The organism is Roseateles saccharophilus (genome assembly GCF_004342485.1).
In the GTDB taxonomy this organism is placed as follows: Bacteria; Pseudomonadota; Gammaproteobacteria; order Burkholderiales; family Burkholderiaceae_C; genus Pelomonas; species Pelomonas saccharophila.
Window position 1 is genome coordinate 1 of the sequence record NZ_SMBU01000001.1, and the last position, 57030, is coordinate 57030.

Genomic DNA, 57030 nt, shown 5'->3' on the forward strand with positions numbered 1-57030 from the left:
GTGCGAGTCCCGTCCAATTCTTCGCGAGACAGCAGCCTTGACTCAACCTCGAATAGCTTGGGATCGCGAGCCGAAATCTACGCGGGACGTAACAGTGGTTCTCACCCTCAAGCCGAACGGCAAGGCTGTTTACCTTGGCGCGGTCGAATGGGAATACGAGGTTGACGGCAAAGATGTCAAGATTCGCAGCCCAAAGGGGACGCTCGTCCTGAAGGGGCATGACGACGGGTCGTTGGACTTTCCTGGGATTGGGAACCTGAAAAAGGTCCCGGGTTGATCGGGCTCTGACCTGGGCTGTTGAGCTGCGAGAGTGCAAGCTCCGAACACGACCGAGTGGCGCCCGGATGGACAGGTGCGCCCGGTGCGCGGCCGGCATGTGGGCATCGACCGTCGTGAAGCCGCCGCGCCGGCTGCTGCGGGCATGGGCGGCCACGCGCTGGCCGCGCAGCAGCAGCTCCACGCCGTGCTGCGTGAGCCGCGCCTCCAGCACCTGGCCCACCAGCGAATGGGGCACGCTGTAGCGGTGGCCGTCGACCTCGATGTGGTAATCGATGTGGACCTTCACGGTCTTGAAGCGCGCGAGTTCGTAGCGCTGCGGGGGCAACGGCATCAGGGCCGGCTTGTCCAGCTCGGCGAACACGCTGGCGCGGCTGCCGGCCAGTTTCTGGAAGGGGCGGTCGTTCACGCTGGGCAGCAGCTCGGCGATGGCCGCATCGACCTGCGCGACGGTGTCGAAGCGGTGGTGGCGCAGCCGCGCCAGCACCCAGCGACCCACGACTTGGACCGAACTTTCTGCGGTGGCTTTGTCCTTTGGCGAACGTGGCCGTGCCGGGAGCACCGAGGTGCCGTAGTGGCGGGCGAAGTCCTGCACCGTGTCGTTGGCGCGCGGCTCGTAGCGGTCGGCCGACGCGATCACCGCTGTCGCGTTGTCCGGCACCACGAGTTGCGGCACGCCGCCGTAGAAGTGCAGCGCGCGCACCATGCCGGCGATCCAGTCTTCCAGGCGCTGCGCGGGCGTTGCGCAGGCGAACACACAGCTGGAAGCGGCCATGGCCGAGACGAAGACCTGGGCGCGGGCGCCGTCGCTGAGCGGCACCGTCGAGCCGGCGTAGTCGACGAACATCTTTTCCCCAGCACGACGGTGCTGGCGCATCGAGCGCTTGAGCGTGGCCGCGAAGGCCTTGTAGTGCTCGCAGAACTGCGTGTAGCGCCAGGTGCGGCCCTGCGGGTTGGCGGCCAGGTATTCCTGCCACAGCAGCATCAGCGTCATGCCCTTGCGGTCGAGCTCGCGGTGGATGCGGGCCCAGTCCGGAACGACGATGGGAAGGGCAGCACTGGAGCGCGGCTGCAAAGCCGTCGAGAGCTGCTGCTCGCTCCAATCCTGGACGGTGTCCCAGTCCAGGCCCGCGGCGGTGGCCAGGCTGACGTACTTGGCGACGACGCCCTTGGAGATCTTCAAGGCGGTGGCGACCTGCTCGTGCGAGAGCTTCGCGTGCCACTTCAGGCGGATGACATCTTTGATCATGCGTAGAGAGATTCGTTGCTTGGGCATTCCGCGGCTCGAAGGCAAAAACCGTCGAGGGTAGGAGGCCCGGGTTGCGTTCTCTACGCAGCACTGCCGGCAAGACCGGCGCGGCCCTTACGGGGCGCCGTCACGGCGGTCACGATCGCCGAAATGGGCGGTCACTATGCCGAAACGGTCGGTCACGATGAGCCGAAATGGGGAGTCGGTCACGATGACCGAAAGGACCGGTCACGATGCCGAAATGGGCGGTCACGTTGCGCCGAAATACCCATGGCTGGCTGCGGAGGCGCCCGATCGGCCGGAGTTGAAACGCAACCGTGATCGGCGCCAGGCCGAGATCGTGCAGGCGATGCTGGATGCAGAGATCCTGCTCGAACAGCAAGGCCTGCAGTCAGAAGAAGAACGTGTGACAGCGCAGTCTGAGGCCTCCATGCGTGCCGACCTTCAGCGGCAGGGATTTGATGGCTCGCCGGAGCGATCCGGCGCGTTGGATCATGCCTATCACGGGCCCATCGTCGCCGTGACAGCCCGGCACGTCGCGCAGGACATCGGTCGACGGCGAATCGTGATCCATGAAGGCCGCTCGCTGGACGCTGTGCCGGCTTTGGGCAGTCGAGTTGAAGTCAAATTCAAGGGCGGGCGCGGCACGGTCTCCGAGCTGCGCAAGCCGGGGCCCGACTTGGGGCGCTAGGTCGGCGGCGCAGTCGAGATGGGGCGTCAGCGCCGAAAAGTTCAAAGTTGAGTGAACGGAAACTGCAAAAGTTCAGACTTGAATGAGCAAGCAGTTCAGGACTTGGTGAGCACGAAGTCCGCAAGCCCTTGATCGGGCTGAATGTCGCGCCGTGCGAAGGGCAGCGATGGGCGGTTCCCGGCAATGGCGACACTTCTCGCCACTGACCGGCACGCGTCTAGCCCGGTTAAGGCATCGCTACGCCAGCACGCGGGGAACCATCTCAGGCAGCACGATGTGCCGTAGCACGCGAAGAAGCTTCAGCTGCTGGGCTCGCTCTGGCGCGGAGACTTGTGCGGCCGCGTTTTCCGGCCCCGAGGCCGCAGGCTCGCCCCGGGCTTCGAACTCCGGCCCCTTGAAGTCCTTGGCCTTCAGCTGCGCCATCAAGCCCTCTTGCTGCGGATAGTGCTCGGCATACAGAGCATCGAAGGCACCCAGTACCCGCGTGACCACTTCCCGGACGGTCCTGAGCGCGAGCTTTTCCGGCACGCCCAGCGTGGCCGCTGCAGCCAGGACCGCTTCAGGCGTGACCTGGTCGAAGCGTGCGACCTCCGGCGACAGCCGCACGGCCAGAGGAACCGCCGGCCAGCGTCCCTGCTCGTCTGCAACGGCCCGTGTGTGATAGACCCCGGTGGCCAGCAGGTCGTAGTGCTGAGAGAGGTCCACACGGCCCGGCGTGACCAGGAAGGAAAGGTTCTTCAGGTGGCAGTCGTCGTTGGCCACCAGCAAGTTGAACACCAGCCACCGGAACAGCAGCACCGGCGTGGTCAGCTTGTCTTCACAGGCTTGCGACAGCTCGCGCAGCACCTGCACGCCAGCGCCGTACTTGAACATTCGAGACTTGTTGAGCAGCTGGCACGCGTCGATGACGTGGACCCGCTGCACGGCAGGAGGGGTTGCCGCCGTCTCGGGTGCGAAGTCCGCACGGTCGAACTGACGGTCGAACCGCTCGATGGCATATACCGGTTGCGGCACATGCAGCAGCTCCACCGGTGGCGTCGCCAGCTTCGCCGCAGAAGCCAGCCGCATCGTGAGCCACTCCAGGTAGGTCGATGCCGGGTAGGTGTCGCTCGCAGGATGGTCGGGCTTGAGGATGTGGGTCGAGGGCGTGGAGCCCACCGGCTCGTACACGTCCCGGCCCTTGAGCACCGCCAGCATCTTGTGCTGGGCTCCAGCCAAGGACATCCGCTTTGGGGCCTCCCGCGTGAGCGTCGTGCGAGGCAGACCCAGGATGCGCCGGCTCAGCTCCTTGTACGGCAAGGGCTTGAGGGTGAGGCGGGTTTGCGGCGACTCGCCGGGCGGCAGCAAGGTGAGCGAGCCCGCCGACTCAGCGCCCAGATACTCCAGCAGCGCAAACGCGTCGTCATGGTTGCGCAGGTGAGCGTCCGCCGCGATCAGCTCGCGCAGCTTCTCCTCGGGCAGCAGGTTGTCGAAGTACCACTGCACCGGGCGCAGCGTCGCGCCGTCGCGATGCAGGAGCTGGCTGCGGGGCAGCGCTGGCGACAGGTCGAAGCTGTCAGGCCGGTCCACCCACTGTGGCAGGTACACCAGCGTCCACAGGTCGTTGTCCTCATGCAGGGAGCCCAACTGCACCTGGTTGATGAAGATGTCCAGTCGCCGGCCTCCCTCGGGTAGCACGGGCGGCTCGACCGGCGCCTCGGGTGCGAGTTCAGGCATCGGAGGCGCCCTTCGAAGACGCCGCGCGGCGTGCCAGGGCCTTGTTCAGCTCCAGCTGAAAGGCCGAGACGTCAGCAGGTGGCAACTCCAGACCCACCTTGAGGCCCAAACGCTGCAGCATCTGCAGCACCTTGCCCATCTGCACGGTCGCCTTGCCATTTTCCAGGTCGGTCATGAACTGCTTGCTCACGCCAGCGGTCATGGCGAAGTCGTCGATGCGAATGCCTGCGCGTTTGCGTAGCGTTCGAATGGCGATTCCGGCCTCAAGCACGGACGTGAGGGGGATGTTCATGAGCGTTCCTACCTTCTCAGGAATTATCCCTCATTCGGCTCCGCCGTCTATAAATATTCCTATGGTCGAAGGAATTTGTAAGGTCGCAAAGCTTCGAAAGATGGATATTCCCTCGAAGGCAGGAATTTATGAAAAACCAGACGCACGAGCGCAGTTCTTTCCTGCGAGCGCAGGAACCCAGCGAAAACAAGGCGGCAAGCTTCAACACTCAACACGAACACTGATCCTGCGCTGAACGCGAGACCCCCCTTCGACAGCCGTCACGGCGCCAACCGGGCACCCGCGTCCTGCAGCAGGGCGCGCAGCACCGACCGATGGCATTTCGCCTCGTCCTGGCAATAGCAGCCGACCGAGAAATTCGTCTGCGCCGACAGCGTGGCCAGCAGCGCGATCGCGTGCTGCGCCTCGGGCTCGGCCATCTCCCTGCGGTACTTCTTCGTGAATGCCAGCCAGTCGGCCGGCGTCTCGGCGGCCTGGCCCAGTTTCATCGTCTCGATGCTGGGCGCGAGGTTGGGGAACCAGACGTCGTAGAAGTCGCGTGACGCGAACTCGGCCTTGGGCACGCCGCGCGGCGGGCGGCGCACGGTGCCGATGCGGCTGCCTTCGTCCGGCGCGCGCGGGCTGCCGAGTTGGACGATGCGGATGGACATGGTTCTCCTTTTACTGCCTGCCTAGTACCTTGATGACCTCGGCCTCGGCGACGGGTTTGGCGATGAAGCCGTTCATGCCGGCGGCGAGCGCGGCCTGGCGTTCCTGGTCGAGCACGGCGGCGGTGAAGGCGTGGATGGGCAGCTTGGCGGTGGCAGCGTCGGCGCGCAGCAGGGCCGTGGCCTCGAGGCCGTCGATGCGGGGCATGTGCAGGTCCATCAGCACGCCATCCAGGCGCTGGGCCTGGGCGCGCGCGATGCGGACGGCCTGCTCGCCGTCCTCGGCCTCGACGACCTCGGCGCCCAGGCGCTGCAGCAGGGCCGTGATGATGAGGCGGTTGACCGGGTTGTCTTCGGCGACGAGCAGGCGCTGGCCGGCCAGCGGGTAGCGCACGGCCGGGCCGGCTGCGCGCACCGGCAGCTCGGCGGGCGCCTGCGCCGCAGGCAGGGCCAGTTCGGCCCAGAAGCTGGAGCCGTGCGTGCCGTCGCTGTCCAGGCCGACGCGGCCGTCCATGCGCGCGGCCAGCTCGCGGCAGATGGAGAGGCCCAGGCCGGTGCCGCCGAAGCGTCGCGTCGTCGAGTCGTCGGCCTGGGCGAAGGGGCGGAACAGGCGCTGCTGCAGCTCCGGCGGCACGCCGATGCCGCTGTCCTGCACGGCCAGCCGCACGCGCCCGGCGCCGATCGGCGACAGGGCCAGGCGGATGTGGCCGCGCTCGGTGAACTTCAGCGCGTTGACGAGGAAGTTGGCCATGATCTGGCGCACCCGCAGCGGGTCGCCGACGACCATGCGCGGCAGGCCCGGCGCGAGCTCGATCTGCATGTCCAGGCCGCGCTCGCGGCCCAGCGCGGCGCAGCCCTCGAAGCCGGCCTGGGCCAGCGCGTGCAGGTCGAACTCGGTCTTCTCTAGCTCCAGGTGGCCGGCCTCGATCTTGGACAGGTCCAGCACGTTGGAGACGATCTCGTTGAGCGACTCGGCGGCGCCGACGAGATGGCCCAGGTATTGCGGCCGGCGCGCCTCGCCGGGGTCGGACTGCTGCAGCAGGCGCGCCAGGCCCAGCACGCCGTTGAGCGGCGTGCGGATCTCGTGGCTCATCGTCGCGAGGAAGGCGCTCTTGGCATGGCTGGCCGCCTCGGCCTGCTGCTTGGCGGCCTGCAGTTCGCGCTCCTGGCGGCGGCGCTCGGTGACGTCCTCGGCCACCCACAGCGTCGCGTGTTCGGCGGCGCTGCGGCCGGCCAGCGTGGCCGGCAGACCGCGGGCGTTGAACTGCACGGTGATGCGGCGGCCGTCGGGGCGGACGAAGTCGCGCTCGAAGGCCAGCGCCGCGCTGGCGATCTCCAGGGCGGTGGGCAGGCTGGCGCTGCCGTCGGCCAGCTGCGGCTCGGTGCCGCCGAAGATGTCCTGCCAGTGGCGGTTCACGCGCTCGAAGCGCTCGCCGCGGGTCAGCGCGATGCCGACGCTGGCGTGGTCGAGGATGGCCACGGCCTCGATGCGGGCGCGTTCGCGCTCGGTGATGTCGCGCGCGATCAGCATCGTCGCCGGCTCGCCTTCCCATTCCAGGGACGCGGCGGACACGAGCACGTCGCGCCATTCGCCGTGCACCAGGATGGCCGAGCGGAAGTCGCGCACCAGGCCGCTCGTGGCCAGCTCGGTGGCCAGCCGCCTGGGCTCGCTGCTGTCGGGCCACAGGCCCAGCTCGCGGCCGGAGCGGTCCATCAGCTCCTCACGGGCACGCCCGACCAGCGTGCAGAAGCCGGTGTTGGCGAAGCGGATGCGGCCGTCGGCGATGCGGGCGACGCAGATCGCGTCGGGGCTGGCGCGCAGCACCCGGTCCAGCATGTCGGCGGTGCGCCGGTGCTGCTGCAGCGCCAGGCGCTCGCCGGTGATGTTGTGGCTGACGCCGCGCCAGCCGGTGTGGCGACCGGCGGCGTCGAACACCGGCTCGCCCGAGGTCAGCGTCCACAGCAGGCGGCCGTCGGGCGCGCGAAAGCCGTTGACGCGGTCGCGGTAGGCGCGCTTGGCGTGGATGTCCTCGATCAGGGCCGGGTAGTCGGCATCGCGCACCAGCGCCGCGCCGCCGGGCTCGCCCATGCGCAGGAAGTCTTCGCGCCGGTGGCCCGACAGGGCCTCGAACTCGTCGGACAGCGCGGTGACGCGGAAGTTCGCGTCGGCCTCCCAGGCCCAGTTGTGCGCGGCCTGCACGAGGCGCGCCAGGCGCTCCTCCTCGCCCAGCGCCTTGCGCAGCGCGGTGCCGACGATGCGCTGGATCAGCAGCGCCGCGAGCAGGGCCGTCGCGGCGATCAGCCCGTGGGTGAGCAGGTAGTCGGCCAGGCCCACCTGCGACATCGCGGCCTGGCCGGGGATGACGCCGCGCAGCTCCAGCAGGGCCAGCATCGCGACGATGAAGAGATAGAGCGCCGTCAGCAGCCAGGCCGCGCCGCTGCCGGCCAGCGCGCCGCCGAGCGTGATCCCCAGGCAGCCGGCCAGCAGGGTCATCGCGTGCACGCCCAGACCGGCCTGCAGCGCGTGCAGGGCCAGCGTCAGCAGCGCGACGATCAGCGCGACGACGCTGGCCGAGCCGGGCCGCCCGGCGCGCCTCAGCCCCTGGCCCAGCCCCGCGGCGATCAACAGGCCCGCGGCGATCAGCAGCCGCCGGCCGGACATCGCGTTGGTGTAGCCGGTGGCGAACTCCAGGCCGGCCAGCGCCATCAGCGCGCCGCCGATGCAGGCCAGCACGGTGACGAGCACGCGGGCCGCCATCTCGTGAGGCGACTCGCGCTGGCGCGCGATGGGGGCGGGTGCGGGAGCGGGCCCGCTAGTCGGCGCTGAAGCCATTGCGCGCGTGCGTGCCGTCGCAGAAGGGCTTGGTCTGGCTGCCGCCGCAGCGGCACAGCCGCGCCTGGCTGACGCGGCAGACCATGCGGCCGGTGCCGCTCAGCACCTCGATGGGGCCGCGCAGCTGCAGCGGGCCGTTGGGCTCGGGCTCGATGGCGACGGGGCCGTCGCGCGTGGCCGGCATGTCGGTGGGCAGGCCGAGCAGGCCGGTCTCGGGCTCGCCGGTGGCGGCGAAATGGATGTCGTGGTGGCTGCCGTCGCAGAAGGGCTTGTTCTTGCTCGCGCCGCAGCGGCACAGCGTGGCGCGCGTGCCCAGCGGCTCGCCGCGCAGCGTCAGTGCGCCGCGGATCGCATAGGGGCCGGCCTCGCGCACGCTCAGCAGGTTGACCGGTGGCGGTGCCTCGTCGGCCTCGCCGTCCTTGCGGCGGTACTGGATGGCGCCCGAGGGGCAGGCGTGGGCAATGTCGACGAGGCGCTCGACCGGCATCGCGTCGGGGTGGATCCAGGGCCCCTGCACATTGGCCAGGAAGACCTTGGGCGCCCCCGTCACGCAGAAGCGCGCATGAATGCAGCGCTTCGCCTCGAAACGCAGCTCCAGCTTTCCGCCCTGCACGACCTCGATGCCGTCGACGAGTTCGGTGGGCGGCGCGGCCGGCGCGGGCGCGGCGGCCGCCGCATGCACGGGCGTGGCGAGCGGTGCGGCCAGATCCAGCCCGCGCGCGGCGCGCTCGCTCAGCGACAGCAACTGGCCTGCGGCGCGGCCGGTCGCCTCGGCGCCGAGCTCGGCATGCAGGGCCGCGCCGGTTGCGGCGAGCTGGGCCAGGCGTTCGCGCACGAAGCGGCGCGCGGCCGGGCCGGGCGGGAAGCCCGCCGCGTCGCGCAGCGCGGTGAAGCTGGCGCCGGCATGGCAGCCAGGGTTGCTGGGACCGGCCGGCAGCCGCGCGGCATGTTCCGCCAGCGGCGTGAAGGCGCGCATCAGGCCCAGGGCCAGGTCGACGGTCAGGCTCTTCTCGGCCGACGGGCCGGGCTGCAGATAGGCCATGCCCAGCAGGCGCAGCATCAGGCCATAGCTGGCATTGGCCAGGTCCACGATGGCCGCGGCGGCCGGGTTCTCCAGCCAGACCCGGCCTTCGGGCCGCGGCGGGCGGCGCAGCACCGGGTTGGTGGCGGCCGGCCAGGCCGGCGCGAAGCCGGGGTGGGCCGCGCGCAGCCCGGCCAGCTCGGCGCGGATGGCGGCGAAGCGCTGGTAGTGGGAGCGTTCGCTGTCGCTGGGCGCGCCCTCGCCCTGGCGCACGATGGCGTCGAAGGCCGCCAGCGCGGTCTTGGAGCACAGCACGTGGCGGGCGCCACAGAGGTTGAGCTCCTCGGGGCCGAGCTGCAGCCAGCGGTCGCCGCAGAAGGCCTCGGCCTCGCCATGCGCGGCGACGAATGCGGCCAGGTCGGCGCCTAGCGTCGCGTAGAAATGGCCGACGGTGTCGTAGTCGCGCGCCATCGGCGTGATGCGCGGCGCGGCCGAGCCACGTGTGAACAGGTGCTCGGCCGAGAACCCCTCGCCGTCCTCCTCGTCGCTGCCCTCGGGGCGCTCCAGGTAGATGAAGTGCTGTAGCGTCGCGTCGTTGAAGGGCGCGAGCTTCACGACGATGCGCGCCGGCAGGTTGCCGGGGTCGAGCGGGAAGTTGCCGCGGCCCAGGCGCGGCGCGCCGCCCAGCGCTGCGGTGATGTTCCAGACCGCGACGAGATGGCCCATCTCCTCGATGGCGACGGCGGTGATCTCGCGGCGCCAGCGCTCGGTGGCCTCGGCCTCGGCAGGGCTCAGGCCCTCAGCCTCGCCGCGCTTCAGGCTGAAGGCCGCGTAGAGGTAGGTGCACATCAGGTTGTGCTCCAGCTCGGCGGCCTCGTAGAGGCTGTGCAGCAGCTGCTCGCGGCTGGGTGCCGCGGCCTGGGGGGCTGTCGTCATGGGGCGCGTCCTGGGGGGCTGAACGCGCGTGACATTAGCACGCGCTCAGCCGGGCAGCGCTGCCCCGTTCAGGCGGTACGCAGGCGTGGCAGCCAGGCCAGCGGGTCGAAGCGCGCGGCGGGGGCCTCCACCCAGCGGTGGAAGGGCACGGCCAGGCCGTTGGCCAGCAGCCAGGTGGCGGCCAGCAGCACGAGGCCGGCGGCCGGCGTCGCTCCGGGCAGGTTGGCCAGCAGCGCGTTGGTCAGCAGCAGCACCGGGAAGTGCAGCAGGAACAGGGCATAGGACGGCGTGGCCCAGCGGGCCAGCGTGGGCGCCCAGGCCGCGGGCAGCAGCGGGCGCGCCTCGGCCTGGCGCGCGCCGGCCCAGGCCAGCCACAGGGCCGTGGCCAGCGCCAGCGCGAGGCGGTCGCGCCAGTCCAGCCACAGCGCCGCGCCGATGGCGGCAGCCAGCAGCACGAGGCCGGCACGGCGGTGGCGCCACAGGCCCAGCCAGTGCACCAGCGCGCCGAGGCCATAGGAGACGAAGAAATAGGGCGCGAAGGCGTCCAGCTCCGGCTGGCGGTTGAAGATGAAGGCCGAGGCCAGCGCCGCGCCGGCCACCAGCAGCGGGCCGACGACGAGGCGGCTCGGGTGGCGCCAGCCGCGCCGCGCCAGCCACAGCAGGCCGACGAGCAGCGCGAACAGCTGCAGGTCGATGGCCACATACCAGGCGCCCACCGTCAGCGCCTCGTAGCCCAGCACGTCGTGCAGCAGCAGCGCATGGGCGAACAGCTGGCCCGGGCTGATGTCGGTGGGTACGAGCTCGGGCCATGACGAGGCGATCAGGCCGCAGGCGCCCAGCGTCAGCGCCAGCGCGGCCAGGAAGGGCAGGACCAGGCGCAGATAGCGCCGCCACAGCAGCTCGGGCACGGCGGCCTGCAGGGCCTGGCCACGCGGCGACAGCCCGCGGGCGCTGAGGTAGCCGCCGACGACGAGGAAGACCTGCACCGCCATGCGCCCGTACTGGTGCATCACGCCGGCCAGCATCGGCAGAGCCGCATGCGCGGCACGCGCGATGGGGCCGTAGCTGACCAGGTGGTGCAGCACGATGGCCTGGGCGGCGAGCGCCTTCAGGGCGTCGATGTGCGGCAGTCGGCGGGCGGGGTTGGACATGGCGGTCAAAAAAGCGACGGGCCTGCTGATGGGGCAGGCCCGTGACGGTTTTGCGCGAATTCTAGCGTGGCAGCCGGGAAAACCCGGGTTGGTTTCAGCCTGTCACGAAGCGGTGGGGCGGGCTTGCAAAGGCCTCAGCCGAACAGGCGGCGCAGCCAGCCGCGCAGGCGCTGCCAAAAGCCGCTGGCCACCGCCGCTGCCGGGGCCTCCGCCGGCGGCGGATGGCGTTCGAGCAGCGCGGCCCGAAAGCGCGCGAAGAAGTCCTCGGCCAGCTTCTGCGCGGCCAGGTCGACGAGTCGCGAGCCGACCTGGGCCAGCTTGCCGCCGACGCTGGCCGTGACCGCATAGCTCAGCCGCGTCTCGGCGGGGCCGAGGGTTTCGAGTCGCACATCGGCCTGGCCCTTGCCGTGGCCGGCTGCGCCGCCCGAACCCTCGAAGCCGATGCGATAGCTGTGTGGCGGGTTCAGCTCGGAGAGCTGGAGCCGGCCCTTGAACTTCGCCTTCACGGGCCCGATGGACACGCCCATCAACACGTCGTAGGTGTGCTCGCCCGACGGCGTGATCGCCTCGCAGCCCGGCACGGCGGCCTGCAGCATCGCGGTGTCGTTCAACGCGTCCCAGGCTTGCGCCTGGGTCACGGGCAGGATCTGTGCGCCGGTGAGGTTCATTCTGAGGATTCTGGACAGGTTGCGGCCGGTCGGCCAGCCGACCCACAGGATTCAACCAATTCGCCGTCGACCTGACGGTGGACTGAAGCCACGGGTGCTGCGCAGATCGGCGCCCCGTCTCTGCAAAGACACGGGGCGCCTTGCCCGGCCCGCCGTTCAGCGGTTGGGCAGGGCCTGGGCGTAGGCCGCCACGTTGGCGATGTCCTCCTTGCCCAGTTCATGCGCCACGGTCTTCATCACGGCGCCGGTCGGCACGGTCTGTGCGTCCGAGCGTTCGTCGGTGCGCTGGAACACGGTCAGCTGCTTGACCAGATAGTCCAGGTGCTGGCCGGCCAGGCGCGGGAAGATGCTGTTGCCCTGGCCCTTGTCGCCGTGGCAGCTGGCGCAGGCCGGGACGTTCTTGGCCGGAACGCCGTTCTCGAAGATGAGCTGACCGGCGGCGATGCGGGCTGCCTCGCCTTCGACCGGCTGGCGTTGCGGCGCCGACCCGGCGAAGTAGCCGGCCAGGCCATCGATCTGGGCGTCCGTAAGCGCATGGCTCAGGCCCCACATGTATTCGAAGCCGGCGGGGTCGCGGCGATGCTGGGCGCGGAAGTTCTTGAGCTGGCCGGCCAGATAGACATCCGTCTGCCCGGCCAGGTTGGGGAAGTTCGGCGACACCGCCATTCCCGTGAGGCCGTGGCACATCGAGCAGACCTGCTGCGCGAGCACCGTGCCGGACACGGCCGGGTTGGCCACGTCGCGCGAGCGTTCGGGGTTGGCGCAGCCGGCGGCCAGGGCGAGGGCGGCCCAGGCCGCCAGCGAAATCGTGAGTCTGGTGCGTGTCATGACACTCTCCCGCGGCTTCAGTACGCCATCCACATGTAGAGGAACAGCGAGTTGTTGTCGCTGGCGTTGCGGCCGAAGCCGTCGTAGTTGCTCGCGGCGCCGTTGTAACGCGAGTACATCGTGTACTGGGCACCGATGCGGATGTATTGCAGCGGCATCCAGAAGGCCTCGACCGTCCAGCCGCGGGTGCCGGGGTTGCCGGACAGGTTGCCGTTCACCGGCACCGAGAGCTGCGTGGCATTGGGGTCGGTGGCCGTGATGCTCAGCGTCGTCGGATCGAAGCCGGAACTCTGGTTGGCCGTGTTGGTCGTGCCCGTCAGGCTGAACAGGCTGAGGCTGCCGCCGTAGCGCGCCTGGTAGACATAGCTGAGCTTGGCGCGCAGCAGGTGGCTGCTGTCACTGTCGCTGGTATTGGCCAGCGCATTGCCGGCCGCATCGACGAAGCCCACCGGCTGGTTGGCCTGACCGGCCGGATAGCGGTGCCGGTTGCCGGTGTAGACGAACTGGGCCGTGACTGCGTGCGGATCGAGCAGGTACTGGTATTGCGCGTCGATGCTCCAGTCGCGGAAGCGGTCGATGGTCGCGGGGTCGGTCACGTCCTGGTAGACCCGTGCCACCATGCCGCCGGTGCCGATCATCAGGCTGTGGGCACCCCACTCATGGTTCCAGGCCAGCCGCCAGTAGGGGTTGAGCCCGCGCATCTGGGTGCGAGGCGCGACGCCGCGCGTCATGAAGGACAGCGGCCCGCGTGCCGTGCCGTAGAAGCCCACCTCGCCATACCAGGTTCGGTTCAGGAAGCCGTAGGCGTTCAGGCCGGCGATGTTGCCGCCCGACGAATAGCCGGGGTAGGGCGTCGTGCCGTCGATGAACTGGTAGCTCGTCGGGCTGGGCACGGGCACGTACTGCATCCAGGCCGCTGCGGTGTTCCAGGGGTCGGACACCGAGGGGTTGTTGTTCAGGCTCAGGCCGACGATGAGGTCGCGCTCGCCGCTGATGAAGCGGTCGGCCCAGCGGATGTCCATGTTGTCGGCATTCGTGTGGCCCGAGAAGGAACCATCGGCATTGGTGACGGCATAGGGGTTGTAGGTGACCTGCACGAAGGCGCCGACGTTGTCGGTGATCTTGCCGCCGGCGAACAGGCTGGCCGTGGCGAAGATCAGATCCTTGTCCTTCTGGAAGTCCGAGCTCGGGCTCTGGCTCTTGCTGGTGTTGGCCACCGAGGCTTCGGACGCCACGGCCATGACCGACAGCGGCACCGAGGTGCGCTGGCCCAGCGTGTAGCCGGTCAGCTTGAACATGCGGCCATAGGGCGTCAGCTCGGGGAACTGCCCGCCGGCATGGCAGGCCATGCAGTTCTGCCCGGTCTGGCGGTTGAACAGCGGGATGGCCTGGGCCGGCCTGGCGGCCAGCGCCAGCACGGCGAGCCCCAGCGTCAAGGCCCAGATCCCCCAGGCTCGTGGCCCGGCCCTGTGGCCCTGGCCACCGAGTAACACGGTCGGATGGTTCATCGAGAACTCCAGTCGGTTGGTCTTGAGGTCATTCTCATGACCGGCCACCGCAGCAACTTGAGCTGTATCAATGAACCGGGCGGCCTGTAGCGGGCCGGCCACGGGCCTCAGCCCAGCGCGGCAACCAGCCGCTGCACGCTGTCCAGGTCGTGCACCGGCAGATGTCGGCTCACCTGGGGCAGCAGGGCCTTCACGCCGGCGGCGCGCGGCTCGAAGGCCGCGAAGCGCAGCAACGGGTTCAGCCACAGCAGCTCGCCGCAGGACAGGCGCAGCCGCTCGGCCTCGAAGCCCAGGCGGGCGCAGGCCGGGTCGTCGTCCGAACGCTCCAGTCCGTCGGTGACGAGCAGCACCGTCGCGTTGCCGCCGCCGAGCACACGGCGCGCCCAGTCGCGGTTGAAGGCATGCAGGTTGGCGGCGATGCGCGTGCCACCGGCCCAGTCGGGCACGGCCGCGGACACGGCGGCCAGCGCGGCGTCGGGGTCGCGCTGGCGCAGCTGGCGGGTGATGCGGGTCAGCCGCGTGCCGAACACGAAGGCCTCGACGACGGGGCGCTCGCCCATGCCGGCTGCCGGGTTCAGCAGGCCCTGGGCCAGGTGCAGCAGCACGCGCGAGTAGCGGCCCATGGAACCCGAGATGTCGGCCAGCAGCACCAGCGGCGTCGGGCGCAGGCGGGCGCGCTCGCGCTGCGGCGGGGCGCCGGCGTGGCGGCCTTCCGCGCGCAACGTCGCACGCCAGGCGATGCGCCCGCGTGGCGCGGTCTCGAAGCGGCGCGTCAGGCGCCGGGCCAGCTGCGGCTGCAGCGCGGCCAGGGCCTGGCGCGCGGCGGCCCATTCGGCGGTCGTCATCGTGTCGAAGTCGCGGCGTTGCAGCAGTTCGCGGCTGCCGGCATCGAGGCGGGCCTCGATGTCGACCGGCTCGGTGCGCGGCTGCTCCTGTAGCGCCGGCGCCGGGAACAGGGCGTCGGCCAGGCGGCGGTTCTCGGGCGGTGGCGGCGCGCCGGCGCGGCCCTGGGCCTGGGGCAGCAGCAGGGCCATGATGCGGCCGAGCAGGTCGGGGTCGCGCCAGAAGACGTGGAAGGCCTGCTCGAACAGCGGCCGGTGCTCGGGCCGGTCGACGAGGCAGGCGGCCAGCGCGGCCTTGAAGTCGGCCCGCGAGGCCAAGGCCCCGGCCTGCAGCGCCTGCGTGGCGAGCATCAGCCGGTCCGTGCCGACGGGCAGGCCGGCGGCGCGCAGCACGCGGCCGAAGTGGACGAGGTTCTCCGCCAGGTGATCCACGGTCGGCCTCAGGCCCCGGCACGCAGCCTCAGCTCCGCCAGCAGCCGCGCCGCCTCGCCGCCCTGCATGCGGGCGATGTCGTCCTGGTATTTCAGCAGCACGCCCAGCGTCGACTGCACGGTGGCCGGGTCCAGGCTGACCGCGTTCAGCTCGACGAGGGCGCGTGACCAGTCCAGCGTCTCGGCCAGGCCGGGCAGCTTGTAGAGGTCCAGCCGCCGCAGGCCCTGCACGAAGTCGACGATCTGTCGGGCCAGTGCGGCGTCCACGCCCGGCAGACGGGCGCGCACGATGGCCAGCTCGCGTGCGGCGTCGGGGAAGTCCAGCCAGTGGTAGAGGCAGCGGCGCTTCACGGCGTCGTGGATCTCGCGGCTGCGGTTGCTCGTCAGCACGACCAGCGGCGGCGTGGCTGCGGCGATGGTGCCGAGCTCGGGGATGCTGAGCTGGAACTCGGCCAGGAACTCCAGCAGGAAGGCCTCGAAGGGCGCGTCGGCGCGGTCCAGCTCGTCGATCAGCAGCACCGGCGCGGGCGTGGTGGTGAGGGCCTGCAGCAGCGGGCGCTCGATCAGGAAGCGGCGCGCGAACAGCTCGTCCGCCGTGCGCTGGTGGTCCTGCGCCTGGGCGAGCCGGATCTCCAGCATCTGCCGCGCGTAGTTCCACTCATAGGCCGCGGCGGCCAAGTCCAGACCCTCGTAGCACTGCAGGCGGATCAGCGGCCTTTGCAGGGCCGCCGCGAGGGCCGCGGCGATGGCCGTCTTGCCCGTGCCGGGCGCGCCTTCCAGCAGCAGCGGGCGCGCCAGGCGCAGCGCCAGGAAGGCGGCCGTGGCCAGCTCGCGCGAGGGCAGATAGGCCTGGGCCTGCAGGCCGGCGGCGATGGCGTCGATGCTGCTGTGCGGGGCGGAGTCGGGCACGGCGGGCCTCACGGTCGGGTGGTGGCGCCCGCGAGTATGCGGCGGGCTGCATCCGCTAAGAACCTTGAACAGGTTCTTACATCTGCCCGGGAAGGAATGCGGCGCGGGCGGCGTTCTCGGGTTGAAGGGGCCGGATCGGCCGGCCCACCGGAACTCGACGGGAACATCCATGAAAAAAGCGCCCCTCCTCCTCACCGCCCTGCTGATCGCCGGCCTCGCCCATGCCGACGAAGCCGCCCCCAACGCCGACAAGCGTGCCCTCAACCTCGCCGTGCAGCGTGACGGCCAGCACAACCAGAGCGCCGCGGCGGCCGTCAGCCTGCCGGTGGGCGACAGCGCCTGGGTGCAGGCCGGCGTCGGCGAATCGCGCAGCCGCGATGCCGCCAGCGGCGTCGTCTACAGGCCCAGGCAGGTGTCGCTGGGCGGCGGCGTGGCCGGCAAACGCTGGCAGGCCAGCCTCAACGCCAGCCAGCGCCGCGACGGCAGCGCGCTGCGCCAGAACGACGTGGCCGCCGCGGTGGACTGGAAACCGACGGACGGCGTCATGGTCGGCGTCGACGCGGCCACCCGCAACGCCCGCACGCGGGGTACGCTGGCTGCCAACGGCGTGGGTGCTGCAACGCCGGTGGAGCAGCGCATCAAGGGCCACGGCGTGGGCGTGCATGGCGCTGTCGACCTGACTCAGCGCCTGAGCGTCTACGGCGCCACGATGCACAACCGCTACACGACGACCACGACGCAAGAGACGAACGGCGGCGGCCTGCTGGCGGGTGTGCCGCTGCTGCACAAGGGCGTCTCGGCCATCAACCGCGACGAGGCCGCGCTGGACCGCAGCAGCCAGGTCGGCGCGACCTGGCGCGTCAGCGACCGCGTGGCGCTCAATGGCGAACTGCAGCAGGACCGCCTGCACGATGGCGGCAGCCTGCGCAGCGTGCAGATGAAGGCCGCAGTCGGCGTCGGGGCCGGCTGGACCCTCGCCCCCGGCATCGGCCACAGCCGCGGGCCGCAGGGCGAGAGCACGAACTACGGCTTGCTGGGGGCGAGCTACAACTGGTGAGGCGCCAAGGCAAGGCTGAACAAGTCCCTCGCGCGCAGCGCATCCCTGCTTTGGGTGGTCTGCGGCGTTGCAAATCCTCGCCGTAGCCGGAGCTACGGCTGGGGTTTGCGCCTTGCAGCCCATCCCAAACCAGGGCGCGCTGCATCGCGGGGACCTATTCAGCGTTGCCCTAAGCTGCGGGCCTTCCACCGTTTCGGAAGGTCCGCATGAACTTCACCAAGATCCTCGGCGTGCTGCTGCTCATCGCTGGCACGGCCAGCCTTGCCACCGGCGGCTTCAGCTACACCAAGGACAGCACCGTCGTGAAGCTCGGGTCGCTGGAGCTGACGGCCAAGGAGAAGGAGCAGGTCAACCTGCCGGTGTGGCTGGGCGTGGGGGCGATCGCGGTGGGCGGCCTGCTGCTGGTGTTCGGCGGGCGCAAGCGATGAGCCTCGGGCATCGCGCCGTGCTGGACTTCTGGTTCCGGGAGACCCAACCGGCCCAGTGGTGGAGGGTCGACCCCGTCTTCGACGAGTTGATCCGCCAGCGCTTCGGCGCGCTGCACGGGCAGGCCCGGCGCTGCGAGCTGTTCGCCTGGCGCGCGACGCCCGAAGGCCGCCTCGCCGAGGTCATCGCGCTCGACCAGTTCGCCCGCAACATCCACCGTGGCACGCCGGACGCGTTTGCGGCCGACCCGCTGGCCCTGGCGCTTGCGCAGGAAGCCGTCGCGGCGGGCGCCGACCTGGCGCTGCCGGACGAAGAGCAGCGCGCCTTCCTCTACATGCCCTATATGCACAGCGAGTCCGCCGCCATCCATGCGGCGGCCGAGCCGCTGATGCGCGAGCGCGCGCCGCGGCACACCCACGACTTCGAGTTGAAGCACAAGGCCATCGTCGACCGCTTCGGGCGCTACCCGCACCGCAATGCCATGCTGGGCCGCACATCGACGCCCGAGGAGCTGGAGTTCCTGAATCAGCCGGGGTCGAGCTTCTGAGCAAGGGCCGAGGGCAGCGCCTGCGCGCTGTTCGACGCCTTGCGAAGGCCTGACGCCCTCCGGCCGTGGTTCAATGGCAGGCATGGAACCGATTCCAATTCTTCGCCTCGCCTTGTCCGCCTGCGTTCTCGCCGCCTCGATGCATGCGCAGGCCGGGCCGCCGGACTTCGGCCCCCATGTCCACGTCCTGAACCCGGCCACGCCGGGCCTGCAGCAGCGCATCCTGGACATCTACGAGGCCCAGCAGCCCAACCACTTCGGGCCGCGTCGCGACGCCATCCTGCTGATGCCGGGGCGCTACGAGAACCTGCGCATCCCGGTCGGCTTCTTCACCCAGGTGCTGGGCCTGGGCGCACAGCCGGACGACGTGGACGTCGTCGGCGACCTGCGCTCCACGGCGCTGCTGGACAACGACAACGCGACGGTGAACTTCTGGCGCGGCGCCGAGAACTTCGCGATCACGCCGACGCTGGGCATCGGCGACAACACCATGCAATGGGCCGTGTCCCAGGCCATTCCGTTCCGGCGCATGCATGTGCGCGGCAACATGCGGCTCAACCAGAAGAACGGCTGGGCCAGCGGCGGCTGGTTCGCGGACGTGCGGGTGGACGGCCGCGTCGACTCGGCGACGCAGCAGCAATGGATCTCGCGCAACAGCGAGTGGGGCCGCTGGACGGGTTCGAACTGGAACATGGTCTTTGTCGGCGTGCCGCAGGCGCCGGCCGGCGAGTTCCCGGCACCGGGCGAGCGCTTCACCCGCGTCGACAGGACGCCGGTCGTGCGCGAGAAGCCTTATCTGTTTGTCGACAAGGACGGTGGCTATGCGGTGCGCGTGCCGGCGCTGCGGCATGACAGCGCGGGCATCTCCTGGGCCGGCGGCGCCGTCGCGCCGGGCCGGACCCTGCCCATCAGCCGGTTCTTCATCGCCAGGCCGGGCGACACGGCTGCGAAGATCAACGCCCAGCTCGCCGCCGGCAAACACCTGCTGCTCACGCCCGGAGAATACCTGCTGACGCAGCCGTTGCTGCTCAACCGCCCCGGCACCGTCGTGCTGGGCATAGGCCTGCCGACGCTGCGCTCGGACAACGGCCAGGCCCTCGTGAAGACGGCGGACGCGGACGGGTTGACGGTGGCCGGCCTGTTCCTCGATGCCGGCCGGCGGGACTCGGGCGTGCTGATGGAGGTGGGCAGGCCGGGTGGCGGCAGGCGCCACCGCGCCGACCCCATCGCTCTGCACGATGTGTTCTTCCGCATCGGCGGCGCAGCGGCCGGCCGGGTGGGCACGGCCCTGCGCATCCATGCCCACGACACCCTCGTCGACCACACCTGGATCTGGCGCGCCGACCATGGCGAAGGCGTCGGCTGGACGAGCAACCCCGCCGCCCACGGCCTGGTCGTCGATGGCGAGGACGTGACCGTCTACGGTCTCTTCGTCGAGCATTTCCAGCAGGAACAGGTGCTCTGGCGCGGCAATGGCGGGCGGGTCTACTTCTACCAGTCCGAGATCCCCTACGACCCGCCGACGCAGGCCGAATGGACCAGCGCCACGGGCCGCGGCTTCGCGTCGTACAAGGTGGCGGATTCCGTGACGAGCCATGAGGCCTGGGGCCTGGGCGTCTACAGCGTCTTCTTGAAGCCCGGCGTCGTGCTGGACCGCGCGATCGAGGTGCCTGAGAAGCCCGGCGTGCGCCTGCACCACATGATCACGGTCTGCCTCGTCGACAAGGGCAGCATCGAGCACGTCGCCAACGACGCGGGCGACGCCGCGCACTGCCAGGGTGGCAGCAACACGGCGACGCTGAACGAGTTTCCTTAGACCGACGCGACGGCCCGCGCGGCCAGCTCCGGGATCAGCGCGGCGCGGTACTCGGCCGTGCCGTGCAGGTCGGTGTTGAGGCCGTCGGCGCCGACCTTGACGGCGCGCGCCGCGGCCGGGCTCCAGTCGCGGTCCAGGGCCGTCTCCAGCTCGGCGCAGCGGAACACGCCGGGCCCGGCGCCGGTGATGGCCACGCGCACGCCGGTGTCGAAGCGCGCAACGAACACGCCCACCAGCGAGAAGCGCGAGGCCGGCTGCTTGAACTTCTGCCACGCGGCCGCTTTCGGCACGGGGAAGCTGACCGCGGTGATCAGCTCGCCCTCTTCCAGCGCGGTCGTGAACAGGCCCTGGAAGAAGTCGTCGGCGGCGATGGTGCGGCGCTGGGTGTGCACGGTGGCGCCCAGGGCCAGCGTCGCGGCCGGGTAGCAGGCGGCCGGGTCGTTGTTGGCCAGGCTGCCGCCCAGCGTGCCGGCATTGCGCACCTGGCGGTCGCCGATGCGGCCGGCCAGGTCCGCCAGCGCGGGGATGGCGCGCTGCACGTCGGCCGAGGCGGCGACCGTCGCATGCGTCGTCGCGGCGCCGATGCGCAGCGCGCCGCCGCCGACGATGATGATGCCCTGCAGCTCGGGCAGGTGGCGCACGTCGACGAGGCCGCTGGGCGCGGCCAGGCCGAGCTTGATCGCGCCGAGCAGGGACTGGCCGCCGGCCAGGAACTTGTCGTCCGCGCCGAGCCGGGCGGTGGCGACGGAGGATGCGGTCTGGTAGTTCATCGCTTCTATCTCCTCAGTGCTTGGCCTGCAGCGCGGTCCAGACTGTGCACGGGGTGGCCGGCATGGCGATGTCCTTCACGCCGATCGCATCGCAGATCGCATTGATGACGGCGGCCGGCGAGCCGATGGCGCCGGCCTCGCCGCAGCCCTTCACGCCCAGCGGGTTGTGGGTGCAGGGCGTGCCGGGGGCCGTCTGCACATTGAAGCTGGGCAGGTCGTCGGCACGCGGCAGCGCGTAGTCCATATAGCTGCCGGACAGCAGCTGGCCGGAGTCCGCGTCGTAGACGCCGTGCTCCAGCAGCGCCTGGCCTATGCCCTGGGCCAGGCCGCCGTGCACCTGGCCCTCGACGATCATCGGGTTGACGATGTTGCCGAAGTCGTCCACCGCGCTGAAGCGGTCGACGCGGGTCTGGCCCGTCGCCGGGTCCACCTCCACCTCGCAGACATAGCTGCCGGCCGGGTAGGTGAAGTTGCTCGGGTCGTAGAAGGCGTTCTCGTTGAGGCCGGGCTCCAGCTTGTCCAGCGGGTAGTTGTGCGGCACATAGGCCGTCAGCGACACCTGGGCGAAGGGCACGGCGCGGTCGGTGCCGGCGACGCGGTACTCGCCGTTCCTGAACTCGATGTCGGCCTCGCCGGCCTCCAGCAGATGGGCGGCGATCTTGCGGCCTTTGGCGATGACCTTGTCGACGGCCTTGATGATGGCCGTGCCGCCCACGGCCAGCGACCGGCTGCCATAGGTGCCCATGCCGAACAGGATCTTGCCGGTGTCACCGTGCTGGATGTCGACGTCCTCCAGCGGGATGCCGAGGCGGTCGGCCACGACCTGGGCGAAGGTGGTCTCGTGGCCCTGGCCGTGCGAATGGCTGCCGGTGAAGACGGTGACCTTGCCGGTCGGGTGCACGCGCACCTCGCCGGCCTCGAACAGGCCGGCGCGTGCGCCCAGCGCGCCGGCCACATTGCTCGGCGCCAGGCCGCAGGCCTCGATATAGGTCGAGTAGCCGATGCCGCGCAGCAGGCCCTTGGCGGCGCTGACCGCCTTGCGCGCGGCGAAGCCGGCCACGTCGGCGATCTTCTGCACTTGCGTGAGCGTCGCGTCGTAGTCGCCGGTGTCATAGGTCAGGCCCACCGGCGTCGCATAGGGGAACTCCTTGATGAAGTTGCGGCGGCGCAGCTCGGCCGGGTCCAGGCCCAGCTCGTGCGCGGCCGTCTCGACGAGGCGCTCGACGACATAGGTCGCCTCGGGCCGGCCGGCGCCGCGGTAGGCGTCCACCGGCGCGGTGTTGGTGAACACGCCGGTGACCTCGGCATAGATCTTCGGCGTCCTGTACTGGCCGGCCAGCAGCGTCGCGTACAGGATGGTGGGCACGCAGGAGGCGAAGGTCGACAGATAGGCGCCGAGGTTGGCCGTCGTGTGCACCCGCATCGCCAGGAAATTGCCGGCCTTGTCGGTGCCCAGCTCGGCCGTCGTCACATGGTCGCGGCCGTGGGCGTCGCTGAGGAAGCTCTCGCTGCGCTCGGCCGTCCACTTGATCGGCCGCCCCAACTGCCGGCTGGCCCAGACGAGCGCCGTCTCCTCGGCATACAGGAAGATCTTGGAGCCGAAGCCGCCGCCGACGTCGGGCGCGACGACGCGCAGCTTGTGCTCGGGAATGCCGAGCACGAAGGCGCACATCAGCAGGCGCTCGACATGCGGGTTCTGGTTGGCGACATAGAGGGTGTAGGCGTCGTCCGCCGGGTTGTAGCTGGCGTTGGCGGCGCGCGGCTCGATGGCGTTGGGGATGAGGCGGTTGTTGCGGAACTCCAGCCGGGTCACATGCGCCGCGCCGGCCATGGCCGCATCCGTCGCGGCCTTGTCGCCGCAGCCCCAGATGTAGCAGCGGTTGTCCGGCGCCTCGTCGTGCACCTGGCCTGCGTGGCCGGCGGCGGTGGCCGTGTCGGCCACGGCGGGCAGCTCGTCGTAGTCCACCTCCACCAGCGCCGCCGCGGCCTTGGCCTCGGCCAGCGACTCGGCCACGACCAGGGCCAGCGCGTCGCCCACGTAGCGCACCTTGCCGTCCGCCAGGATGGGGTGCTTGGGCTCCTTCATGGCCTGGCCGTCGGTGCTGGTGATGAGCCAGCCGCAGGGCAGACCGCCCACCGCGCGGAAATGCTCGCCGGTGTAGACGCCCAGCACGCCCGGCGCGGCCAGCGCGGCGGCCGTGTCCGCGCGCTTCAGCCGCGCATGGGCGTAGGCGCTGCGCACGAAGACGCCATAGGTCTGGCGCGGCAGCACGATGTCGTCGGTGTACTGGCCGCGGCCGGTCAGGAAGCGCGCGTCCTCGCGGCGCTTGACGCTCTTGCCGATGAAACCTTCCTTGGGTGAGTTCATGTCACACCTCTCAATCAGTTGGGGACAGAGCTACTCGCTGCGCTCGGGCGGTCAGTCCCCAAGGCCATCAGCTGCGCGCCTTGCTGCACCGCACGGACGATGTTCTGGTAGCCCGTGCAGCGGCAGAGGTTGCCCTCCAGGCCCTCGCGGATGGCGGCCTCGCTGGAGCAGTCGTGGTGCTGCACCAGGTCCACGGCGCTCATCACCATGCCCGGCGTGCAGAAGCCGCACTGCAGGCCGTGGCAGTCCTTGAACGCGGCCTGCATCGGGTGCAGCGCGCCGTTGGCGGCGGCCAGGCCCTCGATGGTCGTGATGCTGGCGCCATCGGCCTGCACGGCGAGCATGTTGCAGGCCTTCACGGCGCGGCCGTTCAGGTGCACGGTGCAGGCGCCGCACTGGGCGGTGTCGCAGCCGACATGGGTGCCGGTCAGGGCCAGGTCCTCGCGCAGCAGCTGCACCAGCAGGCGCTCGGGAGTCACGTCGCGGCTGACCGCACGGCCATTGACCGTGAGCTGGATCTTCATCGCTTGTCTCCTTGTTGGCCCGACGATGCTCGGTGGCCTGCAAGGGCTTGTGATTGCCGATTACCCTAGTGGAAATTCCGATTGGGGATAAACGGCCATGGACAACCTCGACCTCAGCGTGCTGCGCACGGCCGCCGGCTGGCGGGCGGAGTCGCGTGGCGTCGTGCTGGGCACCATCACCCGCACCTGGGGCTCGGCGCCGCGGCCGGTGGGCTCGCTGGTGGCGGTGCGCGACGACGGCTTGATCGCCGGCTCGGTGTCGGGCGGCTGCATCGAGGACGACCTCGTCGCCCAGCTGCGCGCCGGCAGCCTGAAGCTCGACAAGCCCACACCGCTGCGCTATGGCGTGGGCGCCGAGGAGGCGCGCCGCTTCGGCCTGCCCTGCGGCGGCACGCTGGAGCTGATGCTGGAGCCGCTGGGATTGCAGTCCGGTGTCGACGAATTGCTGGCCCGCCTGGAGCGCGGCGAGCGCGTGCGCCGCACGTTGGACCTGGCCAGTGGCGCCGCCACGCTCGCCGACGCCGAGCCCGGCACCGACACGCTGACGCTGACCGGCACCCAGCTCGTCAGCCATCACGGTCCGCAATGGCGGCTGCTTGTCATCGGCGCCGGCCAGATGACCGACTACCTGGCACAGATGGCCCTGGCCCTGGGCTATGGCGTGACCGTCTGCGACCCGCGCGCCGAGTACGCCGACGGCTTCAACCAGCCCGGCGTCACGCTGACCCGCGACATGCCCGACGACGTCGTCACCGCCTTCAGGCCGGACGGCGCCACGGCCATCGTCGCGCTGACCCACGACCCCAAGCTCGACGACCTCGCGCTGATGGAGGCCCTGCGCGGCGCGGCCTTCTATGTCGGCGCGATCGGCTCGCGCGTCAACCAGGCCAAGCGCCGCGCACGGCTGGCCGAGCATTTCGGGCTGACGGAAGAACAGCTCGACCGCCTGCATGGCCCGGTGGGCCTGGACATCGGCGCACGCACGCCGCCGGAGATCGCGCTCAGCATCCTGGCGGAGATGACGGCGGTGCGCTATCGCGCGGCCGGCGCGAAGCCCGAGGCCGGTTGCGCCGTGTGAGTCACTTCAGCGTATAGCCGCGGCCATCCATGCAGGCTTCCACCGCGCGGTTGAACACGCTCGCGTCGGCCTGGGCATTGGGCTGAGTCGTGGCCCAGCGGTTGCATTCGCGGCGGTCGTTCTCGAGCTGCTCGGCGGACTGGCCGTTGCGCGGGTAGATGACGGGTTCGGCCTTGGGCGCTGGCGGCGGTGGCGCCGGCACGACCTGGGCCGTCGCGGCCTCGGGTGGCGGGGCCGTCACGACATAGCCCTCGGGCACCGGCCTGTAGTAGACGCCGTTGGCGTAGTAGTAGGGCAGGCCGCCCAGCGTCAGCGTCACATAGGCCGGCGGCAGCAGCGGGATGACGAGGCCGAAGGGCGGCAGCACGACGCGGTAGCGCGGGCCCCAGGGCTGGTACCAGACGCCGCCGTGGAACCAGTAGCGGCCCGGCCCGCTGCCGACGACGACGGCGCCATAAGGCACGTGCGGCGCGACATAGCCCGGGGCGGGGTAGTAGTGGTCGTGGTGGTAGCGGTTGTCGAACACCATGCCGATGTCGACGCGGGCGCGCACGTCGGCCCGGGCCGGGGCGCCGGACAGCGCGGCACACAGCGCCAGCGCGGCGAGGGGGAGGATGCGAAGGGAAGGCTTCATGATCGTTGCGTGAAAAGCCGGGATATCGGCCCAACGCCCACAGGCTGGCGCGGGTGCACTGCAGGGGTATTTCGGCGACGTAAAGTTCGCCGCTTCCCGCGCCGCCCAGCCCTCTCGCCATGATCGAACTGCATTATTTCCCCAGCAACGCCAGTTTCGCGCCCCACATCCTGCTCGAGGAAATGGGCGTTCCGTTCACGCTGCGACAGGTGGACCGGGCCAACAACGAGCACAAGTCGCCGGCCTATCTGAAGCTCAACCCCAACGGCCTGATCCCGACCCTGGTCGACGGCGACCTGGTGCTCTACGAGACGGCCGCCATCCTGATGCACCTGGCCGACTGCCACCCGGGCTTCGCGCCGGCGCCCGGCACGCCCGAGCGGGCCCAGTACTACAAGTGGATGGTCTGGCTGACCAACACGCTGCAGGCCATGCTGATCCACTACTTCTACCCCGACCGCATGGCTACCGATGCAGCCGAGGTCAAGGTCCGCGCCGAGGCCCAGGTGGCGCCCATGCTGGACCAGATGGAGGCCGAACTGGCCCGCCACGGCGGCGACTGGTTCCTGGGCGAGCACTACACGGCCGTCGACCCGCTGGCCTTCATGCTGTGCCGCTGGACGCGCATGCAGGCGCGCCCGGCGAAGGCGCGGCCGGCGCTGGGGGCCTATCTGCAGCGGGTGTTCGAGCGGCCGGCGACGCAGCGGGTGGTGGCCAGGGAGAAGCTGCCGGATCCGGTGTATTGAGTACATCCTCAAAACTGTTGCCGTCGGGCGTCCAGGAAGGACGCAGTCGCGCCGTGACGCCCGTAAGCTCGGGCCACGAGGGCACCGTTCGGATGATTCCGCTTCGCGCCCTCGTGACCCATCCCGGGGGACGCGGCGATGAATCGGATCAAAAACGTTTCGACGCAGGGACTGGAACGCCTGGCCCGCCACGAGGGCCTGGTGCAGGGAATCTACGACTGCCCCGCCAGGCACGCCACGTATGGCATCGGCACTCTGGTGCACCATGGGCCCAGCGAGATCCTCAAGGTCGTCAGCCAGGCGTCGGCGACAAAAGCACAGACGCCTGAGGCCGAGCTAGCTGCCAAGCTCGCCTCCCACTTGAAGGTCTACAGGCCTTCGAAGAATTCCGTGGCGGTGCCTTACCTCGATGCCGCGATAGGCAAGGATGAAAACTATCCTGTGCTCGTCAAAGAGATGCTCGCGGGCAAAGCGCCGAGGGCGAAGCTCGTCGAGGGTGAGGATGCTGTGCTGCGGCCGGGCTGGGACGAATACATCAGGAGGTTCCGCACCGGCATACAGAAGTACGAGAAAGCGGTCTGCGAAGCCTTTGCTTCGGCCTCACTCACGCAGGACCAGTTTGATGGCCTGTTCTCCATTGCGTACAACATCGGCGAGGGGAGCCTCCGCCAAAGTGGCGATCTGATCGCGGCCATGAAGGCCTTCTCCGTTGCGTCGTTGGACCCGAAGGCGACCGGCGGGCAGCGCGACCAGGCGGCCACGGTGCTGCTCGAATGCATCCTTCGCGCCAGGCCCACGTCGCGGGCAGGCGTCGATGTCGAGATCGACGGCGGCAGTTTCTCGGTGATGCAGCCGGGCGTCTTCAACAGCGGGCTCTTCAACCGTCGCGTGGCAGAGGCGAGCCTCATCGTCGGCCGGACGTATTCAACGAAGAGTGCCGAGATCACGATCGCCAGAAAGACAATCAAGGCGGAGAAGGATCACCACACGACGACGATGGCGAAGCAGGAAGCGCGCGCCGTCGTCGACATGCTCCACAAGATCTCGTTCGTGAACCGAGGGTTCCGCTGAGGCGGCGAGCCATCGGCGCCGCCCGTTTTGCGAAATTCGTCAAGGCGCGGCGCACAGGCAATGCACCGCCGCAGCCCTCTCCCAGTGCCCCTGGGCCGACAGCTTCGCCAGCGCCTTCAGCGTGGACAGCTCCTCGGCGACCGGCGCCGGCAGCGCTTCCAGCCCGAGCGACGCGCCCAGTGACTGCAGCAGCGACGGTGCCAGCGTGTCGCTCAGCGAGGCCAGCAGGCGCTCGCTGCGGCTGAGGTCGCGCTCGACATAGCTCAGGCGCGGCTTCTCGCCGGCCTTCAGGTCCAGCCTGGCCAGCTTGGCCGCCGCCTGCACGGCGTCGTCGAAGCTGCCGATGCGGTCCACCAGTCCGCGCTCCTTGGCCTGGGCGCCGGTCCAGATGCGGCCCTGGGCTACGGTGTCGATCTTCTCGGGCGTGCTCTTGCGCGCCTGGGCGGCCAGCGTCGTGAAGCGGGCGTAGATGTTGTCGATGCCGGATTGCACGGCCGCCTTCAGGCGCGGGTCCAGCGGGCGGCGCGGGTCGTAGCCGCCGGCCAGCCAGGTCGTCGTCACGCCGCCGGTGTGCAGCGAGAGCTTGTCCATCAGGCCCTCGGCCGTCGGCAGGATGCCGAACACGCCGATGCTGCCGGTGATGGTGCCGGCATCGGCGATGACGGCGTCGCTGCTCATCGAGATCCAGTAGCCGCCAGAAGCCGCCACGTCACCCATCGACACGACCACCGGCTTGCCGGCCTGGCGCGTCAGCTCCAGCTCGCGGCGGATGACTTCGGACGCGAAGGCGCTGCCGCCGGGCGAGTTCACGCGCAGCACGACGGCCTTGATGGCGTCGTCCTCGCGGGCCTTGCGGATCAGGCGCGCGGTCGAGTCGCCGCCGATGCGGCCCGGGCCGACATCGCCATCGACGATTTCGCCTTCGGCCACGACGATGCCCAGCCCCGGCTGCAGCTTGCTCGGCGCGCCGCCGTCCTTCACATAGGCCATGTAGTCGGCCAGCGACACCTGGCGGAAGCTCTTGCTCTGCTCGTCCTTGGCGCCCTTGGCGATCAGCAGCTCGCGCATCTGGTCGCGCGTCTTCAGCCCGTCCACGAGCCGGGCCTGCAGGGCCAGCCGGGCGGGGTCGCCCTGCACGGCGGCCAGGCGCTGCGGCAGCTCGTCGATGCCCCTGGCGATGCTGCCGGCGTCGAGCTTGCGCGCCGCCTCGATGCTGCCGGTGAAGCCGCTCCACAGCTCACCGTAGACCAGGCCCTCGGCCTCCTGCGTCGCGGGGCTGGGGCCGGTGGCCGTGTAGGGCTCGGCAAAGCTCTTGTAGGTGCCCACCTTGAGGACATGGGCCGTCACGCCGAGGCGGTCCAGCGCGTCCTTGTAATAGGTGCGCCAGCGGCCGAAGCCTTCCAGCATGACCATGCCCATCGGATGCAGATAGACCTCGCCGGTCTGAGCGGCCAGGAAGTAGCCGCGCTGGCTGTAGTTGTCGGCATAGGTCAGCACGGGCTTGCCGCTGGCTTTGCGGAAGCGTTGCAGCGCGGCGGCCACCTCGTGCAGGCCGGCCTGGCCGGCGCCCTGCAGCTCCTCGACGTCCAGCAGCACGGCGGCTATCTTGTCGTCGCGGGCGGCGGTGTCGAGGGCGGCGAGCACATCGCGCAGCCGCGTCTGCTTCGGAACGCCGCGGCCCTCGGCCTGGGCCATCAACTGCTCGCGCGGGCTGCCGGAGAACTGCTCGACGAGGTTGCCGTCGAGCTTGAGCACCAGCGTGGTCCTGTCGGCCAGCGGCTTGGGGCCGCGCGCCAGCAGGGCCGCCACGAAGACGACGATGAGCAGCAGCACGAAGAGGTTCATCAGCGCCCGCCGCGTGCCGTCGAGCAGCCACCAGGCCTTGGAGAACAGCCAGCCGAGCTTGGAGAACAGGGACTTCATCGGGCTTCACCTCTGGGGAATGTGCGCGGCGATTGTGCAGCCCGTGGGCCTTAGCATCGGCCGGTCATATTTCCGAGGACATCCCATGCTTGCTTGGCCCGGCTGGTTGCGACGCCTCAACGAGCACTTCCCGCTGCGCTATCTGAGCTGGATGCTGTGTGGCGCGCTGGCGCTGTACTTCGCCGTCGGCTGGACGGCCGGCGTCACCGACGGCCTGCTCGCGCTGCTCTTCCTGGCGCTGACGCTGCTGGGCCTGCGCGACGTGCGCCAGACGCGCCACTCCATCCTGCGCAACTACCCCGTCATCGGCCACCTGCGTTTCCTGTTCGAGTTCATCCGGCCCGAGATCCGCCAGTACTTCGTCGAGGGCGACAACGATGCCGCGCCCTTCTCGCGCGCCCAGCGTTCCATCGTCTACCAGCGCGCCAAGGGCGACCCCGACCAGCGCCCCTTCGGCACCCAGCTCGACGTCGGCGCGCGCGGCTACGAGTGGATCAACCATTCGCTGGTGCCCACCCACCTCGGCAGCCACGACTTCCGCATCACCATAGGCGCGGGCCGCGCCCAGCCCTATTCGGCCAGCGTCTTCAACATCTCGGCGATGAGCTTCGGCGCGCTCAGCGCCAACGCCATCCTGGCGCTGAACAAGGGCGCGAAGATGGGCGGCTTCGCCCACGACACCGGCGAGGGTTCGATCAGCGTGCACCACCGCGTGCATGGCGGCGACCTGATCTGGGAGATCGGCTCGGGCTATTTCGGCTGCCGCAACGACGACGGTTCCTTCAGCGCCGAGAAGTTCCAGGCCGCCGCCTGCGACCCGCAGGTCAGGATGATCGAGCTCAAGCTCAGCCAGGGTGCCAAGCCGGGCCATGGCGGCGTGCTGCCCGGCCCCAAGGTCACGGAAGAAATAGCCGCCGCGCGCGGCGTGCAGGCCGGCCGGGCCTGCATCTCGCCGGCCCGCCACAGCGCCTTCTCGACGCCGGTCGAGATGATGCAGTTCATCGACAGGCTGCGACACCTGTCGGGCGGCAAGCCCACCGGTTTCAAGCTCTGCATCGGTCACCCGTGGGAGTGGTTCGCGCTGTGCAAGGCGATGCTGGAGACCGGCATCACGCCCGACTTCATCGTCGTGGACGGCGCCGAGGGCGGCACCGGCGCCGCGCCGCTGGAGTTCACGAACAACGTCGGCGCTCCGCTGCAGGAGGGCCTGCTGCTGGTGCACAACACCCTGGTCGGCCTGGACCTGCGCGACAAGATCAAGATCGGCTGCGCCGGCAAGGTCACGTCGGCCTTCGACATCGTGCGCCTGATGGCCCTGGGCGCGGACTGGTGCAACGCGGCGCGCGGCTTCATGTTCGCGCTGGGCTGCATCCAGGCCCAGGCCTGCCACACCGGCCACTGCCCCACCGGCGTGACGACGCAGGACCCGCAGCGCCAGCGCGCCATCGTCGTGCCCGACAAGGCCCAGCGCGTCGCCAACTTCCACCAGAACACGCTGAAGGCGCTGAAGGAGCTCGTCGAGGCCGCCGGCCTGTGCCACCCGCAGGAGATCACGGCCCAGCACATCGTGCACCGGCTCGACAAGCACGAGGTGAGGCTGCTGGCCAACCTGCTGCCCTTCGTCGAACGGGGCGCCGTGTTGCGCGGTGAGCTGCCGCACAACACCTTCCGCGTCTACTGGCCGCTGGCCAGCGCGCACAGCTTCTCGCCCCAGGGCAACATCGGGCGCACCGCCTGACCCCCGGGTTGAGGGCAACCGCCAGGATGCGGGGGGTGGCGCCTACAAACTAGGGGGAAGAGGGGCGGAACGCGCACAATGCGCGGCGGTCACAAGCCGCCGCCCGCCATGCCCACCGTCTACCTCCTCCGCCATGGCGAGTCCGTGCTGCAGCGCACGCGGTCGCTGCTGCTGCAGGTGGGTGGCATCCAGCTCGCCGGCTGCAAATCCCTGCTGGCCGATGCGCTGGACGAACTCGCCACGCTGGCGCCGGACATCGTCGCCTGCGACCTGCGCCTGGTGGACAGCCATGCGATGCGCGCGGCCCATGAGCTCGGCCGCCTGCCGGTGCGGCCCCAGCTGCTGCTGCTGACGCCGACCGCCGACGACCTGCAGCTGTTCGCGGCGCTGAGTGCCGGCGCGAATGCCTATCACGTGGACGACGGCAGCGCCGCCGGCCTGGTCGAGGCGCTGGCGCGCCTGCATGAGCGCCGCGCGATGCTCAGCCCCCAGCTTGCCCGCCAGGCCCTGGCGGCCTTCGGCATCGAGCGCAGCCCGCTCGCCATCGCGCGCCAGGCGCCGGCCGCGCTGGACGCCAGCCCCGCCGGCCGCCAGATCGACCAGGCCAGCCGCCATCTGCTGACGCTGCTGGCCCAGGGCCTGCTGCTGGCCGAGGTCGCGACGCTGTGGAAGCTGGACGTCGCCGAGATCGAGCGGCGCATCTGGCGCACGGTGCGCCTGCTGCATGTGCGCTCGCGGGAGCTGCTGATCGCCTGATCAGGCCAGCGCCGGCGCTGGCGCAGACGGCAGCGTGTCGACGAAGCTTTGGCGCTGCGCGAGCTTGTCCATGTGGCGCGCCAGGTTGGGATGCGCCTCGCGCCAGCCGATCTCGGGGAAGCGGAACTCCAGCCAGCCCAGCGCGCAGCCGACGGCGATGTCGGCCAGCGAGAAATGGTTGCCCGAGCACCAGGCCTTCTCGCCCAGGCCCTGGCTCATAGCGGCCAGCGCGGCATTGACCTTGACCAGATGGCGGTCGATCCAGGCCTGGCTGCGCTGCTCGGGCGGGCGCTGCGCCCAGGTGCGCTCCAGGCGCACGAGGACGCCGGCGTCCACGATGCCGTCGGCCAGGGCTTCCCAGGTGCGCACCTCGCAGCGCTCGCGGCCGCGCTCGGGGATGAGCCGGCCCACCGGCGACAGCGTGTCCACGTATTCGACGATGACGCGCGAGTCGAACACGGCGCCGGTGATCGAGTCCTGGCCCTCCATGACCAGGCAGGGCACCTTGCCCAGCGGGTTCATCTTCAGGATGGCGTCACTGCCCCAGACGTCTTCGAGCACCAGCTGGTAATCGAGCTTCTTCTCGGCCATCACGATGCGCACCTTGCGCACATAGGGGCTGGCGAGAGAACCGATCAACTTCATCGCTGTCATAGGGGAAGGCAGGGGTCACAGGTCGAAACGATTCTAGCCAGCGGCCCCTGTCGAACCGGCCGTGAAAATGGCCTGTCGGGTCGGGCCGACAGACCTGGGAAGCAGGGGTTGCCAGTCATACGCGGCACCGCCAGAGTGTTGCCCGGCCCACCGCGACAGACGGTGGCCCTCATCCAGGGAGAACCCATGCTCGATACCCACGCCGCCGCCGATGCGGCGCCTGCCCCGCTGCCCGCCGCGCCGCGTGTCCTCGAAATCCGCTTCACCGGCTCCGGCAGCGAATACTTCCGCATCTGGGCGGTCAACCTGCTGCTCATCTTGGTCACGCTGGGCCTGTATCTGCCCTTCGCGAAGGCGCGGCGCATCCGCTACTTCTATGCCAACACCCTGGTCGACGGCCAGGCGCTGGGCTTCCATGGCGACCCGTGGAAGATGTTCCGCGGCTTCCTGCTGCTGGTGGTGCTGATGGGCGCCTACAGCGGTGCCGGCCGGTTCTCGCCGACCGCCGCGGTCGTCGCCTTCCTGATCCTGTGTGCCGTCTGGCCGGCGCTGTGGCGGGCTTCGCTGCAGTTCCGCCTCGGCAACACCAGCTGGCGCGGCCTGCGTATGCGCTTCGAGGGCTCGCTGAAGGATGCCTACCTGGCCTGTGCGCCCCTGTATCTGCCGCTGCTCGCCTTCATCGCCTGGTCGCGCCTGATGGCGCCCACCGTCAGTGGCGACGCTGCGACGGACCGGGCCGCCATGGAGGCCTACGGTTACACCAGCCTGCTGGCGATGGGCGTCATCTGCATGATGGCGCCGCTGTCCTTCGCGCTGTTCAAGCGCTACCAGCACAACGGCTACCGCATCGCGGCGCAGCAGGCGCGCATCGACCTCGGCATCGGTCGTGTCTACCTGCTGGCGCTGAAGGTGCTCGGCGTGTCCATAGTCAGCGCCTTGCTTGCAATGCTCGGCATGGGCTTGCTGGCCGGTGTTGTCATGCTGGTGTCGGGCTTGCAGCCGGACATGAAATCGGCCTGGACCCAGGCAGCCTTCTTCGGCGTGGGACTGGTGGCCTATCTGCTGATGTTCTCCATCGTGATGCCCTTCGGCGCCGCGCGCATGCAGGACCTCGCCTGGAACGGCACGCGCAGCGAGGCGCTGCGGTTCAGCAGCCGTCTGCGCTTTCGCGATCTCTTCAGCCTGACGGCGATGAACTGGCTGCTGACCGGCCTGACGCTGGGCCTGTATCGCCCGTTCGCCGCGGTCGCCACCGCGCGGCTGCGCCTTGAGGCCATCAGCATCGAAAGCGCAGAGGACCCGGCCGACTGGGTGGCCGCGGCGTTCACCGGCCATGCTGACGCCACGGGCGACATCGCCGGCGACTTCTTCGGCATCGACATGGGGCTGTGATGGGGGTCGAGCCCCGCCTCGCGGCCGACTGGTTCGATGGCCGCAGCGCCCGCGCGCGGCCCGTCGAGGTCTGGCTGGAGGGGCCGAGCCTGCATTTCGGCGGGCACAGCGTGCCTCTTGCGGGATTGACCTGGCCCGAGCGCCAGCGCCATGGGCAGCGCCAGATCCTGCTGCCCGGTGGCGGGCTGCTGAGCTTTGCCGACGCGGCGGCCTTCGACGCCTGGGCGCGCGACTCGGGCCGGGGCGACAGCGCCGTCGTGCGCTGGCAGCAGAGCTGGCGGCTGGTGCTGCTGGCGCTCGTGTTGCTCGTGGCCGGCCTCGCGGCGGCCTACCGCTGGGGCCTGCCCTGGGCGGTGGACAGGGCGGTCGACGCGCTGCCGCCCTCCGCCGAGCAGGCCCTGGGAGTGCGCCTGCTCGAGGGCATGGATGGCGACTGGCTCAAGCCCAGCGGCCTCGGCGCCGGGCAGCAGCAGGCCTGGCAGGCCCGCTGGAGCGGCGTCGTCGCGCGGGCGCGCGCTGCGGGCGGGCCGGCCGTGCCCGCGCATTTCGAGATCCACTTCCGCGATGGCGGCAAGGCGCTCGGCCCCAATGCGTTCGCGCTGCCGGGCGGCGACATCGTCGTCACCGACGCGTTGCTGGCACTGTTGGCCGACGAGCCCGACGCCGTGATGACCGTGCTGGCGCATGAGCTGGGCCATGTGCAGCACCGCCACGGCCTGCGCATGATGCTGCGGGCCGGCGCGGTCGGCGTCGTCGCATCGGTCATCGTCGGCGACTTCTCCTCGCTGCTGGCCGCCGCACCGGCCATGCTTGCGAGCAACGCCTACTCGCGGGACTACGAGCGCGAGGCAGACATCTATGGCCGCGTGCTGGCGCGCGCCGGCGGCGCGGACACCTCGCGCATGGCCGTGTTCTTCGAGCGGCTCGCGAAGCAGCAGCAGGCGAGCGTCGAAAACAACCCGGTGGCCATCGCGATTTCGACCCACCCGGCCGACGAAGCGCGCGTGAAGTTCTTCAGCGAGCCATGACTTTTAGAATTGCGGGTTTTCCACGAACCGCCGGCCCGCCATGACCACCACCGACTTCAACCCGATCAGCGCCCTGTCGCCGCTGGACGGCCGCTACGCCGCCAAGGTGGCGCTGCTGCGCCCGCTGCTATCCGAGTACGGGCTGATGCACCGCCGCGTGCAGGTCGAGGTGGAGTGGTTCATCGCGCTGTCGGACGCCGGCTTCAAGGAGTTCAAGCCGCTGTCTTCCGCCGCGCGCAGCCGGCTGCGCCGCCTCGTGAAAAAGTTCAGCGAGGCCGACGCCGAGGAGATCAAGGCCATCGAGCGCACGACCAACCACGACGTGAAGGCCGTGGAGTACTGGATCAAGCGCAGCTTCGAGGGCCAGCCCGAACTGCTGGCCGCCGCCGAGTTCGTGCACTTCGCCTGCACCAGCGAGGACATCAACAACACCAGCCACGCGCTGATGCTGAAGGCCGCGCGCGACGAGGTCATGCTGCCGGCGCTGGACGGCATCGTCGCGACGCTGCGCAAGATGGCCCACCAGTTCGCCGCCGTGCCCATGCTGAGCCGCACGCATGGCCAGACGGCCAGCCCGACGACGGTCGGCAAGGAGATCGCCAACGTCGTCGCCCGCCTGCAGACGGCGCGCGCCCGCATCGCCGCCGTGAAGCCGCTGGCCAAGATGAACGGCGCGGTCGGCAACTTCAATGCCCACCTGTCGGCCTGGCCCCGCCACGACTGGGAAGCCTTCAGCAAGCAGGTCATCGAGAAGCAGCTGAAGCTGACGTTCAACCCCTACACGATCCAGATCGAGCCGCACGACTACATGGCCGAGCTGTTCGACGCGTTCACGCGCGCCAACACCATCCTGATCGACTGGTCGCGCGACGTCTGGGGCTATATCAGCCTGGGCTATTTCAAGCAGCGCACCAAGGCGGGCGAGATCGGCAGCTCGACGATGCCGCACAAGGTCAACCCCATCGACTTCGAGAACGCCGAGGGCAACTTCGGCCTGGCCAGCGCCGTGCTGACCCATCTGAGCCAGAAGCTGCCGGTGAGCCGCTGGCAGCGCGACCTGACCGACTCGACGGTGCTGCGCAATATGGGCGTGGGCCTGGGCTACGCACTGCTGGGCTACGACTCGCTGGCCAAGGGCCTGGGCAAGCTCGAAGTGAACGAGGCCGCCCTGGCCGACGATCTCGACGCCGCCTGGGAAGTGCTGGCCGAGCCCATCCAGACCGTGATGCGCCGCTTCGGCCTGCCCAACCCCTACGAGCAGCTCAAGGAGCTGACGCGCGGCAAGGCCATCACGCAGGAATCCATTCGCGCCTTCATCGAGGGCCTGGACCTGCCCAAGGCCGAGAAGGCGCGGCTGTTGAAGATGACGCCGGGCTCGTATACCGGCATCGCGCAGGACCTCGCGAAGCGAATCTAAGGTTTTGCGGGACAGACCGATCGAGCGAAGCGAGTAGCTCTGTCCCCAACTGACTAGAGTTGTTTTGCGGGACAGACCGATCGAGCGAAACGAGTAGCTCTGTCCCCAACTGACTAAAGCGCGAGCTTGAACACCCTCGAGGGCTCGTTGTAGCCCTCGAGCTGTTCCCGGCCCTGCTCGACGAAGCCCAGCTTGCCCAGCAGGGCCACGCTGGAAGGGTTGTCCAGCGCCGTGATGGCCATCAGCGTTTGCCAGCCCAGCGCCGTCCGTGCGTGCGCCACGCAGGCACGCGCCGCCTCCAGCGCATAGCCCTTGCCCTCGTGCTCGGCCAGCAGCGCATAGCCGAGGTCGGGTTCAGGCAGGGCGGGGCGCTTGAACAGGCCGCACATGCCGAGCAGCATGCCGTCCTCGCGCCGCACGACGGCCCAGAAACCGTGACCCAGTTCACGGTAGGCCTTCAGCAGCCGGCCCTCGGCCCAGGCCAGCGCGTCGTCGATGCTGCGCACGCCGGGGTCGTTGATGTTGCGAATCCAGCCCGGTTCGTTGACCAGGCGCAGCAGGAAGGGCGCGTCCAGCGGTGTGAATTCACGCAGAGACAGGCGTTCGGTGTCCAGGATGTGCATGGAACCAGACAATAACCGGTCGACCTTCAGACACGACATCCGCCTGCCCGCCGCCCCACCCGCGTCATGAGCCCCGAGCCCCCTTCCCGTCAGAGCACCGCGCTCAGCCAGGCGCTGCGCGAGCTGGACATCATCCTGGCCAATGCCGGGGTGGGCATCGTCTTCGTGAAGGCGCGCAGGCTGGTGCGCTGCAACCAGCGCTACGCCGAGATCTACGGCTTCGACAGCGCCGAGGCCGCCGTCGGCCACAGCAGCGTGGAGCTCTATGCCACCGCCCAGGAGGCCCGCGGCCTGGGGGCGCGCGCCTATCCGGTGCTGTCCAGCGGCGAGACCTTCCGCGGCGAGCAGATGATGCGGCGCCAGAGCGGCGAGCTGTTCTGGGCCCACCTGACCGGCCGCCTGATCAACCCCGACGACCCGGCCGACGGCTCGATCTGGATCGTCGACGACATCACCGAGCGCAAGCTCGCCGACGCGGCCCTGGCCGACCTGCACGCCGAGCAGCAGCTGATCTTCGACCACGCCATGGTCGGCATCGTCTTCCTGCGCGGGCGCCGCGTGACGCGCTGCAACCGCGCCTTCGAGCAGCTGTTCGGCTACGGCCCCGGCGAGCTCGACGGCCAGCTCTCGCGGGCCTGGTACCTCTGCGACGCGGACTGGAAGGCCGCCGGCGACCTCTGCTACGAGCCGCTGTCGCGCGGCGACTCCTACCATGCCGAGATGCTGCTGGGCCGCAAGGACGGCACGCCCGTCTGGTGCGAGGTGCGCAGCAAGGCCATCGACCGCAGCGACCTGTCGCGCGGCTCCATCTGGATCACGCAGGACATCACGGCCCGCAAGCTGGCCGATCAGGAGCTGGTCACGGCCAAGGCCCAGCTCGAGGCGCTGGTGGCCCAGCGCACCCAGCAGCTCAGCCAGACCGTGGCCGCGCTGGAGCAGAAGGTCGCCGAGCAGCAGGCCGCCGAGGCCCACATCCAGCGCCTGGCCCTGTTCGACGGCCTGACCGGCCTGCCCAACCGCCACCTGCTCGCCGACCGCGCCAGCCAGGCCATCGACATCGCGCGCCGCAACGACGAGCCGCTGGCCGTGCTCTTCCTGGACCTGGACCACTTCAAGAACGTCAACGACTCGCTCGGCCACCGCGTCGGCGACGCCATGCTGGTGCAGCTCGCATCAAGGCTGCGCGGCGCGGTGCGCGAGCAGGACACCGTGGCCCGCACCGGCGGCGACGAGTTCGTCCTCGTGCTGCCGCTGACCGACATCGCCGGCGCCGCCCATCTCGCCACCAAGCTGATGGCCCTGGCCAGCGCGCCCTTCCAGGTCGAGCAGCAGGAGCTGACCGTCACGCCGTCGATGGGCATCGCGATGTTCCCGACCGACGGCGACGATTTCGACACGCTGTGCAAGTGTGCCGACGCGGCCATGTACCGCGCCAAGAAGGACGGCCGCAACGCCTACCGCTTCTTCACGAGCGAGATGCAGGCCCAGTCGGCCCGCGCGCTGCTGCTGGAGAACGCGCTGCGCCGGGCGCTGGAGCGCAAGCAGCTCAGCCTGCACTACCAGCCGCAGGCCTCGCTCGACGCCGACGGCGAGACCCGCATCGTCGGCGCCGAGGCCCTGCTGCGCTGGCACCACCCCGAGCTGGGCTGGGTGTCGCCGGCCGAGTTCATCCCCATCGCGGAAAGCTCGGGCCTGATCCTGCCCATCGGCGAATGGGTGCTGCGCGAGGCCCTGTGCCAGCTGCGCGCCTGGGACGAGATCGGCCTGCCCGAGCTGACGATGGCCGTGAACCTGTCGGCCGTGCAGTTCCGCCACGACGACCTGCCCGAGCTCGTCGGCCGCCTGCTCGGCGAGATCGGCATGCCGGCCGGGCGGCTGGAGCTGGAGCTGACCGAGGGCGCCGCGATGGACGACCCGGCCATGGCCATCACCGTGATGAACGAGTTGCACGAACGCGGCGTGCGCCTGTCCATCGACGACTTCGGCACCGGCTACTCGTCGCTGAGCTATCTGAAGAAGTTCCGCGTCAGCAAGCTCAAGATCGACCAGTCCTTCGTGCGCGACCTGACCGAGGACGTCGAGGACTGCGCCATCGTCGACGCCGTCATCCGCATGGCCGCCGCCCTGGGCCTGGAGACGCTGGCCGAGGGCGTCGAGACCGAGGGCCAACTGGCCTTCCTGCGCCGCCATGGCTGCCGGGCCGTGCAGGGCTATCTGTTCAGCCGGCCGCTGCCGGCAGACGCCTTCGCCGAGTTCGTGCTGTCACGGACGATGGTGTCCGTTTGAGCGGCCCTCGCCCGAGGGCTTCCGGTAATGCCCGTGCCGCGAGCCAACCCTGACAATCCCGCGCCATGAACTTCATCGCCCAGCTGCAAGCCTGCTCCCACTCCCGACTGTGCGTCGGCCTCGACCCCGAACCGGCCAAGCTGCCCGGCGCCTGGGTGGGTGACGCGGGCAGGATCTACGACTTCTGCTGCTCAATAGTCGACGCGACGCACGACCTCGTCTGCGCCTTCAAGCCGCAGATCGCCTACTTCGCCGCCCACCGCGCGGAGGAGCAGCTGGAGCGCCTGATCGCCCACATCCACAAGGTCGCGCCCGGCGTGCCCGTCATCCTCGACGCCAAGCGCGGCGACATCGGCTCCACGGCCGAGCAATACGCCCGCGAGGCCTTCGAGCGCTACCAGGCCGACGCGGTCACGCTGTCGCCCTTCATGGGCTTCGACTCGGTCGAGCCCTATCTGCGCTACGAGGGCAAGGGCGCCATCCTGCTGTGCCGCACCTCCAACAAGGGCGGCGACGACTGGCAGATGCAACGCCTGGCCGACGTGCCCGGCCAGCCCAGGCTGTTCGAGCACCTCGCCTTTCTTGCCGAGACGCAGTGGAACCGCAACGGCCAGCTCGGCCTCGTCGTCGGCGCGACCTACCCCGGCGAGATCGCCCGCGTGCGCGAGCTCGCACCCACGCTGCCCCTGCTCGTGCCCGGCGTCGGCGCCCAGGGCGGCGATGCGGCGGCCGTCGTGCAGGCGGCCGGCCGCGCCGCGCCGCTGGTCGTCAACTCCTCGCGCGCCATCCTCTACGCGAGCCAGGGCGCCGACTTCGCCGCCCGCGCCCGCGCGGTGGCCGAAGCCACCCGCGCAGCCCTCAGCTGACATGCCCCGCGGCGGCGACGACCTCAGCAGCCTCGTCGGCCACGCGGAGCCGCCCGAGCAGCAGCGCGCCCGCCTGGCGACGAGCATGCGCTGGCATGCGGCGCGCATCTTCCTGCTGGCCTGCGGGCCCATCTCCCTGCCCGTCGCCGGGCTGCTCGCCTACACCCGCCAGCCCGGCGAATGGATGGACGGCTGGCCGCCGGTGCTGCTGGCAGCGCTGATCTCGGTGTTCGCCTTCATCCGCCTGGCCATGCTCTCGCGCGGCCCGCGCCGCGAGACCCGGCCGGCCGCCGCGCTGCTGATGATGGCCCTCGTCATCGCGCTGCCGGTATCGGTCGCGGTGTCGCGCGACCTCGGCCTGTGGGCGCTGGCCCTGGCGGTGTCGGGCGTGGTCGTGGCCTTCGCCACCGGCATGCTGGGGCTGCGCGCCGGCGCGGCGCTGGCCCTGCTGGCCGGCGGCGCGCTGGCCGGCCTGGCCGGTGCCGAGGCGATGGGCTGGGTCACCCATCCGGAGGCCATGAACAGCCTGCTGCTGCGCGGCATCGTGCAGTTCGGCCTGCTCGGCGCCGGCCTGATCGCCGGCTTCGGCCTGCTGAAGATGGTGCAGCGCTCGCTGGCCGAGGCCGACGAGCGCACCGCACGCTTTCGCGGCCTGCTCGGCATGGCGGTGGACTGGTACTGGGAGATGGATCGCGAGTTCCGCTTCACCCATGTCGCAGAGGAGAGGTCCGGCAGCTCGGGCCTGGACCTGAGCGCGCGCATCGGCAAGACGCCGTGGGAGATCGACGGCATGGGCCTGAACGACGACGAGCTCGACGCCCACCGTGCCGACCTCGAATCGCACCGACCCTTCCACGGCATGGTGGCGCGCCGCGTCGGCACCGACGGCCAGCCGCGCTGGGTCTCGATCAGCGGCGAGCCGCGCTTCGACGCCCAGGGCAATTTCCGCGGCTACTGGGGCGTGGGACGCGACGTGACGGGCGAGGTTGCCGCCGAGCAGACCGTGCACGCCACCGAGACGCGCTACCGCGAGCTGTTCCGCCGCTCGCCCAGCCCGCTGGTGCTGCACCGCTGGGGCCGCGTCGTCGACGCCAACCCGGCGGCCATGGCCATGTTCGGCTATGCGCAGCGCTCCAGCATGATCGGCCAGGACCTGTTCAGCCACTACGAGCCGGGCGACGACGAGACGGCGCGCCAGCAGGCCGCGCGGCTCGAGGGCCTGCCGCCCGGCGCGATGCAGCCGATGACCGAGTACCGGCTGCGCACGCTGTCGCGCCGGCGCCGCCTCGTGCAGGCCACCAGCGTGCGCGTCGAGACCGCCTCCGGGCCGGCCACGCTGACCTTCTTCACCGACCAGACCGAGCAGAGCCGCGCCCAGGACGCGCTGCGCCGCAGCGAGGGCCTGCTGTCCCACCTGGTCGCCACCAGCCCCGACGTCATCACGCTGACCGAGGCCGAGGGCGGCCGCTACGCGATGGTCAACAAGGCCTTCGAGGCGCTGACCGGCTGGACCAGCGCCGAGGTCGTGGGCCACACCTCGGCCGAGATCGGCATCTGGCACGACCCCGCGGACCGAGACGCCATCCGCGAGGCCATCCGCCGCGACGGCAGCGCCAGCAACCGCCCCGTCGCCTTCCGCCGCAAGGACGGCAGCAGCGTGTCCATGCTGGTGTCGGTGGCGCCCTTCGTGCTGGACGGCCAGCATTACCTGGTGCTGTATGCGCGCGACGTCAGCGAGAGCGAGCGCACGCGGCTCGTGCACGGCGCCATCCTCGAGAACGCCTCCATCGGCATCGCGCTGACGCGTGAGCAGCAGTTCGTGCTGACCAACCCGCGCGTGGAGACGATGTTCGGCTGGGACCGCGGCGCGCTGGTCGGCCAGCACGGCAGCGTCGTCTGGCCCACGGTGGAGGACTGGCAGGCCGTGGGCCGCGACCTCGGGCCCCAGCTCGCCGCCGGCGAGCAGGTCGAGGCCGAGCGCAAGATGCGCCGCCGCGACGGCTCGACCTTCCTGGCCCGCCTGCTGGCCCAGGCCGTCGACCCGGCCCACCCGAGCCGCGGCGGCACGATCTGGATCATCGAGGACGTCACCGAGCGCCGCCGCGTTGACGCGGCCCTGGCCCTGGCCAAGGACGAGGCCCAGGCTGCCAGCCGCGCCAAGAGCGCCTTCCTGGCCAACACCAGCCACGAGATCCGCACGCCGCTCAACGGCCTGCTCGGCCTGGGCCGCCTGGCCCAGCAGCCCGACATCGGCGAGGCCCAGCGGCGCGACTACCTGAACCAGATGATGGACAGCGCCGAGAGCCTCTCGGGCCTGATCTCCGACATCCTCGACCTGTCCAAGATCGAGGCCGGCCGCCTGACGCTCGAGAGCCAGCCCTTCTCGCTGCGCGAGCTGCTCGGCTCCATCCGCCTGGCCTATCTGACGCTGGCGCAGGCGCGCGGCCTGACCTTCGCCGTCGAGATCGACCCGGCCCTGCCCGTCTGGGTCTTCGGCGACCCGCTGCGCACGCGCCAGATCCTGTCCAACTACCTGACCAATGCGCTGAAGTTCACCGCGGTCGGCGGCATCACGGTCAGCGTGAAGGCGCTGGACCGCAACGCCCATGGCAGCGCCGGCGAGTGGGTGCACATCGAGGTGCGCGACACCGGCCCCGGCATCGCGGCCGAGCAGCAGGCGCGGCTGTTCCAGCCCTTCACGCAGGCCGACGAGTCGACGACGCGGCGCTTCGGCGGCACGGGCCTGGGCCTGTCCATCTGCCGCGAGCTGGCGACGCTGATGGGCGGCGAGGTCGGCGTGCAGAGCCGGCCCGGCGAGGGCGCGACCTTCTGGGCCGAGCTGCCCCTGCCCGCGGCGCCCGCGCCCATGGCCCACCAGCCGCGCGAGGCCCGCGCCAGCAGCAGCGAGGCCCTGCACGGCCGGCGCGTGCTGATCGCCGAGGACCACCCGGTCAACATGCTGATCGCCGTGGCCCAGCTCGAGCAGTGGGGCATGGAGGTGGCCCAGGCCAGCGACGGCCGCCAGGCCATCGAGGCCGTGCTGGCGGCCGCCAGCGTCGGCAAGCCCTTCGACATCGTGCTGATGGACGTGCAGATGCCGGTCATGGGCGGGCATGACGCGACCCGGGAGCTGCGCAAGCAGTTCTCCGCCGCCGAGCTGCCCATCGTCGCGCTGACCGCCGCGGCCCTGGTCTCGGAGCGCGACGACGCCTTCGCGGCCGGCATGAACGACTTCCTGACCAAGCCCATCGACACGCCCAAGCTGCACCAGACCCTGCTCCGGCTGACCCGTCCGAGAAACACCTGACTGGAACCCGCATGAACCAGGAGCCGCGCGTCTTCAAGTACTACGACCTGATCATGGCGGCGTTTGTCTGCGTGCTGCTGTGCTCCAACCTGATCGGCGCGGCCAAGGCGGCACAGCTGACGCTGCCGGTGCTGGGCACGGTCACCTTCGGCGCCGACCTGTTCTTCTTCCCGATCAGCTACATCTTTGGCGACATCCTGACCGAGGTCTACGGCTACGGCCGCGACCGCCGCGTGGTGTGGGCCGGCTTCGGCGCCCTGGTGTTCTCGGCCTTCATGGCCTTCGTCGTCGTGCACCTGCCGCCGGCGCAGAACGACTTCATGGCCGCCTACCAGGGCCATGTCGAGGCCGTGTTCGGCAACACCTGGCGCATCGTCGCCGGCTCGATGATCGCCTTCGCCTGCGGCAGCTTCGCCAACAGCTTCGTGCTGGCCAAGATGAAAATCGCGACCCAGGGCCGCTTCCTGTGGGCGCGCGTCGTCGGCTCCACCGTGGTGGGGCAGGCGGTCGACACCAGCTTCTTCTTCCTGATCGCGTTCTCGGGCATCTGGCCCAACGAGCAGCTGTTCGCCGTCATCGTCACGCAGTACCTGTTCAAGACGATCTGGGAGGCCGTGATGTACCCCGCCACGGCCTGGGTCGTGCACTTCCTGAAGCGGGCCGAGGGCGTGGACCACTACGACCGCGGCACCAACTTCAATCCTTTCAAGATCAGGGTCTGAGCGGCATCAGCCGATCAGCGGCAGGCTGCGCCGGCGCTCGCCGGTCAGCGTGAACCAGGCGTTCGCGATCGCCGGCGCCAGCGGCGGCAGGCCGGGCTCGCCGACGCCGGTGGGCGGGCCGTCGCCGGGCACGAAAAAGGTCTCGATGGCCGGGCATTCGGCCAGCGTCACGAGACCCAGGTCAGGAAAGCTCTTCTGCTGCACGACGCCGGCGGCGATGTCGATGCGCCCGCGCAGCGCCGCACTCAGGCCGAACACGATGCAGCTCTCCATCTGGCGCACGACGATGCCCGGGTTGACGACGGTGCCGCAGTCGATCGCGCAGACGACGCGCTTCACGCGCGGCTGGCCCTGCTCGGCGACAACCTCCACGACATGGGCGACAACGCTGCCGAAGCTCTCGTGCAGGGCCAGGCCGCGGGCCGTGCCCTCGGGCAGCGGGCCGCCCCAGCCCGAGGCCTCAAGCACGCGCTTGAGCACCGCCTGGTGGCGCGGCAGGCCGTCGAGCAGCTTCAGGCGCAGCGTCGCGGGGTCGATGTGGGCGGCGTGGGCCAACTCGTCGATGAAGCTCTCGCGGAAGAAGGCGTGGTGGGAGTGGCCCACCGAGCGCCAGTTGCCGACCGGGACGCCGCTGTGCGTCGGGACATGGGTCACGCGCGCATTCGGGATGGCATAGGGCAGGTCGAACAGGCCTTCCGAGGCAGGCTTGTCCGGCGCGTCGCCGGGCGCGGTCAGCGCGGCCAGCGCGCGGCCGTCGGGGAAGGCGTTGCGGGTGATCAGGTCCAGCCAGGGCGCGCGGCCCGGCGCGATGCGTTGCAGCCAGCGCGGCCCGAGGGCATCGCCCGCGCCGGTGATGGACAGGGCGGTGACGCCGGTCGCGTCCACGCCGCCGCGCAGCACGGCCACTTCGGCGGGGCGGTAGAAGTCGTGCGTCGTGTCCTCCTCGCGCGACCAGACCAGCTGCACCGGCGCGCCGCCGCAGTCCATCGCGACGCGCACGGCCTGGCCGACGAAGTCGATGTCCAGGCGCCGGCCGAAGCCGCCGCCGAGATAGGTCACCTGCAACTCCACCGCCTCCAACGGCACGCCGGCCACGCGCGCGGCCAGCTCGCGGGCCAGGCCGGGCACCTGGGTCGGCGCCCAGACGCTGACGCGGCCGTCCTTGACCTGGGCCGTGCAGTTCTGCGGCTCCATCGTCACGTGGGCGAGGTAGGGCGCGCTGTAGACCGCCTCGACGCGCTGCGTGGCCTGCGCCAGCGCCCGCTTCGCGTCGCCCTGGTCGAGGAAGGCGAAGCCCGCGCCGGCGGCATCGGCCTCGCGGGCGCGGCGCTCCAGCTCGGCATGGATGCTGGCAGTGTCCACGGCGCCGTCGGGCGGCGCCTGCCAGGCCACGTCCAGCGCCTTGGCCGCCTCCAGCGCATGCCAGGTCGTGCGCGCGACGACGGCGTAGGCCGCCGTGGAGCCGGCCACCGGGCCGAGAGCCACGACGCGCAGCACGCCGGGGCGCGCGAGCACCGCGTCGACATGGGCCGGCCCGAGGCCGCCGCCCAGCACGGGGCAGTGGCGGATGGCGGCGAACAGCTGGCCCGGCTGGCGCACGTCCAGTCCGAAGCGCGCGCTGCCGTCCACCTTGGCGGCCAGGTCCAGGCGCGGCCGGGCCTGGCCGATCTGCGTCCATTGCTGCGGCGTCTTCAGCCTCACCTCGCCCGGTGAGGTCTGCGCGGCCTGGGCAGCGAACTCGCCGTAGTGGCCGAGGGCGCCGCCCGCGTGCTGGACGATGCCGGCCTTGACGCCCAGCTCGGCCACCGGCAGCTTGTGCTTCAGCGCCGCGGCCGCCAGCAACTGGGCGCGTGCCGTGGCCGCGGCCAGGCGCAGCGGCTCCCAGGCATCGGCCGTGGACGAGGAGCCGCCCGTGAGGTTGAGCCCCAGCTCGCGCGCCACCTTGGCCGTCACCCAGGCCGACAGCTTGTAGCTTGGCTTGTCGTGGTCGCGCGGGCCGAAGGGCATGTTGCCCACCAGCGCGGCCACGTTGCCGTAGATGGCGTCGTCGCCGGCACCCGTCAGGCGCAAGCGTGCCAGCGGCAGGTCCAGCTCCTCGGCCACCAGCTGGGCCAGCGCCGTGTGCACGCCCTGGCCCATCTCGCTGCGGTTCATCACCAGCACGACGCCGCCGTCCGCGGCGATCTTGATCCAGCCGTTCAGCGCCACCTCGCCCTCGACCGGCGGCAGCAGCTCCTTGCTTCCGAGGCGCGAGCGCGGCGGCAGCGCGCCCCAGCCGACGATCAGCGCGCCGGCCGCGCCCAGGCCGCTGAGCAGCATCGTGCGGCGCTTCATGCCTTGACCCCCTTGGCCGCCTGCTTGATGGCCGCCCGCACGCGCGGGTAGCTGCCGCAGCGGCAGAGGTTGGTCATCGCGGCGTCGATGTCGGCGTCGCTCGGGTTGCCGTTCTTCGCCAGCAGTGCGGCGGCTGCCATCAGCATGCCGCTCTGGCAATAGCCGCACTGCGGCACCTGCTCGGCCAGCCAGGCGAGCTGCACGGCGTGCGGATGCTCCTTGCTGCCCAGGCCTTCAATTGTCGTGAGGGCCTTGCCCTGCACGCTGCCGAGCGGCGTCACGCAGGAGCGCACTGCCTGGCCGTCGACATGCACGGTGCAGGCGCCGCAGGCGGCGATGCCGCAGCCGAACTTGGTGCCGGTCAGGTTCAGGCCATCGCGCAGCGCCCACAGCAACGGCATCGCGGGGTCGCTTGCGATCTCGGGCAGGGCCAGGGTCTGGCCGTTCACGTTCAGGTCCATCGGGAAGGGGCCTCGGTGGGGGAAAGCGCCTCAGGATAGCCCGGACGGCTCACAATTCCGCCATGACGTCCTCTCCCGAAACCGGGCCCGCCGATCTGCTCTTCGTGCTGCTGCCCGACAGCGGCATCGCGCCCGATGGCCCCGACACGCTGGCGCCGCTGGCCGCCGCTCTGCAGGGCCAATACCCCAAGGCCATGGCGCTGACCGTGCATCCGCCGCTGCGCGACGTCGAAGGCCGCTGCCGCTGGTGGCTGGATGCCGAGCCCAGCCCGGGCGGCGTGACGGCGGCTTTGCCCCATCTGCTGGACCGTCTGCGCCTGGAGGCCCGCAAGCTCGACCTGCCCTGGCAGCGCGTTGCCCTGGCCGGCGTGGGCGACGGCGCCCTGCTGGCGCTGGAGGCCGTGCAGGCCGAGCCGGCCCTGGTCGGCCGCGTGCTGGCCTTTGCCGGCGGCTACCTGGCCCGGCCCGAAGTGGCGCCCCAGGATGTCTGTGTGCACCTGCTGCACGGCCTGGAGGATCGCCGCTTCCCCTACCACCACGTGGTCGACGCGGCGCAAGCCCTGGTCGACCTGGGCGCCGACGTGACCGCCGACCTGCTGCCCCATATCGACCATGGCCTGCACCCGGCGCTGATCGACAAGGCCATGGAGCAGTTGCGCACCTTCATCCCGGCGCGGCTGTGGCGCGAGGCGCTGCTGGCCGCGCAGGAGAGCGAGCGGCCCGTCGGCTGATAGGGTCCCGTTGCTCGCAGGCGATATGGAACGGTGGGGAAAGCTCCCCGGAGCGTCGGGTCCGACATCGGAATGGCCAGCCATTTCAATGATTCGGGTCGATGGATGGCGAGCCTCTTCAATGCGAAGGGGTGAGGATGCCTCGGTGCCGGGAGATTCGCGATCAAACCGCCGGGAGGTATGACCCGCCCGGCTGCTGATCTGACGAAATCCGGCGCGAGGCCGTCATCACGCGCGCGCGGCGCGACCCGATGGCCCGTATGCTGGGCATGCCGCCCGTGGCGGACGGCCTGCCCCACTGCAAGAGGCTGCAGAAGCGCCTCCGCAGACAAGACCTCTCAGAAGTCGTAGGTGGCCCGCAGGTACCAGGCGCGACCGGTCGGGTCGGAGAAGACGGGGTTGTAGCCCGACTGCCAATTCTGAGTCTGGTTCGAGAACGGAGGATTGGTGTTGAGCAGGTTGCGCACGCCCACCAGCAACTTCATCGCCGGCATCGGCTTCCAGGATGCGTAGGCCCCCCAGACGGCATACGAGCCGACCCGGATGGTCTGATTTGCGGCATCCTTGAACTCGTCGGCGTAAGAGGCCGTGTAGTGGTTCGTCAGGCCTGCACCCCAGTCGCCATTGGTCCAGTCGACCGACAGCTGATGCTGCCATCGGATGGCGGGTTGATTGCCGCCGTTGAACTGGCCCAGCAGATTCAGCCACTGACCACCTGCATACTCTTGGAGCAAGTAGCTCCTCGTCCAAGTGCCTTCCAGGCCAAAGCGGAACTTGCCGACCGCAGTCCGCATTTGGTAGTTCGCGCTCAGGTCTGCGCCGCTGGTGATGATCCCGCCGGTGTTTTGGACAGTCTGGATCACATAGCCGCACGTTGGCGAACTCGGCCCGTTCGGGCAGGAGGTGTTCGCCACCGGTGCCTGCGTGAGCGATCCGAGGTTGTTCAGCTTGTAGAGGCTGGAGAACTGCCCCGGATTGGCATAGATCACCGTATCCGGAATCGACTGGATCTCGTTGCTGATCTTGATGTGGAAGAGGTCGAGCGTGATGCCCAGATCCGCCACCGGCGCCAGGATGATGCCGAAGCTGTAGTTGGTCGACTTCTCGGGCTTGAGGTTCGGATTGCCGCCGGAGAGCGCCATGCCCTGCGCGGCGCAGTTGGCCTGCGTGAAGATGGCGTCGTAGTTGCCAGAAGCGCAGCCGGGCCCCGTCATGCTGCCGGCAGCGGCACCAAGAACCTGCGGCGAGAACAGGTCAACCAACGAAGGCGCTCGGAAGCCGGTCAGCGCAGCGGCTCGGAAACTGACCAGCTTCGACGGTTGATAAAGGGCCGAAAGTTTGGCGTTGTTGGTATTGCCGAAATCGCTGTACCGATCATGCCGATCGGAGAGGGTCAAGTCCCACTCCTTGGTCAAAGGCATGTCGAATTCGGCGTAGATGGCCTGCGAATTGCGACTTCCAGTCACGACAGCAGGCGGGTAGTAGGTCGCGTTGTAAAGCGTCGTCGCCAGGTCAGTGGGATTGAAGCCGATCTTCTCCTGGCGGGCATCGACGCCCAAGGCCAGCGTCGCCTGTTTGCCGGAACCAAAGAGATCACCAACCTCGCGGCTGGCCTGGAGGTTGACGTCCCAGAGCGACAGCTTGCCGGAGGCCAGCTTTCCGTTCAGGTACGAGCCGTCAATCAGTGCCTGGCCCTGCGCCGACAAGGGGCCAAACGGATTGATCGAATCACTGAGGATGCCACCGGGCGCGAGCTTGTTGTAGTCGGCATAGCCACCGGTGACGAGCAATGCGTTGTTGTTAACGCTGTAATTGGCGGCCGCCGAATAGTCCCACCCCTTGACCGTGCCCTTGAGGCTCGCAACGAAGCGCTGCTCGGTGTTGTTGTCGCCCTGGTAGCGGTTGTTGTTCGGGTCCGTCCAGCCGACGGTGATGGGGTCGACCAGATCGGGCGGCGCCGCGCCGTTGCCGGTGACGTAGGTGGAATTGGCCAACGTCGGAAAATACGTCGGGTTGGTGGCCGGCGTCATCGTGAACGAATAGGTCTGTGGCCCCCCCCAGTTCGAGACCTTGGAGCTCGCGTAGAAATACTGAAGGTTCAGCGTATGGTCGCCCGGTAGTGCCTTCGTGAACGACACCATGCCGGACCACATCGTCTGCGGCGGGATCAGGTCCACGGCGGCAGAGTAGAGATAGGCACAGTTGCCTTGGTCCTTGGTGAGATAAGGATTGCCCGCGCAGGCCGGATACCCGACCTGGAAGATGTTGCCGTTGGCATCCGTGTAGCTGCCAGGGAAGGTCCCCATCGGACCGTTCTGGTTCGAGAGGCCCTTCGACGGGTACCAGCCGGTCGCCGCAAACGAGCGCTGCGACGCCTTCATTTCGTTGATCTTGCTGTAGTTGGCCGTGACGAGCAGGTTGTAGCCGTCCTTGTCCAAGCTGCCCGTGCCCCATGCAATATCGCCGCCCGCAGTGTTGCCTCCGCCGCCTTGCGACCTTGAGCCATTCACGTTGAGCTGGCCGCCCTGCAAACTCTTCTTGGTGATGAAGTTGATCACGCCGGCCATCGCGTCCGTGCCATAGACCGACGACGCGCCTTCGCGCACGATTTCGATCCGCTCGATAGCGGCAAACGGGATGCCGTTCAGATCTACCGCGCTGCCGAGCACGACGTTGTTCGCCAGGCGCTGACCATCCAGCAGCACCAGGGTCTTGGATGCGCCCAGGCCACGCAGGCTCGCGAACGACCCGCCACCGGTGCCCCAGGAGGACACGGCACTCGCCGTGATGACTCCGGGCTGGTTGGACGAGACCAGTGCAAGCGCTTGCTCGACGGTCGTGATGCCCATGTCCTTGAGGCTTTCGGCCTTGATGACGGTCATGGCCTCCGTCGTCTCCGACATGGTGCGCGGGATCATGGATCCGGTCACGACGACGCGATCCAACTGCGTCTCGGACTGCTGCTGTGCGTAGCTGCTGCCGCCGACGGCGGCGAGCATGCTGACGAGGGCCAACTTGACGTGGCTGCTAAGGACGGAAAGCTCGTGGCGAGCGTGAAGAGGAAGCGAATGCTGCGTGAGGGTTCGTGGACTCATCGTATTTCCCAGTATTGCGGTTCAACGGGTGGGCCCACGGTCGGTAAGACGCGCGGGCGCAGTGAAGGGTGGCAACTCGTGGTGCCGCTCCGAACCGTACCGGGCCAGGCCTCAGGGCATGTGCTAGGGGATTTTTCGGATTGCAATAACTGTTCAGATGAGCGTCGCGCGTCGGGCGCGCATCGTGTCGAGAAGGCCCCGCCAGCCGGCACAAGATTTATTGAAATCCTGCTTAGGGTGTCATGTGTGACTGATGGTTTTGACACCCGACGCACCAAAGATTCATGAAGGCGCGACGCGAGTTCACAAAACTTTGTAATTCGACGCCCGGATGTATCCAAACTTGTTGTTCGCAGTCGACGGTTTTCGGGGGGGGCCTAGGTTGAAGCCCATTTGGCGCCAAGGACCGCCGGGACCGATGCCACCCGTCCGCCCGGATAGCCTGTCCAAGTGACCTGAACCCGGCGAGCGCTCTCGATGACGGAATACAGGGGTATTCGGGTCGGATGACCTCGCAGAGAAGATCGGCAACGGGCGTGTGGAAAGCATGCCGAACGTGCCGTGCCGCGTGCCGTCAAGCCGGCCGCCCAGTACGAGCTCCTTGCGCGTGACGCCGGGCCGAGGGATCGGCCGGGCCCGTCACATGCAAGGCCCTCGGCGGTCCATGCCCTTCCCCCGCGGGGTGCGGGCCTTCGGCAGGCTTCGCACAGAGCGCAGGCGCCGTGCTCGATCCGGCCTCAGTCCAGCACCACTTCGGTCCTCACGACACCAGCCCGCTCCGCGCTCGCGCTCAGCGCCAGCCGCGTGCCCACGGGCGCGCGCACCACCCATTCGGCCACCGCGCGGTCGCCCGTGGGTTGCTTGTTGGGCAGGAAGGCGAGCTGGCTCTGCTTGGGCGCGTGGCCCTCGAGCTGCGGGCCTTCCATGCGCTCCTTGCCGCTGACGAGGCTGATGCCCGGGTCGCCCGAGGGCATGTGGATCTCGAACATCAGGCCGCGCACGGTCTTGCGCTCCAGCGCCCGCTGCGTGACATAGGCCGGCAGGTAGCCGGCATTGGCGACGGCCAGGCGCACGCGCCACATGTCGGGGCCCAGCGCCCGCACCTCGGTGCGGATCAGCTCCAGCTGGGGCAGGCTCATTGCGACCTGGGTCAGCCAGGCCGGGAAGCGCGCGGCCTCGCGCTCGCGGAGCCGAGGCGGCGGGTTGCGCCAGTAGTTCATCTTGTCCCAGCCGCCGATCTCCACGGCGCCCAACTGCGGATGCTGGAAGGGCGTCCAGTCGACATGAGCCTTGCCCTCGCAGTGCTCGTCGCTCCATTTCAGCAGCTTGAGGTCGTCCTCGACCGGGTGCTCGCGGTACCAGTCGATCCATTTCTCGGCCTCGACGCCGGCCTCCTTGTTCGGCGACCACAGCTCGACGACCCAGAACAGCGCGCCCAGATGCTCGTAGACCCAGTCCTGCGTGCCCGTGATGACGTCCTTGGGGTGGTAGCGGAATTCCTCGTAGATGCTGACTGCGGGATAGCCGGTGTGTTTCTCGCCCAGGGCCGAGAACTGCTGGAACAGCCACAGGTCCTCGGGCGTCATGTCCTTGTCGCTGCGCGTGCCGCAGGGGCGCAGGATGACGCCGCTGTGGGTGTGGAAGCTGATGGCCGCACCGATGTTGGGATGCTGGGTGATGAAGTCGACCATCGCGCGCACCTCGGGCTCGCTGGTCGGGTAGGGGCCGGCGCCGAGCTGCTGGAACTCCTGGCGCCATTCGCCGGGGAAGTTGCGGTTCAGGTCCAGGCCTTCGCGGTCGGCATTGACATTGACGGTCAGGCCGTCGTGGTTCTTCACGAAGCCCTCGGGGATCAGGCGGTAGTAGTCGCCGCCGTGCTCGCCGGGTTCGCGGGCCACCATCAGCCGTGGGTCTGCCGCGTGCTTCTTGTAGCCGCCGTGCGGGTCGGGCACGCGCATCGTCAGGATGCGGCCGTCGCCGTCGATGTCCTCGATGCTCAGGCCGTCGACCGGCTCCTCGGTGTAGGGGTAGGGGCGGGTCGAGCTGCGGATGTGGCGCGGCCGGTCGGCCAGCGCCAGCTCGGCGCCGTCGGGGTTCAGGCGCGGCACGAGGTAGACGGTGCGCGTGTCCAGCAGGCGGTTGACCTGGGCGGCCTCGGCGGACGTGCCGCCGTGCAGGTCGAGCAGCCGGTGCAGGTAGTAGAGGCAGGTGGTGGACGCGGTCAGCTCGGCCGCGTGGATGTTGCCGTCCAGCCAGAGCGCCGGCTTGTCGATGTCCATGCCGCTGGCGAGATTCGTCACGACGACGACCCAGATGTCGCGGCCTTCATAACTCTTGCCGATGGAGCGCACCGACACGAGGTTGGGGCGCGCCTCGGCGTAGGCGAAGAGCAGGGCCGTCAGCTCCTCGTGGCGGTAGAAGTGGTCGAAGCGCGGCGTGGGCAGGGGGCTGGGCATGGCGACTAAGCCTCGGGGCGCTCCCAAGACTTGGGGTTGACAGGGCAGGCGGCGATTGTGAAAGCGGCCTGTCACACCGTCTTGCCTCACCCCCGGGTTGCGGGCCGGGTTTGCCCGGAACCGGCTCGGCCGCGCCGGATCACTGGCCTTTGAAAAGCACCTGGAACTGGCGCGACACCGGCAGCTTCTCGTCGCGCCCGCGCAGCGTGACGACCATCGTGCCCTCGTCCACGCGAATGGCGCGCGCGATGCAGCGGCTGTTGACCAACACGCTGCGGTGGATCTGCCAGAACTGCTCGGGGTCGAGCTGGGTCAGCAGCTCGCGCAGCGGCGTGCGGATCAGCGCGTCGCCGCCCTGGTGGACGACGCGGGTGTAGCGTTGGTCGGCCTCGAAGTAGACGATCTCGTCGGGCGGGATCAGGTGCACCTCGCGGCCGACGCCGGCCTGGATGGGGCGCGGCGCCGGCTTGGCCGGCGCGAGGCTGGCGAGCAGGCGCTGCAGGGCCGTCGTGTCGGGGGCAGGCTGGGTCAGCCGGGTGCGCAGGCGCGCGAGGGACTGGGCCAGGCGGGCGTCGTCGACCGGCTTGAGCACATAGTCGATGGCACCGGCGTCGAAGGCGGCCAGCGCGTGGTCGTCGAAGGCCGTCACGAAGACGATCAGCGGCGGCGCGGCCAGGACCGACAACCGGCGCGCGACTTCCAGGCCTGTCAGTCCGGGCATGCGGATGTCGAGGAAGGCGATGGCCGGCTCGAGGGCGAGGCAGTCGTCCCAGGCTTCGGCGCCATTGGTGCTGGCGGAGACGATGTGCAGCTCCGGCCACAGGCGGCCGAGCGCGGCGCGCAGCTGCTCGCGGGGGGCTTCCTCGTCGTCGGCGATCAGGGCGGTGATGGGGTTCATGCGGTCAGCGTGGCGATGCAGCCGGGGTGGGCGTCGGCCAGGATCAGCGTGGCGGCGGAGAAGGCCTGCAGCAGGCGGCGGCGGGTGTTGGACAGGCCCACGCCCTCGGTCCAGCCGGGCGCGAGGCCGGGGCCGTCGTCGCGCACCGTCAGCACCAGGTGCGCGCCGTCGTGGCGCGCGGCGATTTCGATGTGGCCGCCGCGCAGTTGGGGCTCGATGCCGTGGGCAATCGCGTTCTCCACCAGCGTCAGCACGACACCCGGCGGCAGCTCGGCCGTGACGCCGGCCGGCACGTTGATGGCGAAGCCCAGCCGCGGCCCGAGCCGCGCCTGCATGATGGCCAGGTAGCGCCTCACCATCTCGACCTCGTCGGCCAGCGGCTGCAGCTCGCGTTCGAACATCGGCAGCGTGGCGCGCAGATAGGCCGTGAAGTCGCGCAGCAGCGGCGCGGCGCGCTCGTCCCGCGTGTCCACCCAGTGCTGCAGCGAGGCCAGCGTGTTGAACAGGAAATGGGGCTGGATCTGCGCCGCGGCCAGGCGGGTGGACAGGCGCAGCGCGGCGTCCTGGTCGTGCAGCTCCCGCAGCCTGGCCTCGATCTGCTGCACCCGGAACAGCGTCAGCATCCACCAGGCGCTGAGCACGCCGGTCATGGCGGCCACCAGGGCGATGTTCTCGTTCTTCACCTGGTCTCGGTAGCCGTTCTTCATCAACAGCACGGCGATGGCCGCTATGGCCAGCGCCGTCCCGTAGCAGTACAGGTTCAGCCGTGCCCGCGTGGGCTGGCGCCACAGCGAGCGTGCAACCAGCAGCGCCGCCACCGCGAGCGCGCACCACAGCCCCCACCACAGCACGGGTCGGGTCCAGTCGGCGTCCTCGCTGGTGACCACCACCGCCGGCAGCAGCACCAGCAGATTGATCGCCACATAGCTGTCCACCGCCAGCGGCCAGGGCTGCATGCCGGCCCGCGCCATCTCGGCGGGTGTGAAGACACGCATCGGCCCGGGGTAGACCCATTGGCGGCAGTGCAGGGAGTCGAGCAGGGATGGCATGGCGGGCGAGTCTAGGCGGGGCCCGCGCAGCGGGGGGTGGCGTGCGGCGAAGGGTCGATTGGGGCGTATGAATGGCTCAGTCGACCGATCGGTCGGGAAAAGTGCAGAATGCCGGGATGCCTTCCTGGACCTCGCTCGATCTCGAACGTAGAAGCAACGGCGTCGCCGTGCTGACGATGAACCGGCCGGCCGTCTTCAATGCCTTCGACGAGACGCTGATCGAAGAGCTGGATGCGGCGTTCGCGCTGTTGGGCGATGACGCGGCCGTGCGCGCCATCGTGCTGGCCGGCGGCGGCAAGCATTTCAGCGCCGGCGCCGACCTGCAGTGGATGCAGCGCGCCGCCGCGGCCTCGCAGGACGACAACCTCGCCGACGCGCGCCGCTTCTCGGCCATGCTGGCGCGCATCGCCGCATGCCCGAAGCCGACGCTGGCCCGCGTGCAGGGCGCGGCGCTGGGCGGTGGCGTGGGCCTGGTGTGCGCCTGCGACATGGCCGTCGCGGCCGACTCGGCCAGCTTCTCCGTCAGCGAGGCCCGCATGGGCATCCTGCCGGCCGTCATCGGGCCGCATCTCGTCAACGCCGTGGGTCTGCGCGAGGCGCGCCGCCTGGCGTTGACGGCCACTCGCATAGGCGCCGACGAGGCGCTGCGCGTCGGCCTCGTGCAGCGCGTCGTGCCGGCCGAAGGGCTGGACGCGGCCATCGACGCCTTCACTGCGGACCTGCTCGCCTGCGGCCCGCATGCCCAGGCCGAGATCAAGCAGCTCTACGCGCGCTTCGCGGTCGGCCCCGTCACGGCGGACGTTCGCGAGCTGACCGCCGGAGCAATAGCCCGCGTGCGCAGGACGCCCGAGGCCCGCGAGGGTTTCGCGGCCTTTTTGGCCAAGCGCAAGCCCAACTGGACCCCGGACTCCGAATGAATCTGCAAGACGCCCGCATCCTCGTCGTCGGCGCCGGCCTGATGGGCGCCGGCATCGCCCAGGTCGCCGCCCAGGCCGGCCATGCCGTGACGCTGTACGACAACCGCGCAGGCAGCGCAGAGGCCGCCAAGGCCAAGCTCGCGGCCACGCTGGACGGCCTCGTCGCCAAGGGCCGGCTGACTCCCGATGCCGCGAGCGCGGCGCTGGCGCGCATCACGCCGGTCGACACGCTGGTGGCTGCCGACCTCGTTATCGAGGCCATTGTCGAGAACCTGGACGTGAAGCGCGCGCTGTTCGCGGAGCTGGAGGCGCTGCTGCCGGACGCGGCCGTCATCGCGACCAACACCTCGTCGATCTCGGTGACGGCGCTGGCGCGCGGCATGAAGAGGCCCGGGCGGCTGGTCGGCATGCACTTCTTCAACCCGGTGCCGCTGATGAAGCTGGTCGAGGTGGTGTCGGGCCTGGGCACCGACCCCGTAGTGGCCCAGGCCGTCTTCGAGCTAGCGGGCCGCTGGGGCAAGACGCCGGTGCACACGCGCTCGACGCCCGGCTTCATCGTCAACCGCATTGCCCGGCCCTACTACGCCGAGGCGCTGATGCTGCTGCAGGATCGGGCTGCGCGGCCCGAACTCATCGATGCCTGTCTGCGCGCGGCCGGCTTTCGCATGGGCCCCTGCGAGCTGATGGACCTGATCGGCCACGACACCAATTTCGCGGTGACGAACTCGGTGTTCGCGGCCAACTTTTATGACCGCCGCTTCACGCCGTCGCTGGTGCAGCAGGAGCTGGTGGATGCTGGCTATCTGGGCCGCAAGAGCGGGCGGGGGTTCTACCGCTATCCGGAGGGTGCGCCGGCGCTGCCAACGCCCAGCTATCCCCGACCCGAGGCGAAGCGCCTGGTTGTGCATGGCCGCGGCCCTGTGGCCGAGCGGTTCCGTGCGGCCTTGCCGGAAGCTGAATGCGATGACGCCAGTGACTGGGTCGGCATGGAGGCGGACCTTGCCCAGATTCGTCTGACCGATGGCCGCACGGCGCGCGCGATTGCCGCCGAAAGAGAGTTTCGAGCGCCGGTGGTGGTATTCGACCTGCCGCTGGGTGAGGCCAAGGACTTGGCCTATGCCAAGTCGGGTAATTTCTCGGACCCTGTTGGCTGGCTGTCGGTCTTGGGTTTCGCGCCTCGAGAAATGGTCGATGTACCCGGCCTGGTCGTTGCGCGCACCATCGCGATGCTGATCAACGAGGCCGCCGACGCCGTGCAACAAGGCGTCTGCGACGAGGCCGGCGCCGACGCGGCGATGAAGCTGGGCGTCAACTACCCCGCCGGCCCCTTCGAGTGGCTGGC

The 57030-nt window shown here is 69.9% G+C and carries 46 protein-coding genes (1 of these 46 only partly in view); 21 read left to right on the forward strand and 25 right to left on the reverse strand.

Annotated elements, in window-relative coordinates:
* Positions 1-1552 (reverse strand): IS21 family transposase (gene istA, locus EV671_RS00005; protein WP_243655519.1); only part of this gene is annotated, 1552 nt, incomplete at its 3' end.
* Between the two features lie 184 nt (positions 1553-1736).
* Here istA and EV671_RS00010 point away from each other — a divergent pair.
* A complete protein-coding gene (locus EV671_RS00010) occupies positions 1737-2216 on the forward strand; it encodes a KfrB domain-containing protein (protein WP_132568974.1) in 480 nt (159 codons plus the stop codon).
* 237 nt (positions 2217-2453) lie between these two features.
* Here the strand turns inward: EV671_RS00010 and EV671_RS00015 are convergent, their stop codons facing one another.
* Together EV671_RS00015 and EV671_RS00020 are read right to left on the reverse strand one after the other, a co-directional pair.
* Entirely contained in the window at positions 2454-3932 is a 1479-nt protein-coding gene (locus tag EV671_RS00015) for a HipA domain-containing protein (protein WP_132568975.1), read from the reverse strand.
* Positions 3925-4224 carry a helix-turn-helix domain-containing protein gene (locus EV671_RS00020; protein WP_132568976.1) on the reverse strand — a complete coding sequence of 100 codons (300 nt, stop codon included), beginning with the start codon at positions 4222-4224 and terminating at the stop codon, positions 3925-3927. The genes EV671_RS00015 and EV671_RS00020 overlap by 8 nt, the downstream gene beginning before the upstream one ends.
* On the opposite strand from EV671_RS00020, the gene EV671_RS00025 reads away from it, so the two are divergent.
* On the forward strand, positions 4223-4459 hold the full coding sequence (locus tag EV671_RS00025; RefSeq protein WP_132568977.1) for a hypothetical protein: 237 nt from the start codon (positions 4223-4225) through the stop codon (positions 4457-4459). The genes EV671_RS00020 and EV671_RS00025 overlap by 2 nt on opposite strands.
* A gap of 25 nt (positions 4460-4484) precedes the next feature.
* Here the strand turns inward: EV671_RS00025 and EV671_RS00030 are convergent, their stop codons facing one another.
* The 9 genes from EV671_RS00030 to EV671_RS00070 form a co-directional block, all read right to left on the reverse strand.
* Positions 4485-4874 carry a DUF488 domain-containing protein gene (locus tag EV671_RS00030; protein WP_132568978.1) on the reverse strand — a complete coding sequence of 130 codons (390 nt, stop codon included), beginning with the start codon at positions 4872-4874 and terminating at the stop codon, positions 4485-4487.
* A gap of 10 nt (positions 4875-4884) precedes the next feature.
* Entirely contained in the window at positions 4885-7704 is a 2820-nt protein-coding gene (locus EV671_RS00035) for a PAS domain-containing hybrid sensor histidine kinase/response regulator (RefSeq protein WP_132568979.1), read from the reverse strand.
* The gene (locus tag EV671_RS00040; RefSeq protein WP_132568980.1) at positions 7685-9661 is read right to left on the reverse strand and encodes a ferritin-like domain-containing protein; all 1977 of its coding nucleotides are present in this window, start codon (positions 9659-9661) and stop codon (positions 7685-7687) included. The genes EV671_RS00035 and EV671_RS00040 overlap by 20 nt, the downstream gene beginning before the upstream one ends.
* A 68-nt stretch (positions 9662-9729) precedes the next feature.
* Positions 9730-10812, reverse strand: coding sequence for an acyltransferase family protein (locus tag EV671_RS00045; RefSeq protein WP_132568981.1), 1083 nt, complete (start codon positions 10810-10812; stop codon positions 9730-9732).
* 134 nt (positions 10813-10946) lie between these two features.
* On the reverse strand, positions 10947-11480 hold the full coding sequence (locus EV671_RS00050; protein WP_132568982.1) for an SRPBCC family protein: 534 nt from the start codon (positions 11478-11480) through the stop codon (positions 10947-10949).
* Positions 11481-11636: 156 nt separating this feature from the next.
* Complete coding sequence (locus EV671_RS00055; protein ID WP_132568983.1) at positions 11637-12308, reverse strand: c-type cytochrome; 672 nt, start codon at positions 12306-12308, stop codon at positions 11637-11639.
* Between the two features lie 17 nt (positions 12309-12325).
* Entirely contained in the window at positions 12326-13816 is a 1491-nt protein-coding gene (locus EV671_RS00060) for a cytochrome C (protein WP_243655520.1), read from the reverse strand.
* Between the two features lie 107 nt (positions 13817-13923).
* Positions 13924-15090: a vWA domain-containing protein gene (locus EV671_RS00065; protein ID WP_243655521.1), complete on the reverse strand. Its 1167-nt coding sequence runs from the start codon at positions 15088-15090 to the stop codon at positions 13924-13926.
* 8 nt (positions 15091-15098) lie between these two features.
* Positions 15099-15998, reverse strand: a complete 900-nt coding sequence (locus EV671_RS00070; protein ID WP_243655522.1) for an AAA family ATPase — start codon at positions 15996-15998, stop codon at positions 15099-15101.
* A 169-nt stretch (positions 15999-16167) separates the two neighbouring features.
* Between EV671_RS00070 and EV671_RS00075 the strand changes: the two genes are divergently transcribed.
* The 4 genes from EV671_RS00075 (at position 16168) to EV671_RS00090 (ending at position 19844) form a co-directional block, all read left to right on the forward strand.
* Positions 16168-17055, forward strand: a complete 888-nt coding sequence (locus EV671_RS00075; protein ID WP_132568985.1) for a hypothetical protein — start codon at positions 16168-16170, stop codon at positions 17053-17055.
* Between the two features lie 206 nt (positions 17056-17261).
* Entirely contained in the window at positions 17262-17483 is a 222-nt protein-coding gene (locus EV671_RS00080; RefSeq protein ID WP_132568986.1) for a hypothetical protein, read from the forward strand.
* On the forward strand, positions 17480-18028 hold the full coding sequence (locus EV671_RS00085; protein ID WP_132568987.1) for a DUF924 family protein: 549 nt from the start codon (positions 17480-17482) through the stop codon (positions 18026-18028). Before EV671_RS00080 ends, EV671_RS00085 begins: the two co-directional genes overlap by 4 nt.
* 112 nt (positions 18029-18140) lie before the next feature.
* Complete coding sequence (locus tag EV671_RS00090; RefSeq protein ID WP_132568988.1) at positions 18141-19844, forward strand: coagulation factor 5/8 type domain-containing protein; 1704 nt, start codon at positions 18141-18143, stop codon at positions 19842-19844.
* Here EV671_RS00090 and EV671_RS00095 read toward each other — a convergent pair.
* Genes EV671_RS00095 through EV671_RS00105 form a run of 3 tightly spaced genes read right to left on the reverse strand, consistent with a single transcriptional unit; the run spans position 19841 to position 23506 of the window.
* Entirely contained in the window at positions 19841-20623 is a 783-nt protein-coding gene (locus EV671_RS00095; protein WP_132568989.1) for an FAD binding domain-containing protein, read from the reverse strand. The genes EV671_RS00090 and EV671_RS00095 overlap by 4 nt on opposite strands.
* 4 nt (positions 20624-20627) lie before the next feature.
* The gene (locus EV671_RS00100) at positions 20628-22982 is read right to left on the reverse strand and encodes a xanthine dehydrogenase family protein molybdopterin-binding subunit (RefSeq protein ID WP_132568990.1); all 2355 of its coding nucleotides are present in this window, start codon (positions 22980-22982) and stop codon (positions 20628-20630) included.
* 14 nt (positions 22983-22996) lie between these two features.
* Entirely contained in the window at positions 22997-23506 is a 510-nt protein-coding gene (locus tag EV671_RS00105) for a (2Fe-2S)-binding protein (RefSeq protein ID WP_132568991.1), read from the reverse strand.
* 97 nt (positions 23507-23603) lie between these two features.
* Between EV671_RS00105 and EV671_RS00110 the strand changes: the two genes are divergently transcribed.
* Entirely contained in the window at positions 23604-24584 is a 981-nt protein-coding gene (locus tag EV671_RS00110) for an XdhC family protein (RefSeq protein WP_132568992.1), read from the forward strand.
* A gap of 1 nt (position 24585) precedes the next feature.
* On the opposite strand, the gene EV671_RS00115 is transcribed toward EV671_RS00110, so the two are convergent.
* Positions 24586-25218, reverse strand: coding sequence for a DUF6515 family protein (locus EV671_RS00115; RefSeq protein ID WP_132568993.1), 633 nt, complete (start codon positions 25216-25218; stop codon positions 24586-24588).
* A 119-nt stretch (positions 25219-25337) separates the two neighbouring features.
* Here EV671_RS00115 and EV671_RS00120 point away from each other — a divergent pair, with 119 nt between their 5' ends.
* The gene (locus EV671_RS00120) at positions 25338-25964 is read left to right on the forward strand and encodes a glutathione S-transferase family protein (RefSeq protein WP_132568994.1); all 627 of its coding nucleotides are present in this window, start codon (positions 25338-25340) and stop codon (positions 25962-25964) included.
* Between the two features lie 138 nt (positions 25965-26102).
* A complete protein-coding gene (locus tag EV671_RS00125) occupies positions 26103-27035 on the forward strand; it encodes a glycoside hydrolase family protein (RefSeq protein WP_132568995.1) in 933 nt (310 codons plus the stop codon).
* Positions 27036-27074: 39 nt separating this feature from the next.
* On the opposite strand, the gene sppA is transcribed toward EV671_RS00125, so the two are convergent.
* Positions 27075-28958 carry a signal peptide peptidase SppA gene (gene sppA, locus EV671_RS00130; RefSeq protein WP_132568996.1) on the reverse strand — a complete coding sequence of 628 codons (1884 nt, stop codon included), beginning with the start codon at positions 28956-28958 and terminating at the stop codon, positions 27075-27077.
* A gap of 85 nt (positions 28959-29043) precedes the next feature.
* Between sppA and EV671_RS00135 the strand changes: the two genes are divergently transcribed.
* Both EV671_RS00135 and EV671_RS00140 read left to right on the forward strand, forming a co-directional pair.
* Positions 29044-30696 carry an FMN-binding glutamate synthase family protein gene (locus EV671_RS00135; RefSeq protein ID WP_132568997.1) on the forward strand — a complete coding sequence of 551 codons (1653 nt, stop codon included), beginning with the start codon at positions 29044-29046 and terminating at the stop codon, positions 30694-30696.
* A gap of 108 nt (positions 30697-30804) precedes the next feature.
* Positions 30805-31452 (forward strand): response regulator, encoded by a 648-nt coding sequence (locus EV671_RS00140; protein WP_132568998.1) that lies wholly within the window; start codon positions 30805-30807, stop codon positions 31450-31452.
* Here the strand turns inward: EV671_RS00140 and EV671_RS00145 are convergent, their stop codons facing one another.
* Positions 31453-32097, reverse strand: coding sequence for a glutathione S-transferase family protein (locus EV671_RS00145; RefSeq protein ID WP_132568999.1), 645 nt, complete (start codon positions 32095-32097; stop codon positions 31453-31455). It abuts the gene before it with no gap.
* A 195-nt stretch (positions 32098-32292) separates the two neighbouring features.
* On the opposite strand from EV671_RS00145, the gene EV671_RS00150 reads away from it, so the two are divergent.
* The 3 genes from EV671_RS00150 to purB are packed head-to-tail and all read left to right on the forward strand — an operon-like array spanning position 32293 to position 35943.
* Positions 32293-33498 carry a YjgN family protein gene (locus EV671_RS00150; RefSeq protein WP_132569000.1) on the forward strand — a complete coding sequence of 402 codons (1206 nt, stop codon included), beginning with the start codon at positions 32293-32295 and terminating at the stop codon, positions 33496-33498.
* Positions 33498-34526 (forward strand): M48 family metallopeptidase, encoded by a 1029-nt coding sequence (locus EV671_RS00155; protein WP_132569001.1) that lies wholly within the window; start codon positions 33498-33500, stop codon positions 34524-34526. The genes EV671_RS00150 and EV671_RS00155 overlap by 1 nt, the downstream gene beginning before the upstream one ends.
* A 40-nt stretch (positions 34527-34566) precedes the next feature.
* Positions 34567-35943, forward strand: a complete 1377-nt coding sequence (purB, locus tag EV671_RS00160) for an adenylosuccinate lyase (RefSeq protein WP_132569002.1) — start codon at positions 34567-34569, stop codon at positions 35941-35943.
* Positions 35944-36056: 113 nt separating this feature from the next.
* On the opposite strand, the gene EV671_RS00165 is transcribed toward purB, so the two are convergent.
* Positions 36057-36566 (reverse strand): GNAT family N-acetyltransferase, encoded by a 510-nt coding sequence (locus EV671_RS00165; RefSeq protein ID WP_165917421.1) that lies wholly within the window; start codon positions 36564-36566, stop codon positions 36057-36059.
* 66 nt (positions 36567-36632) lie between these two features.
* On the opposite strand from EV671_RS00165, the gene EV671_RS00170 reads away from it, so the two are divergent.
* The 4 genes from EV671_RS00170 to EV671_RS00185 all read left to right on the forward strand — a co-directional run bounded on the left by EV671_RS00170 (position 36633) and on the right by EV671_RS00185 (position 43747).
* On the forward strand, positions 36633-38852 hold the full coding sequence (locus EV671_RS00170) for a putative bifunctional diguanylate cyclase/phosphodiesterase (protein WP_132569004.1): 2220 nt from the start codon (positions 36633-36635) through the stop codon (positions 38850-38852).
* Positions 38853-38917: 65 nt separating this feature from the next.
* Positions 38918-39718 carry an orotidine-5'-phosphate decarboxylase gene (gene pyrF / locus EV671_RS00175; RefSeq protein WP_132569005.1) on the forward strand — a complete coding sequence of 267 codons (801 nt, stop codon included), beginning with the start codon at positions 38918-38920 and terminating at the stop codon, positions 39716-39718.
* Between the two features lies 1 nt (position 39719).
* A complete protein-coding gene (locus EV671_RS00180; RefSeq protein ID WP_132569006.1) occupies positions 39720-43025 on the forward strand; it encodes a PAS domain-containing hybrid sensor histidine kinase/response regulator in 3306 nt (1101 codons plus the stop codon).
* Between the two features lie 11 nt (positions 43026-43036).
* A complete protein-coding gene (locus tag EV671_RS00185; RefSeq protein ID WP_132569007.1) occupies positions 43037-43747 on the forward strand; it encodes a queuosine precursor transporter in 711 nt (236 codons plus the stop codon).
* 6 nt (positions 43748-43753) lie between these two features.
* On the opposite strand, the gene EV671_RS00190 is transcribed toward EV671_RS00185, so the two are convergent.
* Both EV671_RS00190 and EV671_RS00195 read right to left on the reverse strand, forming a co-directional pair.
* Positions 43754-46081, reverse strand: coding sequence for a xanthine dehydrogenase family protein molybdopterin-binding subunit (locus EV671_RS00190; RefSeq protein WP_132569008.1), 2328 nt, complete (start codon positions 46079-46081; stop codon positions 43754-43756).
* The gene (locus tag EV671_RS00195) at positions 46078-46542 is read right to left on the reverse strand and encodes a (2Fe-2S)-binding protein (protein ID WP_132569009.1); all 465 of its coding nucleotides are present in this window, start codon (positions 46540-46542) and stop codon (positions 46078-46080) included. Before EV671_RS00195 ends, EV671_RS00190 begins: the two co-directional genes overlap by 4 nt.
* Before the next feature lie 62 nt (positions 46543-46604).
* Here EV671_RS00195 and EV671_RS00200 point away from each other — a divergent pair, with 62 nt between their 5' ends.
* Positions 46605-47273, forward strand: a complete 669-nt coding sequence (locus tag EV671_RS00200; protein ID WP_132569010.1) for an alpha/beta hydrolase family protein — start codon at positions 46605-46607, stop codon at positions 47271-47273.
* Between the two features lie 338 nt (positions 47274-47611).
* Here the strand turns inward: EV671_RS00200 and EV671_RS00205 are convergent, their stop codons facing one another.
* The 4 genes from EV671_RS00205 to EV671_RS00220 form a co-directional block, all read right to left on the reverse strand.
* Positions 47612-50272, reverse strand: a complete 2661-nt coding sequence (locus tag EV671_RS00205; protein ID WP_165917422.1) for a TonB-dependent receptor plug domain-containing protein — start codon at positions 50270-50272, stop codon at positions 47612-47614.
* Positions 50273-51105: 833 nt separating this feature from the next.
* Positions 51106-52824, reverse strand: coding sequence for a M14 family metallopeptidase (locus EV671_RS00210; RefSeq protein ID WP_132569012.1), 1719 nt, complete (start codon positions 52822-52824; stop codon positions 51106-51108).
* Between the two features lie 139 nt (positions 52825-52963).
* Positions 52964-53722, reverse strand: a complete 759-nt coding sequence (locus EV671_RS00215) for a LytR/AlgR family response regulator transcription factor (RefSeq protein WP_132569013.1) — start codon at positions 53720-53722, stop codon at positions 52964-52966.
* Positions 53719-54771, reverse strand: coding sequence for a sensor histidine kinase (locus EV671_RS00220; RefSeq protein WP_132569014.1), 1053 nt, complete (start codon positions 54769-54771; stop codon positions 53719-53721). The genes EV671_RS00215 and EV671_RS00220 overlap by 4 nt, the downstream gene beginning before the upstream one ends.
* A gap of 116 nt (positions 54772-54887) precedes the next feature.
* On the opposite strand from EV671_RS00220, the gene EV671_RS00225 reads away from it, so the two are divergent.
* Together EV671_RS00225 and EV671_RS00230 are read left to right on the forward strand one after the other, a co-directional pair.
* Positions 54888-55688 carry an enoyl-CoA hydratase-related protein gene (locus tag EV671_RS00225; protein ID WP_132569015.1) on the forward strand — a complete coding sequence of 267 codons (801 nt, stop codon included), beginning with the start codon at positions 54888-54890 and terminating at the stop codon, positions 55686-55688.
* Positions 55685-57030, forward strand: partial view of a 3-hydroxyacyl-CoA dehydrogenase gene (locus EV671_RS00230; RefSeq protein WP_132569016.1) — the 5' portion only. It continues 94 nt past the right edge of the window; 1346 of the gene's 1440 nt are visible here — the first part of the coding sequence; its start codon is at positions 55685-55687; its stop codon lies off the right edge, out of view. Before EV671_RS00225 ends, EV671_RS00230 begins: the two co-directional genes overlap by 4 nt.

What these genes read in the sequence shown, in the direction of transcription:
- EV671_RS00010 (WP_132568974.1), top strand. Translation starts at nt 1,737, where the DNA reads ATGACCGAAAGGACCGGTCACGATGCCGAAATGGGCGGTCACGTTGCG.
- EV671_RS00015 (WP_132568975.1), bottom strand. Translation starts at nt 3,932, where the DNA reads ATGCCTGAACTCGCACCCGAGGCGCCGGTCGAGCCGCCCGTGCTACCC.
- EV671_RS00025 (WP_132568977.1), top strand. Translation starts at nt 4,223, where the DNA reads ATGAGCGTTCCTACCTTCTCAGGAATTATCCCTCATTCGGCTCCGCCG.
- EV671_RS00020 (WP_132568976.1), bottom strand. Translation starts at nt 4,224, where the DNA reads ATGAACATCCCCCTCACGTCCGTGCTTGAGGCCGGAATCGCCATTCGA.
- EV671_RS00030 (WP_132568978.1), bottom strand. Translation starts at nt 4,874, where the DNA reads ATGTCCATCCGCATCGTCCAACTCGGCAGCCCGCGCGCGCCGGACGAA.
- EV671_RS00035 (WP_132568979.1), bottom strand. Translation starts at nt 7,704, where the DNA reads ATGGCTTCAGCGCCGACTAGCGGGCCCGCTCCCGCACCCGCCCCCATC.
- EV671_RS00040 (WP_132568980.1), bottom strand. Translation starts at nt 9,661, where the DNA reads ATGACGACAGCCCCCCAGGCCGCGGCACCCAGCCGCGAGCAGCTGCTG.
- EV671_RS00045 (WP_132568981.1), bottom strand. Translation starts at nt 10,812, where the DNA reads ATGTCCAACCCCGCCCGCCGACTGCCGCACATCGACGCCCTGAAGGCG.
- EV671_RS00050 (WP_132568982.1), bottom strand. Translation starts at nt 11,480, where the DNA reads ATGAACCTCACCGGCGCACAGATCCTGCCCGTGACCCAGGCGCAAGCC.
- EV671_RS00055 (WP_132568983.1), bottom strand. Translation starts at nt 12,308, where the DNA reads ATGACACGCACCAGACTCACGATTTCGCTGGCGGCCTGGGCCGCCCTC.
- EV671_RS00060 (WP_243655520.1), bottom strand. Translation starts at nt 13,816, where the DNA reads ATGAACCATCCGACCGTGTTACTCGGTGGCCAGGGCCACAGGGCCGGG.
- EV671_RS00075 (WP_132568985.1), top strand. Translation starts at nt 16,168, where the DNA reads ATGAAAAAAGCGCCCCTCCTCCTCACCGCCCTGCTGATCGCCGGCCTC.
- EV671_RS00080 (WP_132568986.1), top strand. Translation starts at nt 17,262, where the DNA reads ATGAACTTCACCAAGATCCTCGGCGTGCTGCTGCTCATCGCTGGCACG.
- EV671_RS00085 (WP_132568987.1), top strand. Translation starts at nt 17,480, where the DNA reads ATGAGCCTCGGGCATCGCGCCGTGCTGGACTTCTGGTTCCGGGAGACC.
- EV671_RS00100 (WP_132568990.1), bottom strand. Translation starts at nt 22,982, where the DNA reads ATGAACTCACCCAAGGAAGGTTTCATCGGCAAGAGCGTCAAGCGCCGC.
- EV671_RS00105 (WP_132568991.1), bottom strand. Translation starts at nt 23,506, where the DNA reads ATGAAGATCCAGCTCACGGTCAATGGCCGTGCGGTCAGCCGCGACGTG.
- EV671_RS00110 (WP_132568992.1), top strand. Translation starts at nt 23,604, where the DNA reads ATGGACAACCTCGACCTCAGCGTGCTGCGCACGGCCGCCGGCTGGCGG.
- EV671_RS00115 (WP_132568993.1), bottom strand. Translation starts at nt 25,218, where the DNA reads ATGAAGCCTTCCCTTCGCATCCTCCCCCTCGCCGCGCTGGCGCTGTGT.
- EV671_RS00120 (WP_132568994.1), top strand. Translation starts at nt 25,338, where the DNA reads ATGATCGAACTGCATTATTTCCCCAGCAACGCCAGTTTCGCGCCCCAC.
- EV671_RS00125 (WP_132568995.1), top strand. Translation starts at nt 26,103, where the DNA reads ATGAATCGGATCAAAAACGTTTCGACGCAGGGACTGGAACGCCTGGCC.
- sppA (WP_132568996.1), bottom strand. Translation starts at nt 28,958, where the DNA reads ATGAAGTCCCTGTTCTCCAAGCTCGGCTGGCTGTTCTCCAAGGCCTGG.
- EV671_RS00135 (WP_132568997.1), top strand. Translation starts at nt 29,044, where the DNA reads ATGCTTGCTTGGCCCGGCTGGTTGCGACGCCTCAACGAGCACTTCCCG.
- EV671_RS00140 (WP_132568998.1), top strand. Translation starts at nt 30,805, where the DNA reads ATGCCCACCGTCTACCTCCTCCGCCATGGCGAGTCCGTGCTGCAGCGC.
- EV671_RS00145 (WP_132568999.1), bottom strand. Translation starts at nt 32,097, where the DNA reads ATGAAGTTGATCGGTTCTCTCGCCAGCCCCTATGTGCGCAAGGTGCGC.
- EV671_RS00150 (WP_132569000.1), top strand. Translation starts at nt 32,293, where the DNA reads ATGCTCGATACCCACGCCGCCGCCGATGCGGCGCCTGCCCCGCTGCCC.
- EV671_RS00155 (WP_132569001.1), top strand. Translation starts at nt 33,498, where the DNA reads ATGGGGGTCGAGCCCCGCCTCGCGGCCGACTGGTTCGATGGCCGCAGC.
- purB (WP_132569002.1), top strand. Translation starts at nt 34,567, where the DNA reads ATGACCACCACCGACTTCAACCCGATCAGCGCCCTGTCGCCGCTGGAC.
- EV671_RS00165 (WP_165917421.1), bottom strand. Translation starts at nt 36,566, where the DNA reads ATGCACATCCTGGACACCGAACGCCTGTCTCTGCGTGAATTCACACCG.
- EV671_RS00170 (WP_132569004.1), top strand. Translation starts at nt 36,633, where the DNA reads ATGAGCCCCGAGCCCCCTTCCCGTCAGAGCACCGCGCTCAGCCAGGCG.
- pyrF (WP_132569005.1), top strand. Translation starts at nt 38,918, where the DNA reads ATGAACTTCATCGCCCAGCTGCAAGCCTGCTCCCACTCCCGACTGTGC.
- EV671_RS00180 (WP_132569006.1), top strand. Translation starts at nt 39,720, where the DNA reads ATGCCCCGCGGCGGCGACGACCTCAGCAGCCTCGTCGGCCACGCGGAG.
- EV671_RS00185 (WP_132569007.1), top strand. Translation starts at nt 43,037, where the DNA reads ATGAACCAGGAGCCGCGCGTCTTCAAGTACTACGACCTGATCATGGCG.
- EV671_RS00190 (WP_132569008.1), bottom strand. Translation starts at nt 46,081, where the DNA reads ATGAAGCGCCGCACGATGCTGCTCAGCGGCCTGGGCGCGGCCGGCGCG.
- EV671_RS00195 (WP_132569009.1), bottom strand. Translation starts at nt 46,542, where the DNA reads ATGGACCTGAACGTGAACGGCCAGACCCTGGCCCTGCCCGAGATCGCA.
- EV671_RS00200 (WP_132569010.1), top strand. Translation starts at nt 46,605, where the DNA reads ATGACGTCCTCTCCCGAAACCGGGCCCGCCGATCTGCTCTTCGTGCTG.
- EV671_RS00205 (WP_165917422.1), bottom strand. Translation starts at nt 50,272, where the DNA reads ATGCTCGCCGCCGTCGGCGGCAGCAGCTACGCACAGCAGCAGTCCGAG.
- EV671_RS00210 (WP_132569012.1), bottom strand. Translation starts at nt 52,824, where the DNA reads ATGCCCAGCCCCCTGCCCACGCCGCGCTTCGACCACTTCTACCGCCAC.
- EV671_RS00215 (WP_132569013.1), bottom strand. Translation starts at nt 53,722, where the DNA reads ATGAACCCCATCACCGCCCTGATCGCCGACGACGAGGAAGCCCCCCGC.
- EV671_RS00220 (WP_132569014.1), bottom strand. Translation starts at nt 54,771, where the DNA reads ATGCCATCCCTGCTCGACTCCCTGCACTGCCGCCAATGGGTCTACCCC.
- EV671_RS00225 (WP_132569015.1), top strand. Translation starts at nt 54,888, where the DNA reads ATGCCTTCCTGGACCTCGCTCGATCTCGAACGTAGAAGCAACGGCGTC.